The 55,895-nt window shown below is 59.5% G+C and carries 55 protein-coding genes and 5 pseudogenes (1 of these 60 only partly in view); 48 read left to right on the top strand and 12 right to left on the bottom strand.

Translation table 11 applies throughout. The annotated features are described in order from the left end of the window. The first annotated feature begins 48 nt into the window (after positions 1-48). The 11 genes from PAF17_RS02325 (at position 49) to PAF17_RS02275 (ending at position 9,552) form a co-directional block, all read left to right on the top strand. Positions 49-270 carry a hypothetical protein gene (locus tag PAF17_RS02325; protein WP_271887470.1) on the top strand — a complete coding sequence of 74 codons (222 nt, stop codon included), beginning with the start codon at positions 49-51 and terminating at the stop codon, positions 268-270. 300 nt (positions 271-570) lie between these two features. Next, complete coding sequence (locus tag PAF17_RS02320; RefSeq protein WP_271887469.1) at positions 571-1,560, top strand: thiamine pyrophosphate-dependent dehydrogenase E1 component subunit alpha; 990 nt, start codon at positions 571-573, stop codon at positions 1,558-1,560. Positions 1,561-1,582: 22 nt separating this feature from the next. Then, positions 1,583-2,602 carry an alpha-ketoacid dehydrogenase subunit beta gene (locus tag PAF17_RS02315; protein WP_271887468.1) on the top strand — a complete coding sequence of 340 codons (1,020 nt, stop codon included), beginning with the start codon at positions 1,583-1,585 and terminating at the stop codon, positions 2,600-2,602. 76 nt (positions 2,603-2,678) lie between these two features. Beyond that, the gene (locus tag PAF17_RS02310) at positions 2,679-2,912 is read left to right on the top strand and encodes a lipoyl domain-containing protein (protein WP_271887467.1); all 234 of its coding nucleotides are present in this window, start codon (positions 2,679-2,681) and stop codon (positions 2,910-2,912) included. Beyond that, positions 2,909-3,589: a 2-oxo acid dehydrogenase subunit E2 gene (locus PAF17_RS02305; protein WP_271887466.1), complete on the top strand. Its 681-nt coding sequence runs from the start codon at positions 2,909-2,911 to the stop codon at positions 3,587-3,589. The genes PAF17_RS02310 and PAF17_RS02305 overlap by 4 nt, the downstream gene beginning before the upstream one ends. Continuing rightward, positions 3,586-4,332, top strand: a complete 747-nt coding sequence (locus PAF17_RS02300) for a lipoate--protein ligase family protein (RefSeq protein WP_271887465.1) — start codon at positions 3,586-3,588, stop codon at positions 4,330-4,332. Before PAF17_RS02305 ends, PAF17_RS02300 begins: the two co-directional genes overlap by 4 nt. Positions 4,333-4,364: 32 nt before the next feature. Then, the gene (locus tag PAF17_RS02295; RefSeq protein ID WP_271887464.1) at positions 4,365-4,667 is read left to right on the top strand and encodes a DUF1330 domain-containing protein; all 303 of its coding nucleotides are present in this window, start codon (positions 4,365-4,367) and stop codon (positions 4,665-4,667) included. Positions 4,668-4,739: 72 nt separating this feature from the next. Then, entirely contained in the window at positions 4,740-5,333 is a 594-nt protein-coding gene (locus PAF17_RS02290) for a hypothetical protein (RefSeq protein WP_271887463.1), read from the top strand. Positions 5,334-5,350: 17 nt separating this feature from the next. Continuing rightward, the gene (locus PAF17_RS02285; protein WP_271887462.1) at positions 5,351-6,928 is read left to right on the top strand and encodes a GMC family oxidoreductase; all 1,578 of its coding nucleotides are present in this window, start codon (positions 5,351-5,353) and stop codon (positions 6,926-6,928) included. An 88-nt stretch (positions 6,929-7,016) separates the two neighbouring features. Then, positions 7,017-7,613: a VOC family protein gene (locus PAF17_RS02280; RefSeq protein WP_271887461.1), complete on the top strand. Its 597-nt coding sequence runs from the start codon at positions 7,017-7,019 to the stop codon at positions 7,611-7,613. Positions 7,614-7,680: 67 nt separating this feature from the next. After that, complete coding sequence (locus tag PAF17_RS02275) at positions 7,681-9,552, top strand: sigma-54-dependent Fis family transcriptional regulator (RefSeq protein WP_271887460.1); 1,872 nt, start codon at positions 7,681-7,683, stop codon at positions 9,550-9,552. Positions 9,553-9,579: 27 nt separating this feature from the next. On the opposite strand, the gene PAF17_RS02270 is transcribed toward PAF17_RS02275, so the two are convergent. Beyond that, positions 9,580-10,251 (bottom strand): TetR/AcrR family transcriptional regulator, encoded by a 672-nt coding sequence (locus PAF17_RS02270; protein WP_271887459.1) that lies wholly within the window; start codon positions 10,249-10,251, stop codon positions 9,580-9,582. A 198-nt stretch (positions 10,252-10,449) separates the two neighbouring features. Between PAF17_RS02270 and PAF17_RS02265 the strand changes: the two genes are divergently transcribed. The 4 genes and pseudogenes from PAF17_RS02265 to PAF17_RS02250 all read left to right on the top strand — a co-directional run. Then, the gene (locus tag PAF17_RS02265) at positions 10,450-11,535 is read left to right on the top strand and encodes an efflux RND transporter periplasmic adaptor subunit (protein ID WP_271887458.1); all 1,086 of its coding nucleotides are present in this window, start codon (positions 10,450-10,452) and stop codon (positions 11,533-11,535) included. After that, positions 11,532-14,585: an efflux RND transporter permease subunit gene (locus PAF17_RS02260; RefSeq protein ID WP_271887457.1), complete on the top strand. Its 3,054-nt coding sequence runs from the start codon at positions 11,532-11,534 to the stop codon at positions 14,583-14,585. Before PAF17_RS02265 ends, PAF17_RS02260 begins: the two co-directional genes overlap by 4 nt. A gap of 298 nt (positions 14,586-14,883) precedes the next feature. After that, a pseudogene (locus PAF17_RS02255) lies at positions 14,884-15,274 on the top strand (transposase); the annotation flags it as partial. A 133-nt stretch (positions 15,275-15,407) separates the two neighbouring features. Further along, positions 15,408-15,667, top strand: a pseudogene (locus PAF17_RS02250) (IS256 family transposase); the annotation flags it as partial. A 119-nt stretch (positions 15,668-15,786) separates the two neighbouring features. Here PAF17_RS02250 and PAF17_RS02245 read toward each other — a convergent pair. Continuing rightward, positions 15,787-15,993 carry a hypothetical protein gene (locus PAF17_RS02245; RefSeq protein WP_271887456.1) on the bottom strand — a complete coding sequence of 69 codons (207 nt, stop codon included), beginning with the start codon at positions 15,991-15,993 and terminating at the stop codon, positions 15,787-15,789. Positions 15,994-16,104: 111 nt separating this feature from the next. Here PAF17_RS02245 and PAF17_RS02240 point away from each other — a divergent pair, with 111 nt between their 5' ends. The 5 genes and pseudogenes from PAF17_RS02240 to tnpC all read left to right on the top strand — a co-directional run. Then, complete coding sequence (locus PAF17_RS02240; RefSeq protein ID WP_271887455.1) at positions 16,105-16,596, top strand: transposase; 492 nt, start codon at positions 16,105-16,107, stop codon at positions 16,594-16,596. Then, the gene (gene tnpB, locus PAF17_RS02235; protein ID WP_271887454.1) at positions 16,526-16,879 is read left to right on the top strand and encodes an IS66 family insertion sequence element accessory protein TnpB; all 354 of its coding nucleotides are present in this window, start codon (positions 16,526-16,528) and stop codon (positions 16,877-16,879) included. Before PAF17_RS02240 ends, tnpB begins: the two co-directional genes overlap by 71 nt. A gap of 123 nt (positions 16,880-17,002) precedes the next feature. Then, positions 17,003-17,521 (top strand): annotated as a pseudogene (locus PAF17_RS02230) (IS66 family transposase zinc-finger binding domain-containing protein); the annotation flags it as partial. A 538-nt stretch (positions 17,522-18,059) separates the two neighbouring features. Continuing rightward, complete coding sequence (gene ltrA / locus PAF17_RS02225; RefSeq protein WP_271887453.1) at positions 18,060-19,301, top strand: group II intron reverse transcriptase/maturase; 1,242 nt, start codon at positions 18,060-18,062, stop codon at positions 19,299-19,301. Positions 19,302-19,372: 71 nt separating this feature from the next. Next, a pseudogene (tnpC, locus tag PAF17_RS02220) lies at positions 19,373-20,353 on the top strand (IS66 family transposase); the annotation flags it as partial. A 43-nt stretch (positions 20,354-20,396) separates the two neighbouring features. On the opposite strand, the pseudogene PAF17_RS02215 reads toward tnpC, so the two are convergent. Then, a pseudogene (locus PAF17_RS02215) lies at positions 20,397-20,740 on the bottom strand (IS110 family transposase); the annotation flags it as partial. Between the two features lie 177 nt (positions 20,741-20,917). Between PAF17_RS02215 and PAF17_RS02210 the strand changes: the two are divergent. The 11 genes from PAF17_RS02210 to PAF17_RS02160 all read left to right on the top strand — a co-directional run bounded on the left by PAF17_RS02210 (position 20,918) and on the right by PAF17_RS02160 (position 31,116). Continuing rightward, a complete protein-coding gene (locus PAF17_RS02210) occupies positions 20,918-21,838 on the top strand; it encodes a LysR family transcriptional regulator (protein ID WP_271887452.1) in 921 nt (306 codons plus the stop codon). Positions 21,839-21,976: 138 nt separating this feature from the next. Further along, positions 21,977-22,642, top strand: coding sequence for an oxygen-insensitive NAD(P)H nitroreductase (nfsB, locus tag PAF17_RS02205; RefSeq protein ID WP_271887451.1), 666 nt, complete (start codon positions 21,977-21,979; stop codon positions 22,640-22,642). Positions 22,643-22,761: 119 nt separating this feature from the next. After that, on the top strand, positions 22,762-23,874 hold the full coding sequence (locus tag PAF17_RS02200; protein ID WP_271887450.1) for an NAD(P)-dependent alcohol dehydrogenase: 1,113 nt from the start codon (positions 22,762-22,764) through the stop codon (positions 23,872-23,874). 11 nt (positions 23,875-23,885) lie between these two features. Further along, complete coding sequence (locus PAF17_RS02195) at positions 23,886-24,680, top strand: acetolactate decarboxylase (protein ID WP_271887449.1); 795 nt, start codon at positions 23,886-23,888, stop codon at positions 24,678-24,680. A 62-nt stretch (positions 24,681-24,742) separates the two neighbouring features. Then, positions 24,743-25,129 (top strand): nuclear transport factor 2 family protein, encoded by a 387-nt coding sequence (locus PAF17_RS02190; protein ID WP_271887448.1) that lies wholly within the window; start codon positions 24,743-24,745, stop codon positions 25,127-25,129. 394 nt (positions 25,130-25,523) lie between these two features. Then, complete coding sequence (locus tag PAF17_RS02185) at positions 25,524-26,537, top strand: LacI family DNA-binding transcriptional regulator (protein ID WP_271887447.1); 1,014 nt, start codon at positions 25,524-25,526, stop codon at positions 26,535-26,537. Positions 26,538-26,566: 29 nt separating this feature from the next. Further along, positions 26,567-27,496 (top strand): substrate-binding domain-containing protein, encoded by a 930-nt coding sequence (locus tag PAF17_RS02180; protein WP_271887446.1) that lies wholly within the window; start codon positions 26,567-26,569, stop codon positions 27,494-27,496. Positions 27,497-27,498: 2 nt separating this feature from the next. Continuing rightward, the gene (locus PAF17_RS02175; protein ID WP_271887445.1) at positions 27,499-28,272 is read left to right on the top strand and encodes an ATP-binding cassette domain-containing protein; all 774 of its coding nucleotides are present in this window, start codon (positions 27,499-27,501) and stop codon (positions 28,270-28,272) included. Continuing rightward, a complete protein-coding gene (locus tag PAF17_RS02170; RefSeq protein ID WP_271887444.1) occupies positions 28,272-29,276 on the top strand; it encodes an ABC transporter permease in 1,005 nt (334 codons plus the stop codon). The genes PAF17_RS02175 and PAF17_RS02170 overlap by 1 nt, the downstream gene beginning before the upstream one ends. 38 nt (positions 29,277-29,314) lie before the next feature. Continuing rightward, positions 29,315-30,334 (top strand): phosphotriesterase family protein, encoded by a 1,020-nt coding sequence (locus PAF17_RS02165; RefSeq protein WP_271887443.1) that lies wholly within the window; start codon positions 29,315-29,317, stop codon positions 30,332-30,334. A 20-nt stretch (positions 30,335-30,354) separates the two neighbouring features. After that, positions 30,355-31,116 (top strand): glutamine amidotransferase, encoded by a 762-nt coding sequence (locus PAF17_RS02160; RefSeq protein ID WP_271887442.1) that lies wholly within the window; start codon positions 30,355-30,357, stop codon positions 31,114-31,116. A 99-nt stretch (positions 31,117-31,215) separates the two neighbouring features. Here the strand turns inward: PAF17_RS02160 and PAF17_RS02155 are convergent, their stop codons facing one another. Continuing rightward, positions 31,216-32,091: a ribokinase gene (locus tag PAF17_RS02155; protein ID WP_271887441.1), complete on the bottom strand. Its 876-nt coding sequence runs from the start codon at positions 32,089-32,091 to the stop codon at positions 31,216-31,218. 57 nt (positions 32,092-32,148) lie between these two features. On the opposite strand from PAF17_RS02155, the gene PAF17_RS02150 reads away from it, so the two are divergent. After that, positions 32,149-32,991 (top strand): BtpA/SgcQ family protein, encoded by an 843-nt coding sequence (locus PAF17_RS02150; RefSeq protein WP_271887440.1) that lies wholly within the window; start codon positions 32,149-32,151, stop codon positions 32,989-32,991. Then, positions 32,984-33,667, top strand: coding sequence for a TenA family protein (locus PAF17_RS02145; protein ID WP_271887439.1), 684 nt, complete (start codon positions 32,984-32,986; stop codon positions 33,665-33,667). Before PAF17_RS02150 ends, PAF17_RS02145 begins: the two co-directional genes overlap by 8 nt. Here PAF17_RS02145 and PAF17_RS02140 read toward each other — a convergent pair. After that, positions 33,631-34,737, bottom strand: a complete 1,107-nt coding sequence (locus tag PAF17_RS02140) for a M20 family metallopeptidase (protein ID WP_271887438.1) — start codon at positions 34,735-34,737, stop codon at positions 33,631-33,633. The two genes, PAF17_RS02145 and PAF17_RS02140, sit on opposite strands and share 37 nt — an antisense overlap. 180 nt (positions 34,738-34,917) lie before the next feature. On the opposite strand from PAF17_RS02140, the gene PAF17_RS02135 reads away from it, so the two are divergent. Beyond that, on the top strand, positions 34,918-35,379 hold the full coding sequence (locus PAF17_RS02135; protein ID WP_271887437.1) for a (2Fe-2S)-binding protein: 462 nt from the start codon (positions 34,918-34,920) through the stop codon (positions 35,377-35,379). 3 nt (positions 35,380-35,382) lie between these two features. Then, a complete protein-coding gene (locus PAF17_RS02130; RefSeq protein ID WP_271887436.1) occupies positions 35,383-37,626 on the top strand; it encodes a xanthine dehydrogenase family protein molybdopterin-binding subunit in 2,244 nt (747 codons plus the stop codon). 5 nt (positions 37,627-37,631) lie between these two features. Here PAF17_RS02130 and PAF17_RS02125 read toward each other — a convergent pair whose 3' ends face one another. Then, on the bottom strand, positions 37,632-37,775 hold the full coding sequence (locus tag PAF17_RS02125; protein WP_271887435.1) for a hypothetical protein: 144 nt from the start codon (positions 37,773-37,775) through the stop codon (positions 37,632-37,634). Between the two features lie 23 nt (positions 37,776-37,798). Between PAF17_RS02125 and PAF17_RS02120 the strand changes: the two genes are divergently transcribed. The 4 genes from PAF17_RS02120 (at position 37,799) to PAF17_RS02105 (ending at position 41,733) form a co-directional block, all read left to right on the top strand. Continuing rightward, positions 37,799-39,304: an NCS1 family transporter gene (locus PAF17_RS02120; RefSeq protein WP_271887434.1), complete on the top strand. Its 1,506-nt coding sequence runs from the start codon at positions 37,799-37,801 to the stop codon at positions 39,302-39,304. A 275-nt stretch (positions 39,305-39,579) separates the two neighbouring features. Then, positions 39,580-40,803 carry a GTP-binding protein gene (locus PAF17_RS02115; RefSeq protein WP_271887433.1) on the top strand — a complete coding sequence of 408 codons (1,224 nt, stop codon included), beginning with the start codon at positions 39,580-39,582 and terminating at the stop codon, positions 40,801-40,803. Between the two features lie 10 nt (positions 40,804-40,813). Further along, positions 40,814-41,458: a DUF1826 domain-containing protein gene (locus tag PAF17_RS02110; RefSeq protein ID WP_271887432.1), complete on the top strand. Its 645-nt coding sequence runs from the start codon at positions 40,814-40,816 to the stop codon at positions 41,456-41,458. Then, complete coding sequence (locus PAF17_RS02105; RefSeq protein ID WP_271887431.1) at positions 41,455-41,733, top strand: DUF6525 family protein; 279 nt, start codon at positions 41,455-41,457, stop codon at positions 41,731-41,733. The genes PAF17_RS02110 and PAF17_RS02105 overlap by 4 nt, the downstream gene beginning before the upstream one ends. Here PAF17_RS02105 and PAF17_RS02100 read toward each other — a convergent pair. Continuing rightward, positions 41,730-42,632, bottom strand: coding sequence for a GntR family transcriptional regulator (locus tag PAF17_RS02100; protein WP_271887430.1), 903 nt, complete (start codon positions 42,630-42,632; stop codon positions 41,730-41,732). The two genes, PAF17_RS02105 and PAF17_RS02100, sit on opposite strands and share 4 nt — an antisense overlap. Positions 42,633-42,741: 109 nt before the next feature. Here PAF17_RS02100 and PAF17_RS02095 point away from each other — a divergent pair, with 109 nt between their 5' ends. The 4 genes from PAF17_RS02095 to PAF17_RS02080 all read left to right on the top strand — a co-directional run bounded on the left by PAF17_RS02095 (position 42,742) and on the right by PAF17_RS02080 (position 46,635). Further along, a complete protein-coding gene (locus PAF17_RS02095) occupies positions 42,742-43,764 on the top strand; it encodes an ABC transporter permease (protein WP_271887429.1) in 1,023 nt (340 codons plus the stop codon). Positions 43,765-43,804: 40 nt separating this feature from the next. Next, entirely contained in the window at positions 43,805-44,743 is a 939-nt protein-coding gene (locus PAF17_RS02090) for an ABC transporter substrate-binding protein (RefSeq protein WP_271887428.1), read from the top strand. Positions 44,744-44,815: 72 nt separating this feature from the next. Next, positions 44,816-45,607, top strand: coding sequence for an ATP-binding cassette domain-containing protein (locus PAF17_RS02085; RefSeq protein ID WP_271887427.1), 792 nt, complete (start codon positions 44,816-44,818; stop codon positions 45,605-45,607). Between the two features lie 11 nt (positions 45,608-45,618). Continuing rightward, on the top strand, positions 45,619-46,635 hold the full coding sequence (locus PAF17_RS02080; RefSeq protein WP_271887426.1) for a zinc-binding alcohol dehydrogenase family protein: 1,017 nt from the start codon (positions 45,619-45,621) through the stop codon (positions 46,633-46,635). A gap of 312 nt (positions 46,636-46,947) precedes the next feature. Here the strand turns inward: PAF17_RS02080 and PAF17_RS02075 are convergent, their stop codons facing one another. The 5 genes from PAF17_RS02075 to PAF17_RS02055 all read right to left on the bottom strand — a co-directional run bounded on the left by PAF17_RS02075 (position 46,948) and on the right by PAF17_RS02055 (position 51,870). Continuing rightward, positions 46,948-48,150, bottom strand: a complete 1,203-nt coding sequence (locus PAF17_RS02075) for a bifunctional alpha/beta hydrolase/OsmC family protein (RefSeq protein WP_271887425.1) — start codon at positions 48,148-48,150, stop codon at positions 46,948-46,950. Positions 48,151-48,248: 98 nt separating this feature from the next. Continuing rightward, positions 48,249-48,926 (bottom strand): HAD family hydrolase, encoded by a 678-nt coding sequence (locus tag PAF17_RS02070; RefSeq protein ID WP_271887424.1) that lies wholly within the window; start codon positions 48,924-48,926, stop codon positions 48,249-48,251. After that, positions 48,923-50,560: an FGGY-family carbohydrate kinase gene (locus tag PAF17_RS02065; RefSeq protein WP_271887423.1), complete on the bottom strand. Its 1,638-nt coding sequence runs from the start codon at positions 50,558-50,560 to the stop codon at positions 48,923-48,925. Before PAF17_RS02065 ends, PAF17_RS02070 begins: the two co-directional genes overlap by 4 nt. A 30-nt stretch (positions 50,561-50,590) precedes the next feature. After that, the gene (locus tag PAF17_RS02060) at positions 50,591-51,319 is read right to left on the bottom strand and encodes an SDR family oxidoreductase (protein WP_271887422.1); all 729 of its coding nucleotides are present in this window, start codon (positions 51,317-51,319) and stop codon (positions 50,591-50,593) included. 131 nt (positions 51,320-51,450) lie between these two features. Continuing rightward, a complete protein-coding gene (locus PAF17_RS02055) occupies positions 51,451-51,870 on the bottom strand; it encodes a Fur family transcriptional regulator (protein ID WP_271887421.1) in 420 nt (139 codons plus the stop codon). Between the two features lie 145 nt (positions 51,871-52,015). Between PAF17_RS02055 and PAF17_RS02050 the strand changes: the two genes are divergently transcribed. The 5 genes from PAF17_RS02050 to osmF all read left to right on the top strand — a co-directional run. Beyond that, a complete protein-coding gene (locus tag PAF17_RS02050) occupies positions 52,016-52,915 on the top strand; it encodes a metal ABC transporter substrate-binding protein (protein WP_271887420.1) in 900 nt (299 codons plus the stop codon). 53 nt (positions 52,916-52,968) lie between these two features. Continuing rightward, positions 52,969-53,856 carry a manganese/iron ABC transporter ATP-binding protein gene (locus PAF17_RS02045; RefSeq protein WP_271887552.1) on the top strand — a complete coding sequence of 296 codons (888 nt, stop codon included), beginning with the start codon at positions 52,969-52,971 and terminating at the stop codon, positions 53,854-53,856. Beyond that, the gene (locus tag PAF17_RS02040) at positions 53,853-54,716 is read left to right on the top strand and encodes a metal ABC transporter permease (protein WP_271887419.1); all 864 of its coding nucleotides are present in this window, start codon (positions 53,853-53,855) and stop codon (positions 54,714-54,716) included. The genes PAF17_RS02045 and PAF17_RS02040 overlap by 4 nt, the downstream gene beginning before the upstream one ends. After that, positions 54,716-55,546 (top strand): metal ABC transporter permease, encoded by an 831-nt coding sequence (locus PAF17_RS02035; protein WP_271887418.1) that lies wholly within the window; start codon positions 54,716-54,718, stop codon positions 55,544-55,546. The genes PAF17_RS02040 and PAF17_RS02035 overlap by 1 nt, the downstream gene beginning before the upstream one ends. A gap of 111 nt (positions 55,547-55,657) precedes the next feature. Next, positions 55,658-55,895 carry the start of a glycine betaine ABC transporter substrate-binding protein OsmF gene (gene osmF / locus PAF17_RS02030; protein ID WP_271887417.1) on the top strand. It continues 674 nt past the right edge of the window, so the window shows 238 of its 912 coding nt (coding positions 1-238); the start codon lies at positions 55,658-55,660; its stop codon lies off the right edge, out of view.

Here is a 55,895-nt window from a genome sequence, read left to right as displayed (position 1 = left end):
GCGGGCAACAGCGCGACCAGACGGCCCGCCGCCAGATCATCAGAAATCATGAGATTCGAGAATCGGGCGATCCATGGCGCGGTTAAAACCAAATGCCGGACGCCACTACCATTTGCAGCCGTCGCGCCGGATTTCAACAGCCTGATCGGTAAACAGTTCCTGACAAGGCTGGCCCATGTTGGCATGTTGGCCATTGCGCCGACCATCGAAACGGACCTGATAGATCGCGCAGGGCAAACCTTGCGATCGCGTTTGTGTTCATGGGGCTGACAGTTGCTTTGGTGGCGGGTGTTCCGCCTGGAACCTGGGTCGGTCAGATATTTGGGCGGGAATCGACATCTCTGGGGGGTCTTCCTGGGTCTGCCGGGGTGGATCGCCTATGCCCTATGGGTCCTCTCAACGCTGCCAGACATGGCTCAACCTGTCTCATTCCGTCCCACAATGAGACAGATCATGCTCTTTCGACGGGCGGGATGACCAGCATCGTTGATGCGTTTCGTCTAGGGGCGGAAACTCAGCTCATGTTGCATGGTGGTGCATAGCGCCGCAGGTATCAGGGGGAGAAACTTCATGTCACCAACGCGGGACGAACTGCATTGGATGTATCGCAACATGGTCACGAGCCGCAGCTTCGAAGAGGCCATCGCGAAAATCTATTTCGAAGGCAAGACGCCGGTGTTCAACATGGCCAACGGGCCAATTCCGGGCGAGATGCACCTGTCGGACGGACAAGAACCCGTCGCGGTCGGCGTATGCGCACATCTGAACCGGACGGATGTCGTGACAGCCACACATCGCCCGCATCATCAAGCCATCGCAAAAGGCGTCGATCTTGATCGCATGGCTGCCGAGATCTTCGGCAAGAGCACCGGGCTTTCCGGCGGACGGGGGGGGCACATGCACATCTTCGATCCCGAGGTGAACTTTGCCTGCTCGGGGATCATCGGGCAGGGTTTGGGCCCGGCCGTCGGCGCCGCGCTTTCGCGCCAGATGCAGGACAAGCCCGGTGTGGCCGTGGCCTTTATCGGCGAAGGTGCCGTGAATCAGGGGGCTTTTCACGAGGCGATGAACCTGGCCGCGGTGTGGAAACTGCCCTTCATTTGCGTGATCGAGGATAATTCATGGGGAATTTCGGTTCCCAAGCAAAGTTCGACCGCGATTGCCAACAATGCCGAACGCGCGGCAGCCTATGGCATTCCCGGAATGCGCGTCGAGGGCAACGATCCCTATGCGATTTACGATGCCGCAGGCGAAGCCATTGCACGCGCTCGTGCGGGGGAAGGTCCATCCTTGCTGGAAATCGAAACCTATCGTCTCGCCGGGCATTTCATGGGCGATGCGGAAGGTTATCGCCCCAAGGGCGAAAAAGACGCGCTGCAAGAGGCCGACCCGATCCCGCGCATGCGAACCAGATTGCTGACCGATGGTGTCGCAAGTGAATCAGAACTTGCCGCCATCGAATCCGAAAGTCTGGCGCGGGTCGAAGCCGCGATCAGATTTGCCCGCGACAGCGAGGATCCGGCCCCCGAGGACGCCCTGACCTGCGTCTTTGCGGCGTAAGTGAAGCAGCGAGGAATTCCAGATGAGCAAGACCAATGAAAGAAGGCTGACCATCGCCCGCGCGATGGCCGAGGCGGTGCAGCAGGAAATGCAGCTTGATCCATCCGTTTTTGTCATGGGTGAGGATATCGGCGCCTTGGGCGGTGTATACGGGAACACACGGGGACTGCTGGACGAATTCGGGCCACAACGCATTCGCGATACGCCGATTTCGGAAACCGCCTTCATCGGCGCGGCGGTCGGGGCTGCCCAGGACGGTATGCGGCCTGTCGTCGAGCTGATGTTTGTTGACTTCTTCGGCGTCTGTTTCGATGCGATCTACAATCTGATGGCCAAGAACAACTATTTCTCGGGCGGGTCATTCAAGGTGCCGATGGTGCTGATGACCTCTACCGGCGGCGGCTATTCTGACGCGGGACAACATTCCCAATGCGTCTATGGCACCTTTGCCCATCTCCCAGGCATGAAGGTGGTGGCCCCGTCAAACGCGTATGACGCCAAGGGTCTGATGACTGCGGCAATGCGCGATGACAGTCCAGTGGTCTATATGTATCACAAGGGACTGCAGGGCATGGGCTGGCTGGGAACCGAAGCGGGTGCCACCGTCCATGTGCCCGAGGAAAGTTATACCCTGGAAATCGGCAAGGCCAAGGTCGTGCGTCCAGGCAAGGATGTTACTATCGTCAGCCTTGGAATGGGGGTGCACAACGCCTTGAAGGCTGCCATGCGCCTGGAAGAACAAGGCGTCAGTGCCGAGGTTGTCGACCTTGTCAGCCTTGTTCCACTGGATCGCGACACGATCCGGGCCAGCGTCGCAAAGACTGGGCGACTGATCGTCGTGGACGAAGATTACATGAGCTATGGCGTCTCGGGCGAGATTATCGCGTCGGTGACAGAGCATGACATTTCGGTGCTGAAGGCTGCACCGAAGAGGGTCGCTTTCCCTGATGTTCCGATCCCCTTCGCCCGCGTCATGGAACAGTACTGCCTGCCCAATCCCGACAAGATTGTCGAGGCCTGGTCCCGGATGCAGGCGGCCTGAGCCAACCCGGTTTTCACGAACAACCAAAATTGCGGGGCGCGCCTGTGGCGGCCCCGAACAACGAAGGACTGTCGAAATGGCAACAGATATCATCATTCCCGCGGATCTTTGGGAAGAAGACGAAGATGCCGTCATCACGTCATGGCTGGTCAATGACGGTGCGGTCGTCGAGGCCGGCGCCCTGATCGCCGAGATCATGACAGCCAAGGTTCAATATGAAATTCATGCCCCCGCCGCAGGTGTGGTCAAGATCAAGGAAGGGGCTGATGCCGTCGTGCCGAAAGGTGCGATCATCGGAATCGTGGAATGAGCGGCGCGATCCGCGCCATTCCCCTGAAAGGGGTGCGTGGCATGATCGCCGATCGCATGGTGGCCAGCCTGCAAACCGCCGCGCAACTGACCCATCACGGTAGCGCCGACGCCACCGCGCTGCTGTCGCAAAAGGCGCGAATGGCAGCGGCGGGCACGAAGGTTTCGATCGAAGATCTGCTGATGCGCGCGGTCATCCGTGCGCTTGGGCATCATCCTGACGCGAATGGCCGCGTCGAAAATGGCGAGATCCGGCTGGCGCAGGATGTCGATCTGTCTGTTGCCATTGCGCTGCCCGGCAATCTGCTGGTTGCGCCGGCTATTTTCGGTGCTGCCGAACTGTCGGTGTCTGAACTGCGCGAAGCACGTCAGGACCTTGCTGCACGGGCGCGCGCCAACAAGCTGAGCGTGACGGAAATGACGGGTGGCAGTTTCACCCTGTCCAACCTTGGCCTGACGCGGGTCGAGCATTTCACCCCGATCATCAACGTCCCACAGATTTGCATTCTGGGTATTGGGCGCATGACTGACCGGGCGGTTCGCTCCGCCGATGGCGGAATCGAGCTGCGCCCCCATGTCGGGTTGTCGCTGACCTTTGATCATCGGGCTCTTGATGGGGCGCCGGCGGGTGACCTGCTGACCACGATCTGTGCGGAAATCGAAGGTCCGGGCGAATGACATGCCTTGAGGTTGCATCCGCGGCAGAAGGGATCGCCCGCGAAGAGTCCCTGTTTTCGGCGTCTCGTCCGGCGGCATTCCTGTGGCGGGCGCAACAATGTTCAATCGTCGTGCCCCGAGCCCGTGCCACACGACCGGGCTTTGACAAGGTTGCCCGACGCGCCGCACAGGCAGGGTGGCCGATATTGATGCGCTCAACCGGGGGCGGTGCGGTGCCGCAAGGGCCAGGAACGCTGAACCTTGCGATTGTCGCGGCCATGCCCGCCGGGGCGCATATCCAGGACGGTTATGACCTGATTTGCGGCGCGATCTCAGAGGCGCTTCGTCGATTTGATGTCATGACGGATACAGGCGCCGTGGATGCCGCGTTTTGCGATGGAGACTGGAACCTTGTTGCGGGTGGCCTCAAGCTGGCGGGCACGGCGCAGCGTTGGCGCCCCATCGATCGGGGCGCGTCGATTGCCCTTGTGCATGCAGCGATTCTGTCGGACCCACCGCCGCGATCCGCATGGCCGGTGCTGCGCACGGTCGAGACCCTGGCCGGGGCCATCACGCCGCCGCGCCGGGACGTCCATGTCAGCCTGACAGATCTGCTTTCGGATGCCGTGAACCCCGCCAATCTGCATGGTGCGTTGCTGCGTGCGGCCAAGGATCGCCTGCAACGGATCACGCAGCTGTCCCCAGCAGCCGCACCAACCCACCGATCAGGCAACCGGCATAGCCGCGCTGTCGCGTCGGCATGAACCTGTCTCTCGAAGCAAAAAAGGAAGGAAACATGACCTATTACTCTGTGCTGGCCGTCACCCCGACCGATGAGGGTTGGATTCCCGATTACGTGCCAGTGGCCAATGAACTGGTGGCCAAACATGGCGGTCGCTATCTGGCGCGCACAACCAGCCATCAGCAGATCGAAGGCGCTGACAGCCCGGCTGCTCTTCGGATCATTCTTGAATGGCCGTCAAAAGAAGCCGCCGAGGCCTTTGTCGCGGATCCCGAATACGCTCCGCATCTTCGCGCCCGGACACGGGGATCTGACAGTGTTCATTTCCTGATCGAAGGAAAAGACGTGCTGGCCTGAACCACCGGCAACCTCCGGACTGAGGAGGCCGAGGTTGCCGCGAAGAACACACCCATAGGGAGGCAATAAGACATGAACATCCGATTTCACAGGATGAAACCGCCCCGCCAAGACCATCTTGGTATCAGTCGCCGCATGTTCCTGATGACCACGGCGATGGCCGGGGTAACCACGGGTGCCATGCTTGGCAGCGCGGGGCGTGGCGTGGCGGCAACGCTGGCCAACGGGCAGGACGCTACGTTGCTGCAAATGATTCAGGACATATACCCCCATCCTGATCTTTTGGACCCCAGTCACTATCAATCAATTGCGGATTCGATCATCTCGGATAGCGAAGGAGATTCGCAGGTCGGATCCGATCTGCGCAACGGCCTGTTGCGGATTGATGAACAGGCGCAGCGGTTGTTCGGCCGCCCGTATACGGCAGTGGAGGATCCCGATGCGCGCGAAGGCGTGTTGCGGGCCTTCCAGCACGATGCGTTCTTTCAATCGGTGCGCTGGACTGCCTATTTCGCGATCTACAACAATGTCGAGATCTGGCCGCTCTTTGGATATCAGGGCTCTTCGGTCGAAGAGGGCGGGTATCTCGACCGCGGCTTTTCCGACATCACTTTCGTTCCACAAGGGCCAACCCTTGAAGAACGAATTGCAGAAGTTCAGGGCTGAAGGGGGGGGGCGGAATCATGACAAGCTATGATCTGGATGATGACAGCGTGGTCGTTATCGTCGGTTCTGGCGCGGGGGGCGGCACCCTGGCCAACGAGCTGGCGCAAAAAGGCATCAAGTCAGTCGTTCTCGAAGCGGGAAACCGGCTTGAAACCTATGACATGGAAAATGACGAATGGACCATGTTCCGCAAGATATCCTGGCTGGACAAACGATATTCGGCCGGTGGCTGGCATGGCGCGGTCAACCATCCCAACCTGCCTGCATGGATCGTCAAGGGCTATGGCGGTTCAACCGTGCATTGGGCCGGGGTTGCACTGCGCTTCAAGGAGTTCGAGTTCAAGACGCGTTCGACCTATGGCGCGGTGAACGGCGCAAATGTCGAAGACTGGCCCATCAGCCTGGCCGAGATGACCCCTTGGTACGAAAAGGCCGAGCTGAAGATGGGGGTTACAGGTCCGGTGACGGGCATGCCGCACCTGCCCTGGAACAATGGCTTTCGGGTTCTGGCGGAAGGTTGTCGGCGCACCGGGCGCAGCGACTATAACTCGGGTCCGATGGCCATCAACTCGACCGAGCGCGACGGCCGGCCGGGTTGCATGCAGATCGGGTTCTGCATGCAGGGTTGTGCGATCGGCGCCAAGTGGTCGACCATGGTCAGCGAATTGCCCCGGGCCGAGGAAAGCGGTCTGTGCGAGGTGCGCACCAACGCCATGGCGCTGCAGGTCACTCATGACGCCGAGGGCAGGGTGAATGCTGTGATCTATGCAGATGCCGAGGGCAACCAGCATCGGCAAAAAGCCCGGATCGTCTGCGTTGCAGGGAATTCGATCGAAAGCCCGCGTCTGCTGCTGAATTCTGCATCAAGCCTGTTCCCCGACGGTCTTGCGAATTCTTCGGGACAGGTCGGCCGGAACTATATGTGCCACACCTCAACCGGAATCTATGCAGTCATGCCCGAAAAGGTGCATATGTTCCGTGGCACCTCGGTCGCGGGGATCGTCGGGGATGACGTCAAACATGATCCGGCACGCGGCTTCAATGGCGGATATTACCTCGAGTTCCTGTCATTGGGGCTACCCTTCATGGCAGCGTTCCTGGAACCCGGAAATACCGGATGGGGGCGCAGCTTTGCCCGCGCAATGGAGCAATATGACCATATGTCGGGCGTTTGGGCACTGGGCGAAGATCTGGCCCAGGAACAGAATGCCGTCACGCTGCATGACAGCGAAGTCGATCAGTATGGCCTGCCGGTGCCGATCGTCGCAAAGACGCCGCACAGCAACGATCATGCCATGACGGCCCATATGGTCGAGTCCACCTCGCAGATCTACGAATCCGTTGGCGCAACCGATATCTATGAATTGCCGCCATACCCGGCCAGCCACAACATGGGCACGAACCGGATGCATGCCGACCCCGCGAAAGGGGTCGTCAATGGGTTCGGGCAATCTCATGACATCGACAACCTGTTCGTCTCTGATGGAAGCCAGTTCACTTCGTCGGGGGCCTGCAATCCGACCTTGACGATTGTCGCGCTGGCCATTCGGCAGGCGGAATATATAGCCGGCGAAATGCGCGCCGGAACGATCTGACCTGACAGCGAACTTGCCGGGTGGGGTGCCGATGGTGGCGCCCGACCGCGCACCATTCACACATGAACCAATATTTCGGAGGATAACCATGAACAAGATGCTTCCTGCGCTGGCTTGTATCGCCGCGACCGCAACCGGCCTTGCGGCGCGTGTGCATGCCGAACTGCCCGGTATGCGCGGCACGCAGCATATCGGGATTACCGTTCCCGATGTGGACGACGCCGTTGACTTCCTTGTCGATGTGATGGGATGTCAGTCGTTCTTTTCATTCGGTCCCTTCGGGCCGTTCGAAGATGATTGGATGACCAGGAACCTCAATGTCAACCCGCGCGCCGTCATCGAGACGATCACCATGGTGCGCTGTGGAAACGGCCCGGCCCTGGAGGTGTTCAAATACAGCTCTCCCGACCAGAATACGGAGTTGCCGCGAAACAGCGACATCGGGGGGCATCATATCGCATTCTATGTCGACGACATCGACGAAGCGACGCAATATTTGCGAGACAACGGCGTACAGGTCCTGGAAAGTCCGCATGAATTGACCGGTACCGGCCTGGAGGGGATGGAATGGGTCTATTTCCTTGCGCCCTGGGGGATGCAGATGGAAATCGTCAGCGCCCCGGACGGGATCATCGACGAACGGCAGAACAATCGCAAATTGTGGGATCCCCGTTCGGATTCCTGAGCTGGCCGGATGCTGGAAACCATTGGCGGATGGCGAGTCCTGGTCTAAAATGAAAACAGGAGGAGACATGATCGGACGGCTTGGTGCCCCCGCCTATCAAGAGGCCATCGCGGCCTCTTGGCAGCGATGTGAACGGCAGCACAATCTGCTGCGGGATGCCTCATGGCCAATCATGCGTCTGCAAGCATCCGAAATCGCGCCCCGGCTGGAACAGATCGTCGAACAGACCGGCGGCAGGCAAGGCTTTTTTCGTCAACTGGCCGCAGTCGCGGGCCAGGTCGGGCATTGCCTCGTCGTGACCGATGCCGAAGGGGTTCTGATCCGGCTGGAAACCGGCACTGACAGCAATGGCCCAGAGGAATGGAATGGTATATCCTTGGGGTCTTGCTGGGATGAACGGATCGCGGGCACGAATGGGGTTTCCATGGCCTTGCGTTCGGGGCATGCCTTTACGGTGCGCGGCGCGGATCATTTTTACTCCCAGCTCAGGCAGTATGCCTGCACAGGCGTTCCCGTTCTGGATGCCAATGGTGCGGCAATCGGCTCTGTCAATCTTGTTTCGATCGATCGCGGAAACCGCTCGGATTACCTGTTCGGCCAGCAATTGCTGGCTACCGCAGCTCAGCGCATCCAGCGCAACCTGTTTGCGCGGCAGTTTTCAGATGCGATGATGGTGACGGTTTCCCTTGCAGGCCAAGGAGATGTCCTGACGGGTGACGCGCTGATCGCCGTGGACGAGGCCGGAATCATTCTGGGGGCCACATCGGCGGTTGAAAAGGTCGTTGGTCATGCCGCGGCCTCGACCCTCAAGGGACAGGCGTTTCAAGCGATATTCGATCTGGACAGCGAGGCGTTGGCAAAGGTGCCGGACCGGGTTCTGTCAATGCCTGCGCGTTCCGGTAAGGCGCTGAATTTTTCAATCAAACTGCCTGGCAAAGCCCGCCAGACAAGGCCGGCCGCAGCCATTGCGAACACCGCGCACCGATCTCGGCCACTGCCCCCCTCCTTGCGCCAGATGGCAACCGGCAGCCATGCCATGGCAGCCCTGTGTCGACATGCCGAGGCCGCGTTTCGACGCGGGTCTCCGCTTTTGCTTGAAGGCGAGACGGGAACCGGAAAGACCGCGATGATTGCCGCCCTGCAGGAATCGGAAATGCCCGCTGCTCAGATGATCCAGATCGATGGCGCGACATTGGGGCAATCAGACGCGGATCGCGAGCATTTGCAAATGATCCTTGGGCAGGCCCGTGCGATTGCGGCACAGCCCGATCCGCAGCAGGGAAACGTGACACTGGTTTTCGACAATGTAGATGAGTTGCCCGATCATGCACAGGCCGAGCTGCGTCGTCATCTGGACCAGATGGAGTCCCATCAACCCTGTTGCGCCGCAACTGGCAGACTGGTGATCCCCCGTCTTGTCTGCACCAGCAAGAAATCGCTTTTCGCCGCGGTCGAGCAGGGACGGTTCCGGGACGATCTGCTTTACTTGCTGACGGTGTCGCACATTACATTGCCACCGCTTCGACGACGCGAACATCCCGAAGTTTTGGCTCAGGTGCTGGCCAGCCAGATTGCCGGTCGCAAGATCGAGTTCAGCGATGAGGCGGTCGCCGCCATTCGGCACTGCAACTTCCCGGGCAACCTGCGCGAGCTGCGTAATGCGCTGGAACGCGCCTTGATGTTGATGCAGGGCGACCGGCTAAGCGCATTCGATCTGCGCGACACCTCGATCGCCACGCATACGCCGGCATCACGCCCGGCCAGCGCACCCTCAGAAGCAGCGCCGCGACTGACCTATGATGAACGAACGCTGATTCTGGATGCGTTGGAGAATTGCCGTTGGAATGTCAGTCAGGCGGCCCGCAAGCTGGGAATGGGGCGCGCGACCATTCATCGAAAGATGAAACATCACGGCATCATCCGAGCGAAACATCCGTGATCAAGCACAAGGCGCCAGGCGCCGTCTTCATCCCGCATCGGGCTGAAGATCTGGGCGACCTTCGCTTGTGACCGATGCCGCGCGCAGAAAAAAGTCAACCGCATTTCTCTGTTTGGCCAGCATTTCAGGGGTGATCTGCATCGCGTTTGGGTCAAACATCGCATCCCAGACGCGATGCACCAGAACCAGGTCGAAAAACATCTGGGCCAGATCCTCGGGTTTGCCGACCAGCTGACCTTCGGCTGTCAGGCGCTCCATCGCGAGGGTCATCATTTCAAAACCGGGCAATCGTGACTTCTGATGCATGATCTCGCTCAGCTCCGGTCCGCCATTGCTTTCGGAAACGATAAGACGAAGCATCATGATCGTTTCCCGCTGCAAGGCGGATTCCAGCAATGCAGCGGCCAGCTTTGTCAACGTTTCACGCGCTGGACCCGGAGTTGATGCAATCTGGCGCGGCACCTGCAGCCGACGTTCGGTAAAGGCGGTGACGACCGCCTCTGCCAACGCATGTTTATCGGGGAAACGCGCATAGATCGTTTGCTTTGATCCACCGAACTTGCGCGCCACATCCTGCATCGTGGTTGCGCCATACCCCTTGGCCAGAAACAGGCAGGTCGCGGCCTCGACGATCCTGCGGGTCGCATCCGCACAGGGCGGTCTGCCGCGAGAACGCACAAGTTTTTCCGATGGCTTCATTTTTGCTTTCCCCCCCTATCAAACCCTTGTAAGGGAATTTCGGAACTTTCCGGTTCCGTTAATATCTAGACTGACGCCGCACCATGTAAAAGGCCGTTTTCCATGCCTGTTCAGTGCCACGATCCAACCCCCGTCCGTCACAGGGTTGCGCCGCATCCTGACCAGTTGCTTCTCTCCGCATTCAACCGAAGGTTTATCATGAGACTTTCAGCCGCCTTTGTCCTGTGCGCTCTTGTCCTGAGCCCGTTATCTGCGGCCTATGGGCAGGACATCCGGGACGAAGCCCCAATACGCCCCGCCAAACTGATGGTGCTGGAACGTTCCGATGACGTTATGCATCGCCGCTTCTTTGGGCGCGTCACGGCACGAAACACCGTCAACCTGTCTTTCCGCGCCGGAGGGCAAATCGAGGAGCTACCCGTTCGTGAAGGGGAATTCGTCAGGGCAGGGGACGTGTTGGGAAAATTGGACCCGGCACCGTTCGAACGGGCCGTGCGGGAAACAAAAGCCCAACTGGATCAGACCGAACGGCAGCTGAAGCGATTGTCGGAACTGGGGGCCGGGATCGTGCCGCAGGCGGATATCGATGACGCACGGACCGCACGCGATGTCGCGCAGGTCGGCTATGACGATGCGATTGACAGCCTTGAGGACGCAACTCTTGTCGCGCCCTTCGATGCGCTGATTTCCCAGCGCGTCGCAGATCGTTTTGCCACGATTGCGGCAGGCGAGCCGATCGTGCGGGCCCATGACATGAGTGAAGTCCAGATCGAGATCAAGGCGCCGGAAATCCTGTTTCGCAAATTCGGCGAACAGCCCGTGTTTTCTGCCAATGCACAGCTCAGCCATGACGGGCCGTTATATCCGCTGGAGTTTCGCGAATTCACGGCCGAGGCGACCGAAGTCGGCCAAAGCTATCTGGTCACCTTCGCGGTGATGGCGGAAACGCCAGACTACCTGTTGCCGGGATCCTCGGCCACGGTCCTGACCGATATTAGCCGCGGTGATGGAAATGGCGTGTTGATCCTGCCCGCAAGCGCGCTGCGCTTCACGCCAGAAGGCGGGGCGCAAGTGCTGGTCTTTCAACCTGACGACGGATCAGAGGATATCGGAACCCTTCAAGCCCATGACGTCGAAATCGAACCTGCCGATGGCACGAGGTTTCGGATGCTGAAAGGCCCCGAGGTCGGTGCCACCATCGTGGCCGCCGGTGCGTCGATGTTGGCAGACAAGGCTCGGGTACGCCGCTTTGAGGGACTTTCGGGTGACGGAGGTCAACCATGACGCTTGCACGCAGGGCCATCGAGGCCTCGTTGCTGACCTGGTTGCTGATTGTCGGCTGCCTTGGCGGCGGGTTGTGGGGATATCTGAATGTCGGACGGTTGGAAGACCCGGCCTTCACGATCAAACAGGCTGTCGTCTTTACAAGCTATCCGGGGGCCTCGGCCGCCCAGGTCGCCCGTGAAGTGACCGAACCGCTGGAATCCGCCATTCAGCAAATGGCTGTTCTGGATACGGTCACCTCGTCCAACAAACCCGGCGAATCCCGGATCGATGTCGAGATTCTGTCAACCGTCAGGGGTAGCGAACTGCCGCAGGTCTGGGATGAGTTGCGCAACCGGGTTGCCGATGCGGCGGCACAGCTTCCGGACGGGGCAGGGCAGCCGATCGTCAATGACGATTTTGGCGATGTCTTCGGCATCTATTTCGCCGTGACCATGCCGGGCTTTTCGGATGCGGAGATCCATGAAATTTCCAGCTATGTCCGACGCGAGATCCTGACCGTGGAAGGCGTGTCCGATGTATCGCTTGCCGGATTGCCCGAAGAAGCTGTCTATGTGATGCCCGATATGGCAATCGCATCCAATCTGGGTGTGGCGCCTGACGCCCTGACCCAGCAGATCCGCACAGCTGTGCAGATTTCTTCGGCGGGGTCGCTGGCAACGGATGGCAAACGCTTTCAGGTCGACATACCTCGCGGCACCAACAGCGTGGATGCGCTGCGTGAACTGACCGTCAATCTGGGCAGCACCGTCGTTCAGATGACAGATATTGCCACGGTCGAGCGGGAACGCGTCGAAACGCCCAGCCAGTTGATCCGTTTCAACGGTCAAGAAGCTTTCACCTTGGGTGTTGCCGGCATCGAATCCGAAAATATCGTCGACATCGGCAAACGCGTCGATGCAAAATTGCAGGCATTGCAACACGACCTTCCTCATGGCGTGGAGTTTCATCCGATCTATCAACAGCACGTCGTTGTGGATGAATCTTCGAATGGCTTCCTGATCAACCTGGCAATGTCCGTTGGGCTTGTTGTGGCGGTGCTGGCTGTGTTCATGGGGTGGCGTTCTGCCGTCGTTGTCGGCGCGACCCTGTTTCTGAATGTGGTCGGCACGTTCTTTTTCATGGCACTGGGCGGAATCGAGATGGAAAGGATCTCGCTTGGCGCATTGATCATCGCGATGGGCATGCTGGTCGACAACTCTATCGTTGTCGCAGAGGCCATGCAGATCAAGATGCAATCGGGGCGATCCTCGCGCGAGGCTGCGGATGAAGGCTCCAGCCGCATCCAGATGCCATTGCTCGGCGCCACGGTGATCGGGATCATGGCCTTTGCCGGAATTGGCTTGTCGCCCGATGCCACCGGCGAATTCATGTTCTCTCTGTTTGCGGTGGTGGCAATTTCGCTGCTGCTGTCCTGGGTGCTGGCGCTGACGGTGACGCCGTTGCTGGCCCATTACGTGTTCAAGCGCGGGACCAACGAGGGCGATGAGTATTCCGGCCCGATATTCAACGCCTATCGCCGTGTCCTAGGAGGTGCGCTCAAGGTGCGCTGGCTGTTCCTTGCCGGGCTGGTCGTCTTGACCGTCTTGTGTTTTCGCGGCTTCGCTTCGGTGCCGCAGCAGTTTTTCCCCGACAGCAGCACGCCGATCTTTTATGCCCATTACAAGCTTCCCCAGGGCAGTGACATCCACGCGGTGTCCCGTGATCTTGAACTGGCCGAGGACTGGTTGCTGGCACGTGATGACGTCACATCTGTCGCGACTTTTGTCGGCAGCGGCGCGACACGCTTCATGCTGACCTATTCGCCCGAGGAATCGCTGTCGACATATGGGCATCTGATCATTCGCACTGAAACGCTCGAGGCGATTCCGGCCTTGCTGGACGATCTGAACGACTTTGGGCGCAATACATTGGTCGAGGGCGAATTCCGAACCGAGCGGCTGGCCTTTGGCCCCGGTGGGGGGGCGCCCATTCAGGCCCGTATTTCCGGCAGCGACCCCATAGTGCTGCGCGAGCTGGCGGAAACCATTGAAAACGTGCTGAAAGATCAGGATGCCCCATTGCTGGACATTCGCACTGACTGGCGCGAATACGAACCTGTGCTCATCCCTGATTACGCGACCGAACGCGCACAGACCGCCGGCATCACAAGAACGGACATTGCCGATGCCAGCCAGATGGCGACCGAGGGTCTGTCAGTCGCCACCTACCAGGAAGGAGATCGCAAGATCCCGATCCGGCTTCGGACGCGCGAAATCCATCAGACACCCGAATTGTCCCAGCAGCTTGTCTATTCAACAGCGGTCGGCGATTATGTGCGCATGGAGCAGCTTATCGAGGATATCGAATGGCAGCCTCGCGACACCCTGATCCAGCGCCGCAATCGCGTTCCGACCATCACGGTCGAGGCCGGTTTGCCAAGTGGCACGAACGCGGCTTCGGTCTTTGCGGCCATCCGCGGCGCCGTCGAGGCGGTTCCTATGCCCAATGGCTACCAACTGGAATGGGGCGGAGAATATGAGAGCAGCACCGAAGCTCAGGCCAGTCTCGGAGGTCAGCTGCCGGTCACGATCCTGATCATGGTGTTGATCTCGATCTTGCTGTTCGGGCGGTTGCGCCAGCCTTTGATCGTGTGGCTATTGGTCCCCATGGCGGTGAACGGGGTGGTGATCGGTCTGCTCGTGACCGGGTTGCCCTTTTCCTTCACCGCACTTCTGGGCTTGCTGTCGCTGTCAGGAATGCTGCTGAAGAACGGCATCGTTCTGGTCGAGGAAATCGACCTCGTTCGGGCCGAAGGTGTTCCGTTCCGCAAGGCAATCATCGAAGCATCGACGTCGCGTCTGCGCCCGGTCGTTCTGGCGGCGGCCACGACAATCCTGGGCATGGCGCCATTGCTGTGGGACCCGTTCTTCGCCTCGATGTCAGTCACGATCATGGGGGGGCTGGCATTCGCCACAGTGCTGACACTGATCGCTGCGCCCGCGCTCTATTATGTGCTGTTCAGCAAGAAGCAGCACCATTCCACCATCACAGAGCCGGCCACGACCTGACGCGAACCACATCGCCTGCCCCAAGCAGCAAGATGCCGGAGGCTAAGGTCCTTCGGCATCTTGTTTATCCGGGCGGGCCGATACGCAGGGCAGAAACGACTTTTCCAAGCTTTTTCTCAACCTCGACCAAACTTTTGGAGACGTCATGTCAGGTCATTGCCGCACCAACGACAGGACAAGGATCTGCAAGATTGCGCTGAATGTCAGCTACGCGGGCTGGTCGGCGACCCTTGACCTGCCCCCCGTAAAATCCCTCACCATGAAGTAGCGTCTGCCCAACCTATGTAGGAGCAGAGGAATGCGTAAAAGCCGTTTCACCGAGGCACAAATCATCGGGATGCTCAAAGAGCAGGAAGCCCGGATGCCGACAGCGGAGATGTGGCGCCGGCACGGCCTGAGCCCGGCGACCTTTTACAAGCTGAAGTCCAAGCATGGCGGCACGAAGGTAGGCATCGGAGGACGCGCGGCTGAAGGGCGCTGGAAGATGAGAACGCCAAGTTGAAGCAGCTGCTGGCAGACACGATGCTCGACAATGTGGTTTTGAAAGACTTGCCGGGAGGAAGCTGACGACACCGAAAGAGCGGCGAGAGGCCCCGCCCAGTGCAATGCGGGATCATGACCTCTCGCAGCGCAGGGCCTGCCGGCTTGTCGGAGTCGCCCCCAAGACGGTCCGGCGCGAACGCCCAACCGTCCCGAGATCGGCCAGGAAATGAGGGAGATCTCCATGAGTAACGGGCGACAGTTGGTGATGTCCTGAAGGGTGGCATATCAAGGCGGTGTTCAGGACGCCGTCAATTCTCGGCAGAGAAAAGGAGACGTCACATGTCATTGACTACCATCCAGCAGCTTCCCGAACGATCCGGATTCAGGGCCTGCACATTCACCGATATTATTCGCGAGGGCGCGCGCGAGCTGATCGAGCAGGCACTCCACGCGGAACTGGCGGCGTTGATGGCCGGATTTGGGGACGAGAAGCTTGGGAATGGGGCCCCCGGTTGGTGCGCCATGGGCACCTGCCCGAGCGCGAGGTGATGACCGGTATCGTCCCCGTGCCGGTGAAGGTTCCGCGGGTTCGGGACCGGGGCGCTGTCGAAGACAAGATCAGCTTCACGCCCAGCATCCTGTCGTGTCGCCTACTTCTCATCGATCGCTCACCCCGGCCTTGTGGCCATGTCGTGTCCTTCCCCTGCGCGGGATCGGATCACGCCATCCGGTAGTTCTTCTGTTTCGTTGTAATTGCCCGGATCATGCGGGCCATCTTGCTCGCTAGCGCTACGGCTGCGACCATCCTCGGGGTGCGCGCTACCAGCGCGGCCAACCAGCGGTTCGTGCTGCCGCCCTTGCGGATCACTTGGCGGATCACGCGCATGGCGCCGACGATCCGCAGGCGGATGTCGGTCTGGCCCATCTTGCTGATCGAACCGAGCTTGGTCTGTAAGCGTTTTCTAGGCCGCACCTTCCCAGTTTTCGGCTGAGCTGCGACTCCGCGTCTGACGGAAATTAGCAGGTGAGTTTCGCGATGGCGACTACGGTGGAGTTTCTCAGGGACTATGGGGTGGACATCCGTCCTAACGGGCAGCGCCGCTGGCCGGACGAGGTGAAAGCCCAGATCGTCGCGGAAAGCCTGAAGCCCGGGACGACTGTGAACGCGGTTGCGGCGCGCTATGGGCTTCGGGCGAACCATTTGTCGGAGTGGCGCGGCCGTGCGCGCGATGGTCGGTTGGTTCTGCCTGCGCCGGCAGAGGATGATCTTTGCTTTGCGCCCCTTGTGCTGCGCGCGGAAGAGGTGCCCGCGATGCTGATGGCCCGGGAGCGGTCAAGCCCTGACCCACAGGCCTTGGGTCCGGTGGAGATCGCCATAGGTCAAGTGATCCTCCGGCTGGATGGCGCCACGCCAGCCGGAGGATTGCCGAGATTGTGCGGGCGATCGGGCCCAAGCCATGATGTTTCCGTCCAACCGGGTGCGGGTCTTGGTCGCGACACGGCCCGTCGACTTTCGCAAGGGCCATGACGGCCTGGCGGCGCTGGTGTCGTCGGTTCTGCGCGAGGACCCGTTCACCGGCACGGTGTTTGTGTTCCGGTCGCGCCGCGCGGACCGGTTGAAGATTTTGTATTGGGACGGCACCGGTCTGGTGATGGCCTACAAGCGGCTGGAGGGTGGCAGCTTTACCTGGCCCGCCATCAAAGATGGGTTGATGGCGCTGAAGCATGCCCAATTCGAGGCGTTGTTTTCCGGGTTGGACTGGCGCCGCGTCAAGGCGCTGGAAGCACGTCCACCAGCTGCGCCAGAGTAGATCAACATATTGTTTTAGCGTATTTTTGCTGATGTTTTGTGCTAGTGACAGCCCATGACATCAGCGCCCTCCATCGACCTTTCCGCCATACCTGACGCGCAGCGTGCGGCGGTTCTGGCACTGATGGAAACGATGGCTGCGCTGACGGAAATCACCTGGCGGCAAGAGCACCTGATCGCCGAACTGAACCACGCGCTGCATGGCAAACGGTCGGAAAAGCTGTCTGAGGATGAGCGACAGCTGGCCTTTGAGGACCTGTCCATCGCGCTGGCCGAGGTCGAGGTGCGTAAGGACCATCTGGTCGCCCGCATCGGCGAAACGACCGCGGCCCGACCGGCCCCGAAACGCACCATCGGTAACCTACCAACTGCGCTGCCGCGCATCGAAGAGATCATCGAGCCCGACAGCCTGATCTGTCCCTGCGGCTGCGGTGTCATGCACAAGATTGGCGAAGACCGCACGGAACGGCTGGACAGTGTGCCGGCACAGCTGCGCGTGATCCTCACCGTGCGCCCCAAATATGCCTGCCGGACCTGCACAGACGGGGTGACGCAGGCACCGGCGCCGAGCCACCTGATTATGGGCGGTCTGCCGACCGAGGCGACGCTCGCCCATGTGCTGGTCAGCAAATATGCCGATCACCGTGTGTCCTGAATACCAACATGGAAAGGAGGTATGTAACTGCAAGAGAGATGAGGGCGGGCCCCTCGGGTTCGGCGATCAGGAGCCGGTCCCAAACCACCACAAGCTGCTGTCGTAAAGAGCGATGGTGGTGAGCGTTGTGGAAACGGCGGGGCATGACCCCGTCAGGTGCGATCCAGAGAGACGAGCGAAAGCGAACCGTCGATGAACTGCCGAAAGCGTATGGTTGATGTCAGAACCGGGGGTGGTGGTCGCCCCGGGATGAGTATGGGCGGTGCCCTGAAGTCCGGCCCATGCGGCATCCGGCTCGAAGGCGGCGTGAATCTGGATCAGGCTCTTTTGCGGAACAGGAGAACCTGTCGCCCCGATGCCAAGGGAGACGACCGACCGGGAAGCCCCCGGAAGGTCCAGAGTACCGATGCGGGACACAGGGGCAGAACAGCCCGTAGTAGGGACGAAGGTGCAGTAATGGCGCTGGACCGAAGGGGCTGTGGTGTTCAGCCGCTGCCGCTGGCCAACTGGTAACAGGATGAGCCGGATGACAGAGGCAAAGCCGTTTACGATTGAGAAGAGAGAGGTCTGGGAAGCGTTCCAACATGTGGACGCCAACCAGGGTGCAGCTGGTGTAGATGGGCAGACGCTCGAAAGCTTCGGGGAACGGCTTGGCCCGAACCTTTACAGGCTTTGGAACCGGATGTCCTCTGGCAGCTACATGCCATCGCCGGTACGCCGGGTGGTGATCGCCAAGGCAGATGGGGGCCAACGTCCGTTGGGCATTCCGACGGTCACGGACCGCATCGCGCAGGAGGTCGTCCGGCTTTATCTGGAACCGCTGATGGAACCGGTTTTCCACCCGGATTCCTATGGGTACCGGCCCGGACGCTCCGCCATTGACGCCATCCGGACGGCGCGCCAGCGATGCTGGCGCCATGACTGGGTGTTGGACATGGACATCAAAGGGTTCTTTGATACCATCGATCATGAGCTACTGCTCAGGGCGGTCCGCCATCATACGGATTGTCGCTGGGTGCTGCTCTATATCGAACGGTGGCTGAAGTCACCCGTGATGATGGAGGATGGCAGCCTTGTCCCGCAGGAATGCGGAACGCCACAGGGCGGGGTCATCTCGCCGCTGCTGGCCAATCTGTTCCTGCACTACGCTTTCGACAAATGGATGGATCGGGAGAACCCGCATGTGCCGTTCGAGCGCTATGCGGATGACATCATCTGTCATTGTCGGACGGAAGGCGAAGCACACAGGTTGTGGCGGCAGGTCGAAGACCGGCTCGCTGGCTGTGGCCTGACGCTTCATCCGCAGAAGACAAAGATCGTCTACTGCAAGGATACCAACCGGAAGGGGTCTTTCCCGACGGTTGCTTTCGACTTTCTCGGCTACAGGTTCCATCCCCGGCTGGCGATCTGGCGCGGAGGGTTGTTCGGCGTATCCTACCTTCCGGCGGCCAGCCCCAAGGCCCTCAAGGCGTTCCGGCGCCGGGTGCGCAACTGGGGGTTGCAGCGGCGCAGCGACAAGGGGCTGATCGATCCGGCCCGCATGTTCAATCGGCAGATTGAAGGGTGGATCGGTTACTTCAGGTGCTTCTACAAATCGGCGCTCTATCCGACACTTCGTCTGATCGACGCTCATTTGGCCCGATGGGTGATGCGGAAGTATAAACGCTTCAAGCAACGACCTCGGCAAGCGCGGCTCTGGCTTGCCAGACTCGTGAAATCCACGCCGGGATTGTTCGCCCACTGGTCTTTTCTCTACGCAAATGGCTGAACGCTGGGAGCCGTATGAGCCGAGAGGTTCACGTACGGTTCTGGGAGCGCGTGAGGGTGAAACTCCCTAGCGCGACTCGCTTGCCATTGTATCGCCAGAGCCAGATCCTGGCACGAGCGGGTCTTGATCTGCACCGCGCCGTGCTGGCCGATTGGGTCGGTAAAGCGGCATTCCATCTGAAGCCCGTCGTCGACCGGCTGGCCGAACATCTGAAACGATCCGGCAAGCTGTTCATGGACGAGACAACTGCACCGGTGCTGGATCCGGGGCGCGGGGCAACAAAGACCGGATATCTCTGGGCGTTGGCCCGTGATGACCGGCCATGGTGCGGCGAGGACCCGCCCGACGTGGTTTACTTCTATGCCCCCGGACGTGCCGGCGACAATGCCGAAACCTTCTTGACCGGCTTCGACGGCATCCTGCAGGTCGACGGCTATACCGGCTACAATCGGCTGACCAAACCCTCCCGCAAGAGCGGTGCCCCTCTTCAGATTGCCCATTGCTGGGCGCATGCACGGCGCAAGCTGAAAGAAGTCTTCGACCGCGACGGCTCCGAGATCGCCGCCGAGGGCTTGTGTCGTATCGCCGAAATCCATGCCATTGAGGCCGACATCCGGGGGATGCCGCCCGGCCAACGCCTTTCAGCCCGACAAGCGCGCACAGCACCATTGGTGGCCGCCTTCGGCGACTGGTTGCAGGCCCAACGCCGCAAGATATCCGCCAAATCCCGGCTGGGCGAAAAGCTCACCTATATCCATAATCACTGGAACGGGCTGCAAACTTTCCTGACCGACGGCCGGGTCGAGATCGACAGCAACAGGGTCGAAAATCTGATCCGTCCCATTACCCTCAATCGCAAGAATGCGCTCTTCGCGGGTCACGATGAAGGCGGCATAGCCTGGGGCCGCATCGCGTCTCTGATCGAGACCTGCAAGAGCAACGGCATCGAACCGTTTGCCTATCTCAAGGCAACCCTGACCGCGATTGCAAACGGGCACCCGCAAAGCCGCATCGACGACCTGCTGCCGTGGAACTTCAGGCCGTCAAGCTAAGCTAACCGTGATAGCCAGCGAACGCTTACCTTGGTCTTGCCGCCGCTCGGCCTTGGGTCTCAGCACTCTTGACGGCGACGAACCGCATGGCCGGACGTGAGGCTGCCTCGGCAATAACCTCGGCATCGGCCTTGTCGTTTTTCTGCTGTTTGACAAACGGCTTCACATACGCCGCCGGCATCAGACGCGCCTCATGGCCACGGGACTGCGCGACCCGACCCCAGTGATGCGATGTGGCACAGGCCCCATTGCCACAATGCAAAACGGCTGCTCGACCAAAGGCGTTGCCCGCCGCACTCGTGACAGCGGGTGATTCCATGGAACCGTCCCATCCGCCGCGACCGCGCAGACCTGAAAGCGTCCCTTTGCAAGGTCGATCGCCAACATGCTGATCTTTGGTGTCGAAACTGCAACCTCCTATTGGTTGCCATGCAACCATCATGTGCGACAGAGCGGTGATTTGCACATGGCTGGGTAAGGGGACGCATCTTTATCCGTCGGGCTGGCTACTGGGCGAAAAAACCGTGAATAGTTGTCTGAACCGGATCCATGGGGCTTTTGATCGTGCCGTTCGATTTTGTAACGCTGCAGCTTGTCGTCAATATCGCGCGAATGGGGGCGATCGGGCGCGGCGGGCGGCCATTGGGGCTGTCGGCGACGAATGCCAGTCTGCGCGTCAGGGAGCTGGAAGATGATCTGGGCGTGCAGCTGTTTAACCGGACCACGCGCAAGGTGTCGCTGACGGCCGATGGAGAGGAATTCCTGACCTATGCCAGCCGGATTGTCGATACCGCGATCGAGGCGCGTGCGGCCCTGTCGCAAAAGGCACAGGCGGTTGGCGGAAAGCTGCGGGTTACCGCCTCGGCGACCTTCGGTCAGCGCCATATCGTCCCGTATCTGCCCGAATTCTTCGCGACATTCCCGGATATCAAGCTGGACCTGTTTCTAAGCGACCGGGTGGTGGATATCGTGGATGACGGGTTCAGTGTTGCCTTTCGCATCGGCAGTCTTGCCCCCTCCAGCCTGCTGGCGCGCAAGATCGACGATAACCCCGTCTGGCTGGTCGCCGCGCCGTCTTATCTGGCCCGGCATGGCCAGCCTGAAACGCCACAGGATCTGGCGCGGCATCGCTGCCTGCCCTTGGGTGCGGAAAGGAACTGGACCTTTCGGGACCCCGAAGGGCAGTTTCACGAGGTTCAGCCCGATGGCCCCTTGCGCGTCAATCTGGGTGATTCCCTTGAAAGCATGGCTTTGGCGGGATTGGGGATCGCGCGTGCATCGCTTTGGGCGGCGGGCAAGGATATTCGTGAGGGACGGCTGGTGCCGATCATGCCTAGCTACAAGGTCTGGCCCGAGACCTGCATCTGGGCGGTTCGTCCGCCCGAACCGCGCCTGCACGCCCGCACCCGCGCCTTTGTCGAATTCATGCAGACCCACATCCGGGCGGCAAATCTGCGCGCCTATGGCGATCTGCTGAAGCGCTGATTGTCCCGATATCCGGGACAGTCATTGCCGCACCCGGCAGATGATATCTGCCAGTCCGCTTCCGATCTTTTGTTCAAGGATGACGCGCTGCGGTGCGGTCATCCCGATCACAGACAGCAAGACACAGGATAGGAAGACATGCCCAAGGATATCATCGACGCCGGTCAGACCCGTTATTCGACCAAGGTTTATGATCCGTCCCGCAAGATCAGCGACGACGATATGACCAAACTGCGCGAATTGCTGCGCCTGTCGCCCTCCAGCGTGAACCTGCAGCCGTGGTATTTCGTAATTGCCGAAACGGATGGGGGCAAGTCCCGCGTCGCCAAGGCCACCGACCAAGCCTTTCCTTTCAACTCGCCCAAGATCACGCAGGCTTCGCATGTCGTGGTCTTCGCGACCCGGATCGACGCTGATGATGCCTTTCTTGACGACCTATTGGACCAAGAGGCCCGTGACGGCCGCTTTGACGCCGACCCCGAACAGTTCCGCGCCGACATGGACCGGGGCCGCCGCATGTTCATCGACATCCACCGCAGCCAATTGAAGGATCTGCGCCACTGGATGGACAAGCAGACCTATCTGAACATGGGCCAGCTGCTGATAGGTGCCGCGACACTTGGCATCGACGCGACCCCGATGGAGGGTGTGGATACCGCCGTGCTGGACCGCGAATTCGGCCTGACCGACAAGGGGTATGCGGCGGTCGCGGTCGTATCGCTCGGCTATCACGCCGACAGCGACTTCAACGCGGATCTGCCGAAATCGCGTCTGGCGCAGGATCGAATCCTGGAGACCGTCTGAGGGCCCCGTGGAACGAAATTTCGATGAGGGCGCAGCAAATGGCCCCGATCATTGAAAAGGCCGTCCCGGGCACATTCACCGACTATCTTGCCATCACCACCGATCTGTAAAGGCACGCCATGTCCCAATCATTCCAGGCAGCGGTCATTCGCCAGCAAGGCGGCCCCTTCGCCATCGAAATCGCCCGGGTCAAGGAAATGCGCCCCGACGAGCTGCGCGTCCGCATTGTCGCTACCGGTATGTGTCACACCGACATGATCGCCCGCGATCAGGTCTTTCCCGTGCCCCATCCCATCGTCTTGGGTCACGAAGGGTCGGGTGTGGTCGAGGCAGTCGGTGACAAGGTAACCTCTGTCGTGCCCGGCGATCACGTGGTCCTGACCTTCCTGAACTGCGACCATTGCAGTGCCTGCCACGAAGGACACCCCGCCTTTTGCGAAAACTTCAACCTGCACAACTTCTCGGGTCAGCGGGTTGATGGCAGTCACGCCATCGAGGGCGATGCGGGCGAAGCGCTGCATGATCGCTTTTTCGGGCAATCCTCGTTTGCCCAGACCACCATCGCGCATGAACGCAATGTCATAAAGGTCCGCAAGGACGCGCCGCTGGACCTGCTGGGTCCGCTTGGTTGCGGCATCCAGACGGGCGCGGGAACGGTTTTCAACGCGCTGAAGGTCGCGCCGGGGTCCAGCTTCGTGGCCTTTGGCGGCGGCGCAGTCGGGCTGTCCGGCGTAATGGCCGCTGCGGCCATTGGCGCGACCACGATCATCGCGGTGGATATCGTCCCTTCGCGGCTAAAGCTGGCGAAGGACATCGGTGCAACGCATGTGATCAATTCCAAGGAAGAAGACGCACTGGCTCGCATCCACGAAATCACCGACGGTGGCGCGCATTTCGCGATGGACAGCACCGGTATCCCCGCCCTGATTGCACAGGCGGTTCTGGCCTTGCGCCCGCGCGGCACCGCTGCCGTGGTCGGGGCATCGAAACCTGGCAGCAAGGTCGAGATCGACCTGATTGACCTGATGCAGAACTGCAAACGCCTAATCGGCGTGGTCGAGGGCGACAGCGTGCCCCATGTCCTGATCCCTGCTCTGGTCGATCTGCACATGGCCGGGCGGTTTCCCTTTGACAAGCTGGTGCGCTTTTACCCGCTGGATCGCATCAACGACGCCGCCGAAGACAGCGAAAAAGGCGTCACCCTGAAACCCATCATTCGCATGCCGGAATGAAAGGACAGGCCATGATCCGACATTTCCCATTTTTCGCGGTCCTGGCGACACTTGTCGCGACCAACGGTGCCAGTGCGCATGAGGACGGCCATCACGACACCCCGATGATCAGCCAATACGGCCTGCCGCTGACCCTGATGAACACGATCTACGAAGGTACGATCACCGCCAGAGAAATGAAGAAGCAGGGCACCATCGGCGTCGGTGTGTCGAACCAGTTGAACGGCGAGCTGACTGTCGTCGATGGTGTCGTGTATCAAATTGCCGCCGATGGCACCTCGACCGTCGCGCCCGATGAATTGCAGGCCCCTTATATCTCGATGATCGATTTTCGGCCCGATCGCACCGTCACCATCGCGGATGTTACCTCGTTCAAGGATCTCAGCGACAAGCTTTCCCGGAACTACGGCGCGGTGAACAGCTTCTATGCCTTTCGCGCAACGGGTCTGTTCGATCATGTGAAAATGGCCTCGGCGCATGCTGTCGAGGATGGCGACACCGATTTCTTTGCCTATCTCGACAGTCGTCAGATGTATTCGGTCGACCGGACCGATGGAACGATGGTCGGAATCTTTACGCCGGAATATCTGGCGACCGTGTCGATTCCGGGCCTGCACTTCCATTTTCAGACGGCCGACAACAAGACCGGCGGCCATGTCGAGGATGTGCGCTTTGACAGTATGGTTTTCGAGGTGCAGCAATTGGATCGGATCGACGTGTCGCTGCCGATGGTGGACGAATTCCGGACCGAACCGATGCAGATGATCGCCCCACCTTCAGGTGCCGGTGCCGGCGGGGCCGAGTAGGCTGTGTTTCAGACTGCGGGGGTGGCCGTATCGCCCCGGCGCATCACCACGAGGAGCGAATGATGACGACCGATCTTGAACGCAACAGGGCCAATGCGATGGCCTTCTATGACCTGATGTTCAACCAGTGCCGCCCCCGCGACGCGATCGAACGTTATGCCGGGGACACCTATATTCAGCACAACCCCCATGTCGGCGACGGCAAGGAAGCTTTCATCGACTATTTCGAACGCATGGCCGCCGAATATCCCGGAAAATCCGTCAGTTTCAAGCGCAGCATCGCCGAAGGCGATCTGGTCGTGCTGCATTGCCACCAGCTATGGCCCGGCAGCGATGATTACGCAGGCATCGACATTTTCCGCTTTGACGCGAATGGCAAGGTCGTCGAACATTGGGACGTGTTGCAGGTCATCACCGATCAATCGAAAAATGACAACGGCCTGTTCTAGCCCGGTATCTGGCGGCGTCTTTCGCAAAGAGCGCGGCTGAACCGCGCATCACCCGGAGTGGCGCGGATCTGGAGGATTTCGGGTTCGCGCTGCCGGCCCTGATTCTATCGTGACGCGCCAAGCGCCACGGTGGTTTCCGTATCGTGATCATAATATTGCCTCAAAAACAATCACGTTCCAAGATTGCTTTGTATCTATCTGAAAAAATTAAACAATAACTTCTGATAGATCGTGCTTCTGGCCCATTTCTGTCGTTGATGATCTTGGTTTCTCAGCCCTGAAGAAAGTTTTTTCTTGCCGGAACGGAATTTTCGTGCAGCCTTGTGAACTAGTTTACTAAACCGGTTCACAAGATCGCGCGAAGCTGTTCTGACGCAGGCAAGGAGATGATCGGATGGCGAATCTTCAAGACGTTGCGAAAGCGGCCGGTGTCTCGAAAACAACGGTGTCGCGTTTCCTGAACGGTTCGCTCGAGTTGCCGGACAGGACCGTTCAGCAGATCGAAACTGCCATCCGCGCGTTGAACTATGTTCCCAATCCCCATGCCCGCCGCCTCAGTCTGGGCAGGTCGGATACGGTGGCGTTGGTGGTTCCCGACATCGCCACCCCGTTTTTTGCGACATTCGTGTCTGCCGTCGAAGAGGCGGCCGATGCGCGGGGCCTGACGCTGGCGTTGCATGCGACGCTGAACCGCTCCCGACGAGAGATGAAATATCTGGACTTCATTGCGCATGGACATGCGGATGGCTTGATTTTCGTGACCAACCACGCAAGCGATGCCGCTGTGGCAGCCAAGATCAACGCGGCAGGGCGTTGTGTTGTCGTGGATGAGGATGTGGTCGGCGCCGAAGTGCCGAAGCTGTTTTGCGACAATCTGCAGGGTGGCGCACTGGCGGGGCGGCACTTGGCCGAAGCCGGGCATCGTCACGTGTTGTTTGTCGGTGGGGTCGAGGAAATGATCAGCGGCGCGCGCAGGTATCAGGGTTTTCGGCGCGGGTTTGAACAATGTGCAGGCCCGCAGGCAAGAATAGATCGTATCTGCGGCCAGTATACCTATGAGGCCGGACATGCGGCGGCACGGCGTTTTTTGCAAAGCGATCCGCGACCGACCGCCATTTTCGCAAGTTCGGATGAGCTGGCCATCGGTACGTTGGAAGTTCTGCGCGAGGCCGGGGTGTCGGTGCCACGAGAAGTGTCGCTGATCGGGTTTGACGATGTGGGGCCACTGCATTTGTTCGCACCGGCCATAACGGCTGTGCGTCAGCCCGTTCGCGATCTGGGTCGCCGCGCGCTGGAACTGGTTTTCGATTCCGACTGGAAGGACCGTGAAAAGCTCCATTCAGAAGAGCTGTTGCCGGTCAGGCTGATTGCGCGGGAATCCGTTGCCCCGCCGATCAGGACAACGTGAAACGCAACGCCAACAGAGAGGAAACACCAATGAAAAAATCATATACCGGCGTCATGGGCGCACTTTTGGCTTCGGGCATTGTGGCGCATGCGCTGCCCGCATTTGCCCAGGAGGACAAGACATTCGCCCTGGTTCAGATCAATCAACAAGCGCTTTTCTTCAACGAGATGAACCGCGGGGCCACCGAAGCGGCCGAAAAGGCCGGCGTCAATCTGGTGATTTTCAACGCCAATAATGACAGCGCGCAGCAAAACAGCGCCATCGAGACCTATATTCAGGAAGGCGTCGACGGGATTGCGGTTGTCGCAATCGATGTGAATGGCATCATGCCTGCGGTCGAACAAGCGGACGCTGCCGGCATCCCGGTTGTTGCCATTGACGCGATACTGCCCGAGGACGGGCCGCAAAAAGCCCAGATCGGCGTCGATAATGCGCAGGCCGGTGCCGATCTGGCCGGCTGGGTCAACAGCCACACGGATGGCGATGTGAAGATGGGGGTTGTCGGTGCGCTGAATTCCTACATCCAGAATGTTCGCAAGGACGGTTTTGTCGATGCACTTGGCGACAACGTTACGGTCGTGAACACCGTCGATGGTCAGAATGTTCAGGATGTCGCGCTCGGCGCGGCGGAAAATCTGATCACGGCCAACCCCGATCTGGGGGCCATCTATGCCACCGGCGAGCCGGCCTTGATGGGGGCGATTGCCGCCGTTTCCAGTCAGGGCAAGCAAGATAGCCTTGCCGTATACGGTTGGGATCTGACGGCGCAGGCCATCGACGCCATTGACGACGGCTATGTCAAGGCGGTGATCCAGCAGGATCCGGCACAGATGGGTGCGTCGGCTGTCGATGCGCTGATGATGCTGGCCGGAGGCGATGAGGTCGAACGGGAAATCTCTGTTCCCGTCACCATCGTTACCCAGGACAATGTCGACGATTTCCGGTCGCTGTTCGAATGATGGTGTCCGATATTGTCCAAGAAGGAGGGGGGGCTGTCCCCCCTTCGCCACCGATCCTGCGGCTCAAGGGGATCGAGATCACCTTTGGATCGAACCAGGCATTGCGTGGCGTCGATCTGGATATCCGTGCGGGCGAATGTCTGGGGCTGATCGGCGACAACGCCGCTGGCAAGTCCACGCTGTCCAAGGTGATGTCGGGCACCTATGTGCCGGATGCGGGAATGATCGAACTGGATGGGCGGCCGGTGCGCTTCGCTACACCAGCTCAGGCCCGGGACCTGCAAATCGAAATGGTCTATCAGGATCTGTCGCTTTGTGACCACATCGATGTCGTGGGCAATTTGTTCCTTGGCCGTGAATTGAAACGGGGGCCATTTCTGGATCAGCCCCGCATGCTGCAAGAAGCAGAGGCGATGCTGGCTGCATTGGAAATTCGCATTCCCCGATTGACGGCCAAGGTGGAAAAGCTCTCGGGTGGCCAGCGACAGGCCATCGCCATCGCACGCGCGGCCAGTTTCCAGCCCAAGGTGCTGTTGATGGACGAACCGACATCGGCACTGGCCGTGGCCGAGGTCGAGGCCGTTCTGGAACTGATCAACCGGGTCAAGGCGCGGGGTGTCGCTGTCGTGCTGGTCACGCACCGGATGCAGGATCTGTTTCGGGTCTGCGACCGTATCGCCGTGATGTATGAGGGAACCAAGGTCGCCGAGCGCCGGACCGAAGACACGAATCTTCAGGAACTGGTGGACCTGATTGTTGGCAAAGGGGGGCACTGATGGTCACCTATACCGAACGCCAGGCGGGATCGAAGCTTGCCGATTTCGTGGCTGATCACGCGCAGGTTCTGTCGATTGCGCTGTTTTTCATCGCCTGCCTGATCTTTTTTGGCTCGACGACCTCGACCTTTCTGATGCCCGGCAATCTTCTGAACGTGCTTCGTCAGGCGGCACCAATCCTTGTGGTTGCGGTTGCAATGACGCTGGTGATTACGACTGCGGGGATCGACCTGTCTGTCGGTTCAATGGTTGCGCTGATCAATGCCTTGGCTGCGCTGACCATGGCGGCCGGGCTGGGATGGGTCTTGACGGTGCCGCTGATGCTGATCGCGGGGGCGCTGATCGGCGCGGTCCAAGGCTGGTTCATTTCGTATCAGAAGATTCCGGCATTCATCGTGACATTGGCCGGGCTGTCGATTTTGCGCGGCGCGGCGCTGTATCTGACCGAAGGCTATTCCATTCCGATACGCGATGCTGCGGGGTTTTTCTGGTTGGGTCGCGGAACATTTGCCGGTGTGCCGGTGCCTGCGTTGATTTCGATACTGGTCGCGATGCTTGGCTTTGTCGTCATGGCGCGCACGCAATATGGCAGGCAGGTGATCGCTGTCGGTTCGAACATGGAGGCCGCACGCCGCGTGGGGATGCCGGCCAAGCGGGTGCTGGCGTCGGTTTATGTCGTCTCGGGGGTGGCTTCTGCCCTGGCGGCGATATTGATCGCGGCGCGATTGGGGTCGGGGTCATCAAACGCCGCACAAGGGTTCGAGCTGCAGGTCATTGCCGCCGTGGTGCTGGGCGGGACGTCACTTATGGGCGGCAAGGCGTCCATGCTGGGGACCGTGTTAGGCACCATGACAATCGCCGTGATCGGGAACGGTCTGATCCTGATGCATATCTCGCCGTTCTTTACGCAAATCGTGACAGGAACGATCATCCTGATCGCGATCTGGATGAACACGCGGCTGTTTGACCGGCCGTGGAAGCTGCGCAGAAAGTCGGCATCATGACAGAGCTTTCCCTCTGCCATGTGCATTCAGGATCCGTGATGACGGTGGACGGCCCCGTAACGTCCGATCAGCTGGGGCATACCCTGATGCACGAACATCTGCAGAATGATTGTTCGTGTTGGTGGCATGAACCGGAACCGGATCGGGCCTGGCTGGCCGATGCGCCGATCACCCCATCCATCTTGTCGGAGTTGCGGCAGGATCCCTTCGTGAACCGGCACAATATTGCCCTGAACGAGATGGACACCGCGATAGACGAGGTGCGCGCCTTTGCCTCGTTGGGGGGGCGCAGCATTGTCGACCCTACATGCCGGGGTATCGGGCGCTCACCAACAAAGCTGCGCCGGATCGCCGCAGAAACCGGCGTGCAGATTGTCATGGGTTCCGGATATTATCTGGCATCGTCGATGCCGTCGGAAATATCCGGCATGTCGGTCGATGACATCGCCGATCAGATCGTCGACGAGGCGCTGAACGGCGTGGACGGCACCGATGCCAGGATCGGGCTGATCGGCGAGATCGGTGTTTCCGCCGAATTTACAACGGAAGAGGAAAGATCGCTGCGTGGCGCCGCGCAGGCCCAACGACGTACCGGCTTGCCTTTGATGGTGCATTTACCGGGCTGGTTCAGGCTGGGCCATCGTGTGTTGGACATCGTGGAATCAGAGGGGGCCGATCTGCGTCATACGGTTCTTTGCCACATGAACCCGTCGCATATGGATGCCGTCTATCAGGCGACATTGGCACAACGTGGCGCGTTCATTGAATTCGACATGATCGGCATGGATTTCTTTTATGCAGATCAAGGGGTTCAGTGCCCTTCAGACGATCAGGTTGCGGTGGCGATCCTTGGAATGATCAGCGCCGGATACGGCGACCGCATTCTGTTGAGCCACGACGTTTTCATCAAGATGATGCTGACCCGCTATGGCGGCAATGGCTATGGCTTCGTGACAAAACACTTTCTGCCCCGTCTGATCCGTCACGGCATGGATCCGGCATTTTGCGAAACATTGATGGTGACAAACCCGCGACGGGTCTTTGACGCCACGATCTGAATTATCTGAAAGGAAAAGACATGAACACCAAGGTCTTGTTGGTGGGGGAAAGCTGGACGACCTCTGAAACGCACTTCAAGGGGTTCGACCAGTTCGGATCGGTGCATTTTCACACGGGGGCAACGCCGCTGCTGAATGCGCTGAAGGGCAGCGCGTTCGATGTGGATTACATGACCGCGCATGAGGCCGCCGAAGGATTCCCTTTTGAGAAAGAAGGGTTGGCGAAATACGATATCATCATTCTGTCGGATATTGGTGCCAACACGTTCCTGTTGCCACCCGATGTCTGGCTGCGGTCGAGAACCGTGCCGAACCGGCTGAGAATGCTGAAAGAGTGGGTGTCCGAAGGCGGCAACCTGATCATGATGGGGGGGTATTTCTCGTTTCAGGGGATCGATGGCAAGGCGCGCTGGCGCAAGACGGCGGTTGAAGATGTCTTGCCCGTCACTTGCCTGCCCTGGGATGACAGGGTTGAAATCCCCGAAGGTGCCATCGCCGATCTGTTGATCGCCGATCATCCGACCCTGGAGGGGGTCGAAGGCGAGTGGCCGCCAATTCTGGGGGTCAATGAAGTCGAGGCACGTGAGGGCGCGACGGTGGTTGCGCGCCTTCCCCAGGATCAGGGGGGGCATCCCTTGCTTGTGGTGGGGCAGCACGGCAAAGGTCGAACGGCCGCATGGACCTCGGATATCGGGCCGCATTGGCTGTCGCCTGAATTCTGCGCGTGGCCCGGTTACAAGAGGCTGTGGGAAAATGTATTGGGCTGGCTTGTTGCGCGCTGAATGTCCCAGATGCGAGGCGCGCAATTCCGCGCGCCTCGCCTGCATTCGTGGGGATGGTATTGACGTGTTGCGCGCGCCGAACCGCGCTGGCCGGGCGGGTTACATCGCAAGGATCGCGGCCATTTCCGCGCGGTCGGGAAATGCCGTGACGGTGCCGGGGCGGCCGACGGTATGGGCCGCGGCGCGTGATGCGTGGTCCAGTGCGCGGGCATCAAGTGCCGTGCGTCGCAGGGCCGCAGATGCCAGCGCAACCGCCATGAAGCAATCCCCCGCGCCGGTTGTATCCACCACATCGCAAGGATGCGCCGGGGCATCGATCCTTCCCGTGGCATCGATCAGGGCCGCGCCCGCATCACCAAGGGTCAGGACGACCCGTTCGACCCCGGCTTCCCGCAATGCGGCGATGCCGCCCAGTGCTTCGGCCTCGCCTTCATTGACGAATGCCGTATGCACCAGGCCCCAGAGTGGTGCGAAACCATCTTGCAAGGGCGAGGGGTTCAGCGCGCTTTGCATTCCGCGCGTCTGCGCCATCTCTAGCGCCGCCTGGTTTGCCGCCAGGGTCAGGTTGCCCTGCAAGACCAGCAGATCACCGGGCTGCGCAGGCGCAAGGGCCCGGCGCACCTGGTCCGGTGTCAAGGACGTTGCCGCCTCGCGCGTCGTAATGATGGCGTTTTCATCGCCCGTCATGAGGATCGTCGAGAAATCGGTGCCGACATCCGCGATGCTGACCAGATCGGCGGCAACGGGTTCCGATGCCAGCCGCGCGGCAATTTCCCGGCCGCGGCCATCGGCACCAACCGCTGCTGTCAATGTACAATCAAGACCCGTGCGCGCCAGGGCAACGGCCTGGTTCAGGCCCTTTCCACCGAGGTCGCGCGACATCAAACGACCAAAGATCGATGCGCCGGGTTGGGGAAAATCCGTGATCGACAAGGTTTCGTCCAGTGCGGCATTGCCGATGACGAACACTCTCATGATGCGATCTCCTTCCAGCCGCGCAACCGAATTCCCTGTTTCGAAAGGACGTGACCAATGCAGCTAATATCGGACCGCACCTCTGGTGTGATAAAGGAAATTTTCCAACGAGACAAGGCACTTATCGGTATGATCCATTGCCCGGCCTTCCCCGGGTCGCCACGCTATCAGGGTGCAGATATGGATGATATCATTGACGCCTGTATGCGCGATGCCGAGCGATTGATCGAAGGGGGAATCCATGGGTTGATCGTGGAAAATCATGGCGATGTTCCCTTTTCGAAGCCAGATGATATTGGCTATGAAACCCCGGCCTGCATGGCGGTGGTCACGGATCGTATCCGAAAGGCCTTCGGCGTACCGTTGGGGATTTCGGTATTGGCCAATGCGGCCCTGCCTGCGCTGGCGACGGCTGTTGCGGGTGGCGCCCAGTTCATTCGCGTCAACCAATGGGCCAATGCCTATGTCGCCAATGAGGGCTTCATGGAGGGGCGCGCCGCAGAGGCCATGCGCTATCGGTCACTTTTGCGCGCAGAACGGGTCAGGATTTTCACCGACGCGCATGTCAAACATGGTGCGCATGCAATCACGGCTGACAGGTCGATCCCAGAATTGACGCGGGATCTGGCATTCTTTGACAGTGACTGCATCATCGCTACCGGTCAGCGCACGGGAAATGCCGCGACCGAATCCGAAATACGCGAGATCAAAGAGGCGACGCATCTGCCACTGTTGGTGGGTTCCGGGGTCAGTGAAGACAATATCGTTCAGATCCTGCGTCTGACCGATGGCGTGATCGTGGCGTCTTCGCTGAAAGAGGGCGGAGTCTGGTGGAATCCGGTTGATCCAGAGCGGGTGCGTCGTTTCGTGGACGCGGCGCAGGAGGGGCTAGGTGACTAAGTCGCAGCGGCCCCAGCTTACTGCGCGTATGTTGACGCAGGAAGCCGTCAGTTTCGAGGCCATGATCGAACATCGCTTTGTTCGCGACATCGAGGCCGATTCTCTGCCCGCGCCGGTTTTTGACCGCTACTTGTTGATCGAGGGCGCGTTTGTCGAAACAGCCATCGCGATATTCGGGTATGCGGTGGCCAGATCGGAGGATCTGGCCGACCGGCGCAAGCTGATTGCGTCGCTGGACGCGCTGGCCAATCAGCAGATGCCCTATTTCGAGATGGCATATGAGATGCGCGGGCTGTCGCCCGACCCTGACCTGCAGTCTGATCCCCGTGTCGCCGCCTTTCGCGACGGGATGTTGGACATCGCGCGGCATGGTAGCTTCGCCGAGATCCTGACGGCGATGTTTGCGGCGGAATGGATGTATTGGACATGGTGCCGGCGCGCGGCGCAGGCGAGCATTTCTGATCCGATGTTGGCCGATTGGGTGGGTTTGCATGCGGATGCGGGTTTTGCCGCCCAAGCGCAATGGTTGCGGGATCGGCTGGATAGGCTTGGGCATGACATGGACGACGCGGCACAAGATGCTGCCGTGACCGTCTTTGGTCATGTCCAGCGGTTGGAGATTGCCTTTCACGACGCGGCTTACGGACCGGACCAGTCAGAGATCAGCGCGCCATAAAGGCGGGTCGCCTGTTTCAGGCGGGAGACCAGCACATATTCATCGGTGCTGTGGGGCTGATCGACTGATCCGGGACCAAGGATCATCACGGGCGGGTTGCCCATTGCCGGTTTCAGGATGGACGCATCGGTGAAGTAATTGGCGCAAAGCGGGCCTGCCGCCGCGCCTGTCAATCTGCCCAACAGTTCCGATGCACGGGAAAACCAGCGCTGACCGGGCTCGGTCCAGACCGCGCCCAGATCCAGTAATGGTTCGATCGTGATGCCGGGGTCGCACAGATCCTGCACGCCCTTGGTCAGCACTTCATGCGACACGCCTGTCACTGATCGCAAATCAATGCACAGCTCGCACAGGTCGGGAACCGAATTGACGTTGATGCCGGCGTGCAGGGTTCCCAGATTGCTGGTTGCACGACCCATCAGCGGATGTTGGAAATTCGGGTCATGCTGGGCCAGTCTGGCCAATGTCGGCGCCATCAGCGCGATAGCGTTATGGCCCAGTTCCGGCGTGGCGCCATGCGCGGTCTGCCCTATGGCCGACAACTTTAGCCACAACACGCCCTTGTGGCCTGCCAAAGGCCGGTTGTCGGTCGATTCTCCGACGATCAGCGCCCCTGCTTGCGGCAGGTTTCCTGATTGCGCCAGCCATCGCGCACCGTCGCAGCCGGTTTCTTCGCCGGCTGTCAGAATGACGCCAATGCGATCCGCGTCCGGTCGCTGCGCGGCAGCGCAAAGAAATGCCGCGATTCCGCCCTTCATGTCGCTGCTGCCGCGTCCGTAAAGGCGATCGCCGTCCACCTGTCCGCCATGCGGGGATTTGCGCCAAGGCGCAAGCCCCAGCGGCACGGTGTCAAGATGGCCGCTGAACCACAGGCCCTGATCCGCACCCGTGCCTCGGGTGGCGATCAGGCTGGCACGGTTCTGGTCATGATCAACCAGCTTTACCTCGAACCCGATGTCACGAAGCAGTTCTGCACAGAATTGCATTGCATCCTTTTCGCGACCGGGCGGATTGATCGTGTCGAATGCCAACAATCGTCGTGTCAGCTGAATGACGTCGAGTTCGGGCATGATCAGCCTTTCCTAAGTTGCCGCAACGAGGTTTTGCAGTTTGTCCGGCGACGATCAATAACATCCGTCATCGCGGCCTTTCGTGGCGTCATTTGCCAGTAGATTGGCACGTTCGGCCATTTTCCTGATTGCATGATATCCGATAGGTTCAGCCGAAGGGCCAGCAGGAAAGGCAGCGAAATGCGACTGATCGTGAATGGCGGAACATATGAGGTCGATGTCGAGCCTGACATGCCTCTTCTGTGGATTTTGAGGGACGAGTTAAACATCACCGGCCCGAAATATGGCTGTGGCATTGCGCAATGCGGTGCCTGCACCGTCCATGTGGATGGCACGGCCGTGCGGTCCTGCCAGGTGGTGGCGGGCGATCTGGAGGGGGCAGAGGTAACGACCATCGAGGGGCTGGGCCAGCCCCGATCCCTGCACGCGGTGCAGCAGGCATGGATCGAACATCAGGTCGCGCAATGCGGATATTGCCAGGCGGGGCAGATCATGCAGGCGGCATCGCTGTTGAGTATGAACCCCGATCCCACGGATGGCGATATTGATGCAGCGATGTCCGGCAATCTGTGCCGTTGCGGCACCTATCCCCGTATTCGCGCCGCGATTCATGCCGCCGCCAAGAAACTGCAGGAGGTCTGATCCATGCCGAGTATCGGTAAAATCGCCCGACGTACCTTCCTGATCGGATCCGCTGCCGTGGTGGGGGGCGTTGCCTTTGGCGTCTATGCCGCGCGCCGACCCTTCGACAATCCCAATCTTGACGGCCTTCCTGACGGCTCGGCCAGTTTCAATCCGTGGGTGATCGTCGATAACCAGAAAATCACGTTGATCGCCAGCCATGCCGACAAGGGGCAGGGCATCTTTTCGGCACAGGCGGCATTGATCGCCGAAGAGCTGGACGTTGATCTCGATCAGGTCGACATTAGTTTCGGTGCCCCGGACAAGGCCTATTACAATCGCGCGGCCACGGACGCGATGGCAGGGTATCCGATGTATGACAACAGTCCGCTGGCGCAAGGCGTGCGCGGTTTTCTTGGCGGAGTCGGCAAGCTGGCACTGCCGATGATGATCACCGGCGGGTCGTCGGCCATTCCCGACAGTTATGACAAGCTGCGCCACGCCGGGGCCACCGCGCGCGAGACGCTGAAGCTGGCGGCTTCGCAACAAAGCGGTGTGCCGGTTGATCAGCTGCGGACGGCGCATGGTGCGGTGATCATGCCTGACGGGACCGAATTGGCCTATACCGCGCTGGCCGGCCTTGCTGCGAAGATCGAGCCGGTGACCGGGGTTTCGCTGCGCGATCCGAAAGACTGGACAATCATCGGCAAACCCCGGCAACGCGTCGACATGGTGGCCAAGTCGACCGGTACCCTGACATATGGCATCGATTTCCGCACCGAGGGCATGCTGCATGCCACCGTCAAGATGAACCCGCGACAGGGCGGCGCCATGCGCAGCTATGATGCCTCGGCCGCATCGGACATGCCCGGTGTCATTGAGATCCTTGAAATCACCGGCGGGGTCGCGGTGGTTGCAAACAACACTTGGCGCGCCATTCAGGCCGCGAACGCGATTGAATTCGACTGGGGCGATGCGCCTTATCCCGCAGAGCAGGACCAGCATTGGCAACATCTGGCGGGCATGTTCAACGACCAGCACCTGAATGCCGAGGCACGTGTCGAAGGCGATGTGGATGCAGCAGAGGGGCAAGAGGTGGCCGGCGAATATCGTTCACCTTACATCGCCCATGCGCCGCTTGAACCGCTGAATGCCACGATCCTTGTCACTGACGAGCGCGTGGATATCTGGACGGGCCATCAGGTCCAGATGATGGTTGAACAGAAGGTCGCGGACATTACTGGCCATGACGTTGACAACGTGCACCTGCACAACATGTTCATTGGCGGCAGTTTTGGTCATCGGCTGGAATTCGAATTCGTCAAGCAGGCCGCCGAGATCGCCAACCGGATGCGCGGCACGCCAATCCAGATGACCTATTCGCGCGAAGAGGATTTCGCCCATGATTTTCCCCGCCACATCACGATGGGGCGGGGTGTGGCCAAGCACAAGGACGGCAGGGTCACTTCTTTGGATGTGCAGATCGCCGGGCAATCGGTGATGCGCAGCCAGATGGGGCGGATGGGGTTAAGCCTTCCGGGGCCGGATGCTCAGTTGCATGAAGGCGCCTGGGATGCGCCGATGTTCAACCTGCCCAACCTGCGCGTGCGATCCTATCGCACCGAGGCGCTTGCACCGGTGTCGTCGTGGCGCGCCGTGGGTGCCGGGCCGAACGTCTTCATCTATGAAACCCTGCTGGACGAGGTCATCCACGCCGCCGGGGCGGATCCGTTGGAGGAACGTATCCGCCTGATGGGGCATGATGTTTCGGTCAAGGTGCTGGAAGCCGTGGGGGATATGTGCAGCTGGAATGGTGCGCAGCTGGGCGAAGGCAAGGGGCGCGGGGTGGCCTATGGCTTTGCTTTCGGGGTCGCCGTTGCGACGGTTGTCGAAGTCACCAATACCGATGCGGGCATCAGGCTGGATCACGTTTGGCTGGCTGCCGATGTGGGCAAGGTCATTGACCCGGTGAACCTGGAAAACCTTGCGCAGGGCGGTACGGTCTTTGGCCTTGGCCACGCGATCAATTGCGAAATCACCTATTCGGACGGCATGGCCGAACAAGACAACTACCATGCCCATGAAGGGATGCGCATGTGGCAATGCCCGCCGATCGAATTCCGCGCACTGGAAAATAATCCGCAGATTCGCGGTTTCGGCGAACCGCCCATTCCGCCATCCGCCCCGGCCCTCGGAAACGCGATCTTCGCCGCAACCGGGCAGCGCATTCGCGAAATGCCCTTCTATAACCATATCGATTTCGTCTGAAGGAATCATCTTGCGGTCAGGCGATCAAAGGCGACAAATGCCGATGTCGGGGCAATCCTGCCCGAAGATCCGGCTTTGTCGCCCTCAGGCATATGTGCGGCCGGATCAAAGCTTGCGCCCGATTTCCCGTCATGGTCATGCAGTGTCACGACAATCGACAGGGTGAAGTATCATGGATCCAACGCAACCTTCCACTCAGGACAGGGGTCGCTCGGAAATGCTGATCGAGGAATCGATCCTGCCAACCAGCCTCAATCAAAGACCGATCGGGATGCTGGGCTATGCCTGGATCTGGGTCGGTATCGCCGTCATCATCGCGACCTATTCGCTTGGTGCGGGTGGCGTCGAAGGGGGTATTCCCCTGATCAATGTCATTGCCATCATTGCGTTGGCGAACCTGGTGATCGGGGCGTTCATGTTATTGACCGCCGATATCGGCACCGAACATGGCCTGTCCTTTGCCGTGTATCTGCGCGCGCCCTTTGGTGTGCGGGGCACACATCTGCCGGCGTTGTCGCGCGGGGTGGTTGCCGCGATGTGGTTCGGTATCCAGACATATCTGGGCGCACTGGCATTGAACGGGATCGGACAGTATTTCCTGGGCTTTGACGGCTGGGCCCTTTGGTATGTCGTGTTCGCCGCGCTACAGGTCGCCAATACCGCCATGGGGATTAAATCCGTTGAACGTCTGGCCTCGCTGGCTGCGCCGGCGATTCTGGCCATATCGGTCTGGATGTATTTCACGCTTGAAGGTGTGGCGCAGACAGAAGGCATCAATATCTGGACCTGGCAGGGAACCGGCCAGATGAGTGTTGCGGTGCTGTTCGTTTCGAACATGGCTTTCTGGTCGACCCTTGCAATCGACATTCCGAACCTGACCCGCTTTTTGCAGGTCGAACCCGGCACCCGCCGGTTCACCCGCCGCAACCGCAAGGTGTTTCTGGCGCAATTGCTGGCTTTGCCCGTTACGCAGGGTCTGATCGCGGGGATCGGAGCGGTCAGCTTTATCGCGACCGGCAACTGGAACCCGGTCGAGGTTATTCAGGGCCAGGGTCAGGGTGTGTCGCTGGTCTTGCTGTTGGCGTTGGTTGTATTGGCGCAGTGGTCAACCAACAACTCGGCCAATCTGATCCCCTCTGCGCTGACATTCATCAATTTCGCGCCGCGTGTGATCAACTACAAGATGGCGGTGGTCATTGCCGGGATCGTCGGAACCTTGTGCATGCCATGGAAATTGCTGGATAACCTGTTTGTTTTTCTGGGGTATTACGGCGCGTTCCTGTCAGCGATCGGAGGAATCATGATTGCGGATTACTATGTGTTGCGCCGCCGCCGCCTGAATGTTCCCGCGTTATATCAGATGGACGGTCAGTTCAGCTATGCGGGTGGCTTCAATCCCGCCGGACTGATCGCGTGGTGTGTCGCGGGCGGCATCGCGGCGTGGTATTCGCAATACGCGATCCTGATCGGCTTTCCTCTGGGGCTGGTGCTTTATGTGCTGTTGATGAAGTTTTGGATATTGCCGGCCTATCCCCAGGCGGAGCTGCAGGCGGAACAGGATGACGCCTATCTGGCGACCTCGGTCGGGCTGAGTTGGTCCTATCGCAAGGGCACCGGGTTTGCGCGCGTCGACCTTGGGCATCTGAACCAGGTCGACAAGCAACGCGAAGACATCTGAACGATCACAGCCCATGCCAGATCACCGGCATGGGCTGTCTGTATTTTGTGCGGCCCATGCAAAATCTGGCCCGCTCAAAATCCGTCCCGTGTATATTTTGGGCGCGTATATCAGGCGAAGAATGTGTTTTTCTTCAAGATGGTAGCGACGAATTCAGATTCGCATCGAAACCTGATCGGAAAATTTGAAATGCAGTTTCTGGTCACTGGCGGCTTGCATGGCAGCCACGAATGATTTATCGAAAGTAATGTCATAACATAACATATCGAGCGATCATGTCAGTTTCTTCCCATTCCGATGATACACGCCTGCCGGTGACCGTCTTGTCTGGCTTTCTGGGTGCCGGAAAAACGACATTGCTGAACCATGTCCTGAACAACCGGTCCGGACGTCGGGTGGCGGTGATCGTGAATGACATGTCCGAGGTCAATATCGATGCCGATCTGGTCCGTGACGGCACCGAACTGTCGCGATCCCAGGAAACGCTGGTCGAAATGACGAATGGCTGTATTTGCTGCACGCTGCGGGACGATCTGTTGACCGAGGTCGGAAGATTGGCGGCCGAAAAGCGCTTTGACTATCTTCTGGTGGAATCCACAGGCATCGCCGAACCGTTGCCGGTCGCAGCTACATTTGATTTCCGCGATGCCGAAGGGCGCAGCCTTTCCGATGTGGCCCGTCTGGACACGATGGTCACGGTCGTTGATGCGGTCAATCTGACGCGCGACTTTTCCAGTCATGACTTTATCGCCGATCGTGGCGAGAGTTTGGGCGACGAGGATACCCGCACCCTTGTCGATCTGTTGACGGATCAAATGGAGTTTGCCGATGTCATCGTATTGAACAAGGTAAGCGAGGCGGGACCGGCGCGTCTTGATACCGCGAAAAAGATCGTGCGCGCGCTGAACCCCGAGGCCAGGATCATCGAAACCGATTTCAGCCAGGTGGATTCCGATCAGATCTTTGATACCGGGCTGTTCGATTTCGATCGGGCGCATATGCACCCGATGTGGGCCAAAGAGCTTTATGGTTTTGAAGAGCATATTCCTGAAACCGAAGAATATGGCATTTCGTCCTTCGTCTATCGCGCAAGGCGGCCCTTTGATCCCGAAAAGATCCATCAGGTTCTGAACGGAGATTTGCCCGGCGTGATCCGCGCCAAGGGGCATTTGTGGATCGCCACACGCCCGAACTGGGCGGTCGAGTTCAGCCTGGCCGGGGCAATGTCGACCGTGAAGCCCCTGGGCGGATGGTGGGCATCTGTGCCGCAAGAGCGTTGGCCTGATCATCCCGAGGCATTGGCCGAACTGCGCCGGAACTGGCAGGATCCTTGGGGGGACCGTCGCCAGGAACTGGTCTTCATTGGCGCCGGCATGAATGCCGCGGCCATTACATCGGCACTGGATGCGGCGCTGATCGGATCTGATGAGTTTACGCCACAAATGTGGCAGGGCCTTTCCGACCCGTTCCCCAAATGGGGACAGCGCAACGTTGCCTGAGGCTGGAACGATGACAGATCGGCACGCCATGACGGCAGAACCGGAAACCATAACGAGTGGGAACTGCCAAGAGGCATTGCAACATATCGGGGATGCCGATTGCGACGTGGCCATCTGGCGGCGTCGGCCGGGGCCTGGGTTCCTGCCTTGGCTTGCCGGCTTGCCTGCGGTCAATCTGCCGGATTTGCGCGCGGTTGTCGGGGTCGGAGACGTCCATGACTGTGTTCTGGCAGAACTGGAACGTGTCGGAATCGCCGATGCTTCCGGCGCCTGCACCTTTGCGCGGGACATCGCTGACCTCGCCGGCCTATGCGCAGACCTGACCCGCAGTCGCTTGTTGCGTCTGCGTTTGCAGCCCGTGACAACAGATTCCTGTCGCAGGTTTCACATAGATCGTGTCTATGCGCGGATGTTGTGCACCTATCGCGGTGACGGCACGCAATTCGGATATCACCCCGAGGGCGGGGCAGCGCATCAGATGGGTGTCGCAGATGTTGCCTTGCTGCGGGGCGCGTTATGGCCTGCACCCGAACAGCCGCGAACCTTGCACCGCTCGCCTCCGATCGGGGACAGCGGGCAGGTCAGGTTATTGCTGGTCCTTGACCCCGAATTTGCCGACGATCATCCAGACGAGCACAGGGGAACGCTGCGTTGAGCAAGGGAAATCTTGTCACGTCGCTGCGGTGCAGAAGTCGCGCCCGCCCGATGGATCGTTATGACCGGTTGCCCCCCGAACTGCGGCGCTGGGTCGCAAATGCCGCGCTTCCCTGGAGTGCGGCTTCGGTCTTGCGGATCTGGTCGCGGCTTCATCTTGAAACCGGCGGAAATGTCGAGCTTGTCTTGCATCGTCTCGATCAGGCCGAGCGGCGCATGTTGACCCGCGATTGTCGACAGGTCTGGGGCGAAACCTATGACGGTGTTGGCGGTTAGGTCAGGTTATGTGTGCGCATTGATGCGCGCAAAGTGTTCTTTGCGGTTGCCAGATGTGCACGCGCAGCGGCCAGCGCAGCCTGTTCATCACGCCTTTGCAGCGCGTCGATCAGTGCAAGATGTTCGTCGATTGCGGCTGCGTTTCGTTGCTGTTCGGTCTGTTTTTCCCATTGGTAATGATAATGGAAGATCAACGAGATCACGCGTTGAAATTCCTTGATGAACCGGTTGTTTACCGAGCTGCCGATGGCTTCGTGAAACTGTTCGTCCAGGCGCGAGAAATCATGATAGCGGGTCTCGATGGAGCGGGCGAGGTTCAGGTGTTCCCGGCGCAGGTCCTCGAGCCGCGTCCAGATGGGGTGATCCGGGGGGCAGACGATCAGATGTGAGATCGCGTTGAGTTCAAGAAGTGTTCGGAAATCCGACAACTCAACGGCAAACTCTTCGGTGAAGCCAAGCAATTCCCAACCGCCACGGTCGCGTCGCCGAACAAGCCCAAAGCGGCTGAGAGACGCCAGGAATTCCTGCAAGGAATGCGATGGCACCTGAAATTCCCGCGCAAGTTGGGCGACGTTCAGCGGTGTTCCGGCGGGGACGTCGAAATGAAGCACCCAGTTGAAAAATTGCTCTTCCAGAATTTCCTGGCTTGGCGGTGTCGCGCCGATTTCCAGCCGTTCCCGTGGGGCCGGCAGGCGCGTCACAGTCTTGCTGCGTCCCTGCCAGGAAATGACCCCGTCTTCGTCCATGCGCGCCAGCGCTGCGCGAATGACCGTTCGGCTGACGTCCAGTTCTTTGGCCAGCGACGATTCCGATTCCAGTCTGGCGCCGACGCCCAGCCTGTGGCAGCGTTCCAGAAGGCTGTTATACGCGTGTTTGAAGCGTTCGTCCGTGCGTGCCATCGGACATTCCTTTCCTTGTATTGTAGAAAATTATAAAAAACCGTTGACCGGTAGCAACCCATGCCATTAAAAGTTTTTAATAATTTAGAACTGCCGTGAGGGAGGTTTCATGGCTGAACTGGTTCAGCGTCTCAGACGGGCAGGGTCTTCGGCCCGGTTGTCCAAAGAGGCGTTCCACAAGTTGTCGGCCGTGTTAACGATGCTGATCCTGATCGTGGTGTTCTCGATCGGGAATGGCGCGTTCCTTTCGGTGAACAACGGTCTGACCATATTGTTGCAGACTGCCGTGATCGGCCTGCTGGGCATCGGCATGACGATGGTTATCATCACGGGCGGGATCGATCTGTCCGTGGGGTCGGTTCTGGCCTTGTCCGGTACCGTGACCGGGATGCTGGTGAAGGCGGGTGTGCCCGTGGTGCCCGCCATGCTGGGCGGGGTGGCGACCGGCGCGATATGCGGCGCGATCAATGGTCTGATCGTGACCAAAATGCGGATCACACCTTTTGTCGCGACGCTTGGCATGATGTTGATCGCGCGCGGAACAGCGCTGCAACTGACCGGGGCCGCACCGATATCGCAATTGGGCGAGGCATTTGGCGTGCTGGGCAATGGGTCATTGTTCCGGGTGGTCGAAATGCAGGCCAACGGCTTTCCTCGCGTTGTTTTCCCCGGCATTCCCTATCCCGTGATCTTGTTGGCGATCGTGGCGGTGCTGGCGTCATTCCTGCTTCGGCGGCGACCCTTGGGGCGGCATATCTATGCCACAGGGTCCAGCGAAGAGGCGGCCCGGCTGTCGGGCGTGAATACCGATCGCACCAAGATTCTGGCTTATGTGATGTCAGGCGGTCTGGCCGGGTTGGCGGGGGTCGTGCTGATGTCGCGGCTGATCACTGCTCAGCCCAACGAAGGTGTCATGTATGAACTGGATGCCATCGCGGCCGCTGTCATCGGTGGGGCATCGCTGATGGGCGGGGTCGGCAACATCTCGGGGACGATGATCGGTGCGTTCATTATCGGGATCTTGCGAAACGGGCTGAACATGTCGGGCGTGTCGTCCTTTGTTCAGCAGATCATCATCGGCGTCGTCGTCATCCTTGCGGTCTATGTCGACCAGTTGCGCAGCCGTCGCTGACAGCATGTTTCAGTAATTCAAAGGGAGGAGAAAGAAGAAGATGAGCAAATCCAGATTGATGGCAACAGCCGCCCTGTGCGCCTTGCTGCCTGCAGCCTCGATGGCCGGCGAAATCGCCGTCATCGTCAAGACGACGAACTCGAATTTCTGGCAGAACGTAAACAAGGGGGCCTCTGCCGCAGTCGAAGGGCAATCGGAACACACGATGACCTTCAATGGACCGGCATCGGAAAGTGCCGTTGCCGATCAGGTCAATCTGGTCGAGAACGCTATCAATCGGGGCGTTGCAGGCATCGTGCTGGCCCCGTCAGATCCCGAGGCCCTGACCCCGGTTGTCAAGCGCGCCTTTGAAAGCGGGATTCCGGTCGCGATCATCGATTCCGGTCTGGGTGACGCGGCGAAGGGCACCTATCAGACCTTCCTGTCCACCGATAATTGTGCTGCGGGCGAAGCCGTGGCCAAGTCGATGATCGATGCCGTCGGCACCGAGGGCAAGGTTGCCGTCATGTCATATGTGGCGGGCGTGGGTTCGGAAATCGGGCGCGTTGGCTGTTTTGTCGACTATCTTGGCGGCAATAGTCAGATCGAGATTGTTGGTCCGCTATATTCTCAATCGCAAATGGCCACCGCGTTGAACCAGACGACGGATGTTCTGGCTGCGAATTCAGATCTGGTCGGTATTTTTGGTGCCAACGAGCCAACCGCGGTCGGAATGGGCCGGGCGATCGTGCAGGCCGGCAAGGTCGGCAAGCTTGCGGCATTCGGGTTTGACGGAAATGGTGACCTGCAAGATTTCGTCAAGGACGGCACATTGAACGCGACTGCGGTGCAAGGGTCGTTCCAGATGGGCGAAATGGGGGTCAAGGCCGTGATGGATGTCATCGCCGGCAACGCGGTCGAGGATTTCATCGACACCGGTGTGGTCCTGGTGACCAAGGACAATATTGACACGCCCGAAGCACAGCACGTGCTTTACTGATCGTATTGGGCTGTCCCGGCGCGCCCCTGCATGGCGCGCCGGGTTCACACGACCGAATGAAAGCTGCATTCCATGAACCAGACCGCGAAAGATCAGGCGCCTTTGGTGGAACTGATCGGCATCGAAAAACGCTTCGGGGGCCTGCATGCCGTGAATGGTGTCTCGGTTGACTTGATGCCGGGCGAAGTTGTCGGTGTGCTTGGACATAACGGGGCGGGGAAGTCTTGCCTGATGCGGATGTTGTCAGGGGCGATGCTTCCCAATGCCGGGACAATTCGTGTCAATGGCCGGCCGGTGCAGATCGCTTCGCCTCAGGACGCACGAGACCATGGCATCGAGACGATCTATCAAACACTTGCCCTGGCCGATCATCTGGACGCACCTGCCAACCTGTTCCTAGGGCGTGAATTGAAAGACCGGTTCGGAAATCTGGACGACAAGCGCATGATGTCGGAAGCCCGCGAGGTGCTGCGCCGTCTGAATCCGAATTTCACCAATCTGGCAGATCCGGTTGCCAGCCTGTCGGGCGGGCAACGGCAGGTCATCGCGATTGCCCGGGCGATATATTTCGATGTGCGCATCCTGATCATGGACGAACCGACCGCGGCATTGGGGCCGTCTGAAACCGCGATGGTCGCTGACCTGATCAAGACATTGCGGGCCGAGGGCATCGGCATCTTTCTGGTCAGCCATGACATGCATGACGTGTTCGATCTGTGTGACCGCGTGATGGTGATGAACAAGGGCCGCAATGTCGGAACCCATCCGATTCATGATGTCAACAAGGATGATGTGCTCGGCTTGATTATCAAAGGTGCGCTGCCCGATGACTGGACCCCGCGGCACCTTGAGGTCGCAGGATGAAGGATGCCGGCATGAATGATGAACTGATGCGCTGCGGCACCTGCGTTGAACCCGGACGCTTTGAGCTGACGCAACGACCGCGCCCTGAAACCGCGGCGCCGGGGCAAGTGCTTGTTGATATTCAGGCTGTTGGTCTGTGCGGCACCGACTATCATATTTTGCAAGGCAAGCATCCGTATCTGGAATATCCCCGTGTCATCGGTCATGAACTGAGCGGGCGTGTGGCCGAGGGGTCGGATCGTTTCGCAAAGGGCGAGCTCGTCGTGGTCAATCCTTACTTGTCCTGTGGGGAATGCCGTGCCTGCCAGCGCGGGAAATCGAATTGTTGCGAACATATCTCGGTTCTGGGCGTTCATGGCGATGGCGGCATGTGCGCGCGCACCGCGGTTCCTGAAGGCAATCTTTATTCTGCGGACGGCTTGACGCCTATTCAGGCGGCGATGGTCGAATTCCTGGCCATAGGTGCGCATGCCGTATCGCGCAGCGGCGCGCAAACCGGCGACAGGGTTCTGATCACCGGGGCAGGGCCAATCGGGATCGGCACGGCGCTGTTCGCGCGTCTGGCCGGGGCCGAGGTGCATATGATGGATGTCAGTGCGCAGCGGCTGGACATGGTACGGCAACGCTTTGGGTTTGAGCGGGTTCATCGCAGCGGCAGCCCGCTTATGGAGGGCAATCTGGGCAGCGGTTTTGACGCTGTTTTCGATGCAACGGGAAATGTCGCCGCAATCGAGGCAGGATTTCAGTATCTTGCGCATGGCAGCAGCTACGTTCTGGTCAGTGTCGTCAAGAACGACATTCGGTTCTCCGATCCCGAATTTCACAAACGTGAAGCGCGTATCATTGGCAGCCGCAATGCGCTGGATGCGGATTTCCGGCAAGTGATGGCGGCGATCAGGACGGGCCAAATCGACTGTGATGCGCTTTGTTCCGAGGTGATCGCTCTGGCCGATCTTCCGGCCCGGTTTGCCAGCCTGGCCCAGAACCGTGACGCCTTGATCAAGGTGATCGTCACCGATCTGATATGATCGATCATGCGCCCGCATTGTGACCGAACCCCGATGCTTGATGGGGTGGCTGCCCTGTCGGCCAACGCTTTTGAGAGCGATGTTTCGTTTGGTCACAAGGTTACCGCCCGCGTGATCCCGCCGGGGAAATTGGTGCGATAATACGGGCAGGTCATTTGCGTTTCGCGGGTATCGGACGCGCAACCGCGTCGGCATGCTGACTTCGGTCAATGTTCGGGCGTAGTCACGCGAAAGTCTGCGCAAACCGGTCACAACACCAGATCTATCAGGCGCTGCCTGGTGGACGCAGGGGAAACCCAGCAAGCGCGCGGCTCAGGGCTTGGACGGGGTGTCGTTCGTTCCCTGGTCATTGTCTGGATCCATCCGATCGCGGATATGGGTGACAATCACCGAGCTGGATTCCAGCGTCTTGTGCACGGGGCAAAGATCGGCGATGCGCAGAATATCGGCCTCCAGATCGGCAGTCACACGGCCTTCGACCGTGATATGACGTTCGAAACGGTCGATCTTCGCGGTCTTGCCAAGGGTCAGGCCCTTGCGTTCGGCCCACATCCGCAGCGTCATGGAGGTGCATGCACCAAGGCCGATCGCGACGAAATCATACGGGCTGGGTCCGGTTTCATCGCCGCCATAGCTTTTGGGTTCATCCGCCAGCAGGTGATGGCCCCCTGCGGATATGCTTTGCTGAAATTTGCCGGAACGCGTTTCCGTCACCAGGACTGCACCTTCCTCACCCGTTGCCTGCATGTGCGGTCTTGGCCGAAGATAGCGCGAGGCCCAGCCGGCAATGACATTGGCGACGAATTCGGCATCCTCGGGGCGGGTCAGCAGGTGATCGGCACCATCCAGTGAAACGAAGCTTTTGGGGTGTTTAGCCGCTTCAAATATCTGCGCCGCGTTTTCGATGCCAACGGTGGCATCGCGGGGGGCGTGCATGATCAGAAGGGGTGTGTGCAGCTTTCCGATATGATCCGACATGCGGGCGTTGCAGGCATCGTCGATGAACTGGCGCTCGATGGTGAATTTGCGTCCCTGCAAGCTGACTTCGGCTTGACCATCAGCACGGATCCGTTCGAGGTCACTTCTGAAATTGTGCAGTACATGCGCGACATCGGCAGGTGCGCCGATGGTTGCTACGGCCTCGACGCCGGGAATGTCAGCGGCTGCGGCCAGCACCGCCGCGCCCCCGAGGGAATGTCCGATCAGCAGGCAAGGGGGCGCGAAGTGATCTGCCAGGTATTTAGCCGCCCGCTTCAGATCTTCGATATTGGATGAGAAATTGGTCGAGCTGAACTCGCCCTCTGATGCGCCCAGCCCGGTAAAATCAAAGCGCATCAATGCAATGCCATGTCGGGCCAGCCCCGCAGCAATGCGACGCACAGCCATCAGGTCCTTGGAGCAGGTGAAGCAATGCGCCAGCAATGCATAGCCCGATATGGTCCCTTCGGGCAGGTCAAGGCGCGTGGCCAGTTGACCGCCATCATGACCGGGGAATTCCAGTTTCAGCGACTTCATCCCGTGCTCCTTTCGCTGTGGCGCGTCCGGCAATGTGCCGAGGCGGTCAGCAATCGACGCTATTCTGGCATCAGCGTGGCGGGCAATTCAACAAACTGTCAGGCGGCATTTGTCGCAAGGCTGGCAATGGCCTGTTGCAGATCGTTCATGTCGTCGATCAGGCTATCAGGGTCATGCCCGGCCAGAACCGCAGCAAGGTCTGCGGGCTTTGCATGGCTGGCGCCGGCGAAACCGATCGTGCGCATGCCGGCCGCCTTGGCGGCAATCAGGCCGGCAGGACTGTCTTCCACCACGATGGCGTGATGTGGCTGGAAACCCATTTTTTCGGCGGCGTAAAGGAACACGTCCGGATGTGGTTTGCCACGAGCCACCTGATCGGTGCTGAAGATATTTTCTCCGAAGAAGGCATCAAGGCCTGTCAGGCGCAACGAGCGGTGGATGCGATCGGGGTTGCTTGACGATGCCACGGCCTTTGGTGCGTCGAGCCGCTTCAGCGCCTTGGTCACGTTATGCACGGGGTGCAGGTCGCGCTCAAAGCGGGACAGGATGTCGCGCTGAAAATCCTCCAGATCTATTGGTGGAATGGTGACGCCGAAATCGCGCTTGATATGCATTGCGGCGTCGCGAACCGGTTTGCCCAGAAAGCTGCGATAGGCGTCTTCGACCGAGATCGCGAACCGCGCCGCTGCGCAATATTCGACCATAAGCCCGATCGAGATCGGTTCACTGTCGACCAGCACGCCGTCACAGTCGAAGATTATCAGGGGGGCGGTCATGGCTGATCCTCGCTTCGTGTGAGCCGGGCGGCGGTTTGCAGCGCTTCGAACGCCTTGTAACGCTGGGTGTGCCGCGCGGCAGAAGGACCGCTTGCCGGGGTGTAGACCTTGCCCAACCGTGACATCGCCTGCATCGCATCGGGCACATTTTCATATGCGCCTGCAGCCACGGCCCCGAGCATTGCCGAGCCGAGCAGGACCGGTTCGTCACAAGATGTATCGGCAAGTGGCAGCCCGCATGAATCGGCCAGCAGTTGTTTGATAACCGGATGAGAGCCGGCCCCGCCGCTAATCACGACCAGTTCGGGCGCTACTCCGTTTTCGCGTTGAACCTCCAGGATTTGCCGCAGGCCGTATCCCAGACCCGAGATCCCGGCAATATAGAGCGCGATCAGCCCGTTCATGCTGTCATCCAGATCCAGCCCCGCGATCACGGCGCGCGCATCGGGATCGGCAAAGGGGGCGCGGTTTCCAAGGAATTCGGGCACGACGACCATCTGCCGTGCCAGTGAAATGATCTGGTCGGCAGGCAGGTCAAGCGCGTCGATTTCATTCAACAGGAATGACAAAACATGCAGGCCCGCAGCCTTGGCGCGTTCGCAGGCATCGGGATAAGCGGGGTGGCATCTGACAAGATGCGCAATGGCCTCGCCTGCTGCGGATTGCCCGCCCTCGTTCAGCCACAGGCCGGGGATCATCGCGGCATAATAGGGTCCCCAGACGCCCGGCACGAACTGACCTTCGCGCGACGATGACATCGTGCAGGCCGAGGTGCCGAAGACATAGCCGATCCGTGCGGTTGCATCGCCGTAATCGCCCTGCGCGCCGACGGTGCCGATCCCTGCCGCATGGGCATCGATGATGCTGACGGCTACCGGGGTCTGCGATTGCAGGCCCAGATCACGTGCGGCCTCGGCGGAAAGGCCCTGACCCAGCGCTGTTCCGACATCAAGGATGCGATTGCCGATGCGAGAGAACCCTTCCCGGGCAAGTTCGTCCAGGCCGACATTCTTGAAGAAATCCGCATCCCAACGATCTTCATGCCCGAGATAGGTCCATTTGCAAGTCACGCTGCACCGTGATCGCGCCAGATCGCCAGTGGCGCGCCATGTCAGGTAATCGGGCAGGTCGAAAAACGCACCGGCGGCATGATAGGTGTCGGGCATGTGGGTCTTTAACCAAAGCAATTTCGGCGTCTGCATCTCGGGTGAGATCGTGCCGCCGACATAGTTCAGCACCGTGTGGCCGCCGGCATTGATCTGCTGGGCCTGTTCGGTTGCTCGGTGATCCATCCAGACAATGATATTGCGGTTGTTGTCGCCCGTCTTGCTTATCGACAGGGGCTGCATGTCGCGATCCAGAACCACGAGGGAACAGGTCGCGTCAAAACCGATGCCGCCGATATCTGCAGGCGCGACGCCGCTTTGCGCGACGGCCTCGCGAACGCTTTCACAAACCGCTTGCCAGATATTCTCGCTGGATTGCTCGGCGATGTTTCCATCCTCGCGATACAATGCGATGTCACGCTTGGCATGTGCGATCAGTTCTCCGTCGGGGCGAAAAACGCCGGCCCGGGCGCTGCCTGTCCCGACATCTACCCCCAGGAAATGCGCGGCCTGTCCCTGTTGCGTCATGTTGATGCCTTTCCTCTGACCTGCCCGAGGTTACAGATCGACGCTGTTGGGCAACAGCACCAGATCGCGGATCGTTACATTGCGTGGACGTGTCAACATGAACAGCACGCATTCCGCAACCTCTGACGGTTGCATCAGGCTGCCATTCGCCAGGGCTTCTTCCATCTTGGCCTTGGGCCAGTCATCCAGCAATGCGGTGACGACCGGGCCGGGCAGGATTGCCCCGACGCGAATGCCATGTTCGGCCATCTGCCGACGAACGGTATGGGTAAATGCCTGGACGGCGTGCTTCGATGCTGTGTAAATCGGTTCCCACAATACCGGAATGACACCCGCGACCGAACTGGTCATGATGATGTCGCCGCTTTTTCGAGCCACCATATGCGGCAGGACCGCCCGCACGGATCGAAACGCCGAGTTGATATTCAGGTTCAGCATGCGGTCCCATTCGTCAGGGTCGCCTTCAAGCACGTTCCCGCCGACATAGGCGCCTGCATTTGCATGAAAAATATCCAGTCCACCAGCCTGTTGCAGGATCTGGGGAACCATCGTGTCGACGCTGGCCGGGTCCGTCAGGTCGGTGACGACCGGAAAGGCGCTCGGTCCCAGTTCTTCGCAGATCTGATGCAACCGGTCGGCTGCGTGATCCACCAGTGCGACCTTGGCGCCGGCATTCAGAAATGTCTTGGCGCATTCCAGACCAATCCCGGATGCGGCCCCCGTGACGGCGGCGACCTTGCCCTGCAGTTCGTTGCTCATCCTGTCCTCCGTTCAGATGTGCCGCATATCCGCAAGCGGCCTCCAATGTTCCTCGATTTGCGGTTGCAATCGGAGATACATTAGATGGAACGGCTATACAAATGTAAAAGAGGCCGAACGGCAAGTGAACGTCATTTTTGGGATTTGCGTGCGCGGATCATCGTGTGATGGCTGACAATTTCGTAACCCATGCGGCGCGCCAGTTCTTCGCGCAGGTGGTTGATTTCCTCGTTGGCCAGTTCGATCACTTCACCTGTATCGATATCGACCAGGTGGTCGTGATCGGCGGTCGGCGTGATTTCATAACGGGCGGATTCGTTTTCAAAGCTGAGGCGGCGGATCAACCCAGCCTCTTCCAAAGCTGAAAGCGTGCGATAAACCGTTGCCAGCGACACCGAGTCGTCGATGGCGCGGGTGCGGACAAACAATTCGTCCGCGTTCGGATGATCGGCGGAATTCATCAGCACCGACAAGAGGGTCATGCGCTGCTGGGTGGCGCGCAGCCCCGCATCGCGCAGCGCCTGTGTCAGGTCGTTGATCTCAGCGCTCATTGGGTATCCTTGTGTCGTCTTTCTTTCAGATAGCGCGAATGAACGGGCGCGACAACAAAATGCGAATGCGTATCATTTAGCTTGACTATTGCGAATGAGTTGCATTTACATGCGCCAGAGTTGTCTTGCTGGGAAGGAATACTGGATGCGTTCGGTGAATACGGCGGCGATTGCGCTGATACTGGCCACGAGCGGCACGGCCGCCTGGTCCGAAGACAAGATGAAGGTCGTGACCACTTTCACGGTATTGGCGGATATGGCGCAGAACGTGGCAGGGGATGCGGCAGATGTCGTGTCGATCACCAAGCCCGGTGCCGAGATCCATGGATACGAGCCCACTCCGCGCGACATTGTTCGCGCCCAAGGCGCGGATCTGATCCTGTGGAACGGGCTCAATCTTGAACTGTGGTTCGAACAGTTCCTGGGCAATATGCGCGACGTCCCGTCGGTGACGCTGACCGAGGGAATCAAGCCGATCTCGATTGCAACCGGTGCCTATGAGGGTAAGCCCAATCCCCATGCATGGATGGGATTGGAAAATGCGCAGGTCTATATCGACAATATTGTTAAGGCTCTGTCCGCGCAGGATCCCGAAAACGCGCAAATCTATCAGCGGAATGCCGAAAGCTACAAAGACGAACTGCGCGCCACTTTGCAGCCTTTGCGCGAACAGATTGCCAAAGTCCCGCAAAATCAGCGCTGGCTGGTGACCTGTGAAGGGGCATTCAGCTATCTCGCCCGGGATTTCGACATGCAAGAATTGTATCTGTGGCCAATGAACGCCGATCAGATGGGCACGCCACAACAGGTGCGCGCGGTGATCGATGGCGTGCGCATGCATGACATTCCTGTTGTGTTCTGCGAAAGCACTGTGAACAGTGCCCCCGCGCAGCAAATCGCCCGTGAAACCGGCGCTGCGTTTGGCGGTGATCTTTATGTGGACAGCCTGTCTGAACCGAATGGACCCGTGCCGACTTATCTGGATCTGTTGAAAGTCACGTCGACAACGATAGCGGATGGGCTTTCTCAGGGGCTGAAACAATAGGCCTCGAACTGATCGGCATAGGCAAAGGCTGACCGGGGCAAGGACACGAGATGATGGACGGAAATTCGAAACGGCCCATGGATGCGGCGCATGATGGGATCTGTGCAAAGGATGTGACCGTGACCTATCGGAATGGTCACACCGCGTTGCGTCATGCCAGTTTCTCGATCCCACGAGGCACCGTCACAGCGCTGGTCGGGGTGAACGGCGCCGGGAAATCTACGCTTTTCAAGGCGATGATGGGGTTTGTCAGGGTGGCCGGCGGTGAAATCAGCCTGCTTGGCCAAAGCATCTCGCAGGCGTTGCGGCAAAATCTTGTCGCATATGTGCCTCAGGCCGAAGAGGTGGATTGGTCCTTTCCCGTTCTGGTCGAAGATGTCGTCATGATGGGCCGTTATGGCCATATGGGGTTTCTGCGCCGTCCTGCCGCCAGGGATCATCAGGCGGTTGACGAGGCCCTGAGTCGGGTGAACATGCAGGACTTTCGTCATCGTCAGATCGGCGAGCTGTCGGGGGGACAGAAAAAACGGGTCTTTCTTGCGCGCGCGCTTGCGCAGGAAGGTCAGGTGATCCTGCTGGACGAGCCGTTCACGGGTGTCGATGTCAAAACGGAAGAGCAGATCATCGCCCTCTTGGGCGAGCTGCGCGCCGAAGGCCGGGTGATGCTGGTTTCGACGCATAACCTGGGCTCGGTGCCAGAGTTTTGCGATCGTGTGGTTCTGGTGAAGGGGACCGTGTTGGCATATGGCCCGACGGAAACGGTCTTTACCCGCCCCAATCTCGAATCTGCATTCGGGGGTGTCTTGCGCCATTTCACGCTTGGTGGCGAAACCCTGCATGACGATGAAGACCCCCGTCATGTCACGATCCTGTCAGATGATGAACGGCCTCTGGTCCAGTATGGAAACAAAACCCATACGCGCGAGGATGGCGAGGCATGAATATCCTGCTGGAACCGTTCTCATATGGCTACATGACGAACGCGATGTGGGTATCCGCACTGGTGGGTGCGGTTTGCGCGTTTCTGTCGGCCTATCTGATGCTGAAAGGCTGGTCGCTGATCGGTGACGCGCTGTCACATTCGGTCGTGCCGGGGGTGGCGGGGGCATATATGTTGGGCCTGCCATTCGCGCTGGGGGCGTTTCTGTCGGGTGGATTGGCCGCGGCGGCGATGCTGTTCCTGTCGGATCGATCCGGGTTGAAGGTGGATGTCGTCATCGGCCTGATCTTCACGTCTTTCTTCGGACTTGGCCTGTTCATGGTGTCGATCAACCCCATGGCGATTTCGGTTCAGACGATCACCATGGGCAATATTCTGGCCATCACTCCGGAAGATACGCTGCAGCTGGCCATTATCGGGTTCGTGTCGCTGGCGGTCCTGCTGCTGAAATGGAAAGACCTGATGGTAGTGTTCTTTGACGAAAGTCACGCGCGCTCGATCGGGCTGCGTCCGGGCGTTTTGAAGGCGGTGTTCTTTGTCCTGCTGTCTGCGTGTGTCGTGGCCGCGATGCAAACGGTCGGGGCCTTTCTCGTGATTGCGATGGTGGTAACGCCTGGCGCAACGGCCTATCTGCTTTGCGACCGGTTTGCGCGCCTGATCGCGCTGTCGGTGATGATCGGGGCCACGACCAGCTTTCTGGGTGCGTATCTGAGCTATTTCCTGAACGGGGCGACTGGCGGTATCATCGTATGCCTGCAAACGCTGATATTCCTGACCGTCTTTGTGTTTGCCCCGAAACACGGACTGTTGGCCGCGCGGGCAAAAGCTGCTGCGGCGTTGCGTCTTGACGGGGGTGCGTGATGTGGGAGCAACTGGTTCTGCCCTTGCAATTCGCCTTCATGCAAAAGGCCCTGCTGATTTCCCTGCTGGTCGCGGTGCCCACTGCCCTGTTGTCGTGTTTCCTGGTTCTCAAGGGCTGGGCACTGATGGGGGATGCCATCAGCCATGCCGTTCTGCCCGGCATTGTTCTGGCCTATATTCTTGGATTTCCATTGATTGTCGGCGCATTCGGTGCCGGCATGCTGACGGCTTTGGCAACCGGCTATCTGTCCGACAACAGCCGCGTAAAACAGGACACGGTGATGGGGGTCGTGTTCTCTGGCATGTTCGGTTTGGGCATCGTTCTGTATACTTCGATCACCTCCGATATGCATCTGGATCACATCCTGTTTGGAAATATGTTGGGCGTGGGTGCGTCCGATCTGTGGACTGCCGGGTTGATCGGCGCCGTCGTCGCCGGGGCTTTGCTGCTAAAATGGAAGGATCTGATGCTGCACGCATTTGACCCGGCCCAGGCACGGGCTTCAGGGCTGCGCGTCAATCTGTTGCATTACGGGTTGCTGACACTTTTGTCTCTGACCATCGTGGCGACCTTGTCTGCGACCGGGCTGATCCTTGCGGTGGGGTTGCTGATCGCCCCGGGGGCCATCGCATTTCTGTTGGTGCGAAGCTTTGGCGCAATGCTGGTCCTGTCGGTCCTGGTTTGCCTGTTTTCGATGCTGGCAGGGGTCTATCTGAGCTTTTTCCTCGATAGCGCGCCGGCCCCGACAATCATCCTGATCCTGACGGCGATTTTCGTCGCGGCATTCTTGCGCAAGATCATTCTGCATCGCCGCCCGCATGCGATTTGAGGGGCCGCCCCGGCATTTCTGCTGTAACTCGGATTTTTCGCGGAACATAATGGGGGGCGCCCGTGTTGTATGTGGCGGTCTGACCCGGAATAGCGAAACAGGAACGTGGCTATGAACTTTCGGAAACTCTTGTCGCTATGTGCGGCCGGCTTGGCGCTTGGAACCGGCATGGCATCTGCGCAGGTCGTCGTTTCATCCAAGATCGATACCGAAGGCGGCATTTTGGGGACCATGATCGTCGAGGCGCTGAACGCCGGCGGCATCGAAACCGAAAATCGCTTGCAGCTGGGCGGCACGCCAATCCTGCGCGAAGCGATCACCGCCGGCGAAATCGACATCTATCCCGAAT

The sequence above is a fragment of the Paracoccus onchidii genome, assembly GCF_028294535.1.
GTDB lineage: Bacteria > Pseudomonadota > Alphaproteobacteria > Rhodobacterales > Rhodobacteraceae > Paracoccus > Paracoccus onchidii.
The sequence above is the reverse complement of the archived record's forward strand: the minus strand, read 5'-3'. Positions and strand labels throughout refer to the sequence as shown.

Excerpts from the sequence above, each read along its gene's own strand:
- PAF17_RS02185 (WP_271887447.1), top strand. The coding sequence starts at position 25,524 with ATGGCGAATCTTCAAGACGTTGCGAAAGCGGCCGGTGTCTCGAAAACA.
- PAF17_RS02115 (WP_271887433.1), top strand. The coding sequence starts at position 39,580 with ATGTCAGTTTCTTCCCATTCCGATGATACACGCCTGCCGGTGACCGTC.
- PAF17_RS02120 (WP_271887434.1), top strand. The coding sequence starts at position 37,799 with ATGGATCCAACGCAACCTTCCACTCAGGACAGGGGTCGCTCGGAAATG.
- PAF17_RS02310 (WP_271887467.1), top strand. The coding sequence starts at position 2,679 with ATGGCAACAGATATCATCATTCCCGCGGATCTTTGGGAAGAAGACGAA.
- PAF17_RS02135 (WP_271887437.1), top strand. The coding sequence starts at position 34,918 with ATGCGACTGATCGTGAATGGCGGAACATATGAGGTCGATGTCGAGCCT.
- PAF17_RS02110 (WP_271887432.1), top strand. The coding sequence starts at position 40,814 with ATGACAGATCGGCACGCCATGACGGCAGAACCGGAAACCATAACGAGT.
- PAF17_RS02055 (WP_271887421.1), bottom strand. The coding sequence starts at position 51,870 with ATGAGCGCTGAGATCAACGACCTGACACAGGCGCTGCGCGATGCGGGG.
- ltrA (WP_271887453.1), top strand. The coding sequence starts at position 18,060 with ATGACAGAGGCAAAGCCGTTTACGATTGAGAAGAGAGAGGTCTGGGAA.
- PAF17_RS02300 (WP_271887465.1), top strand. The coding sequence starts at position 3,586 with ATGACATGCCTTGAGGTTGCATCCGCGGCAGAAGGGATCGCCCGCGAA.
- PAF17_RS02160 (WP_271887442.1), top strand. The coding sequence starts at position 30,355 with ATGAACACCAAGGTCTTGTTGGTGGGGGAAAGCTGGACGACCTCTGAA.
- PAF17_RS02315 (WP_271887468.1), top strand. The coding sequence starts at position 1,583 with ATGAGCAAGACCAATGAAAGAAGGCTGACCATCGCCCGCGCGATGGCC.
- PAF17_RS02295 (WP_271887464.1), top strand. The coding sequence starts at position 4,365 with ATGACCTATTACTCTGTGCTGGCCGTCACCCCGACCGATGAGGGTTGG.
- PAF17_RS02320 (WP_271887469.1), top strand. The coding sequence starts at position 571 with ATGTCACCAACGCGGGACGAACTGCATTGGATGTATCGCAACATGGTC.
- PAF17_RS02050 (WP_271887420.1), top strand. The coding sequence starts at position 52,016 with ATGCGTTCGGTGAATACGGCGGCGATTGCGCTGATACTGGCCACGAGC.
- PAF17_RS02155 (WP_271887441.1), bottom strand. The coding sequence starts at position 32,091 with ATGAGAGTGTTCGTCATCGGCAATGCCGCACTGGACGAAACCTTGTCG.
- PAF17_RS02325 (WP_271887470.1), top strand. The coding sequence starts at position 49 with ATGAGATTCGAGAATCGGGCGATCCATGGCGCGGTTAAAACCAAATGC.
- PAF17_RS02060 (WP_271887422.1), bottom strand. The coding sequence starts at position 51,319 with ATGAGCAACGAACTGCAGGGCAAGGTCGCCGCCGTCACGGGGGCCGCA.
- PAF17_RS02080 (WP_271887426.1), top strand. The coding sequence starts at position 45,619 with ATGAATGATGAACTGATGCGCTGCGGCACCTGCGTTGAACCCGGACGC.
- PAF17_RS02065 (WP_271887423.1), bottom strand. The coding sequence starts at position 50,560 with ATGACGCAACAGGGACAGGCCGCGCATTTCCTGGGGGTAGATGTCGGG.
- PAF17_RS02070 (WP_271887424.1), bottom strand. The coding sequence starts at position 48,926 with ATGACCGCCCCCCTGATAATCTTCGACTGTGACGGCGTGCTGGTCGAC.
- PAF17_RS02100 (WP_271887430.1), bottom strand. The coding sequence starts at position 42,632 with ATGGCACGCACGGACGAACGCTTCAAACACGCGTATAACAGCCTTCTG.
- PAF17_RS02260 (WP_271887457.1), top strand. The coding sequence starts at position 11,532 with ATGACGCTTGCACGCAGGGCCATCGAGGCCTCGTTGCTGACCTGGTTG.
- PAF17_RS02165 (WP_271887443.1), top strand. The coding sequence starts at position 29,315 with ATGACGGTGGACGGCCCCGTAACGTCCGATCAGCTGGGGCATACCCTG.
- PAF17_RS02280 (WP_271887461.1), top strand. The coding sequence starts at position 7,017 with ATGAACAAGATGCTTCCTGCGCTGGCTTGTATCGCCGCGACCGCAACC.
- PAF17_RS02075 (WP_271887425.1), bottom strand. The coding sequence starts at position 48,150 with ATGAAGTCGCTGAAACTGGAATTCCCCGGTCATGATGGCGGTCAACTG.
- PAF17_RS02040 (WP_271887419.1), top strand. The coding sequence starts at position 53,853 with ATGAATATCCTGCTGGAACCGTTCTCATATGGCTACATGACGAACGCG.
- PAF17_RS02090 (WP_271887428.1), top strand. The coding sequence starts at position 43,805 with ATGAGCAAATCCAGATTGATGGCAACAGCCGCCCTGTGCGCCTTGCTG.
- PAF17_RS02200 (WP_271887450.1), top strand. The coding sequence starts at position 22,762 with ATGTCCCAATCATTCCAGGCAGCGGTCATTCGCCAGCAAGGCGGCCCC.
- PAF17_RS02140 (WP_271887438.1), bottom strand. The coding sequence starts at position 34,737 with ATGCCCGAACTCGACGTCATTCAGCTGACACGACGATTGTTGGCATTC.
- PAF17_RS02240 (WP_271887455.1), top strand. The coding sequence starts at position 16,105 with ATGGCGACTACGGTGGAGTTTCTCAGGGACTATGGGGTGGACATCCGT.
- PAF17_RS02170 (WP_271887444.1), top strand. The coding sequence starts at position 28,272 with ATGGTCACCTATACCGAACGCCAGGCGGGATCGAAGCTTGCCGATTTC.
- PAF17_RS02180 (WP_271887446.1), top strand. The coding sequence starts at position 26,567 with ATGAAAAAATCATATACCGGCGTCATGGGCGCACTTTTGGCTTCGGGC.
- PAF17_RS02130 (WP_271887436.1), top strand. The coding sequence starts at position 35,383 with ATGCCGAGTATCGGTAAAATCGCCCGACGTACCTTCCTGATCGGATCC.
- PAF17_RS02265 (WP_271887458.1), top strand. The coding sequence starts at position 10,450 with ATGAGACTTTCAGCCGCCTTTGTCCTGTGCGCTCTTGTCCTGAGCCCG.
- PAF17_RS02190 (WP_271887448.1), top strand. The coding sequence starts at position 24,743 with ATGACGACCGATCTTGAACGCAACAGGGCCAATGCGATGGCCTTCTAT.
- tnpB (WP_271887454.1), top strand. The coding sequence starts at position 16,526 with ATGATGTTTCCGTCCAACCGGGTGCGGGTCTTGGTCGCGACACGGCCC.
- PAF17_RS02195 (WP_271887449.1), top strand. The coding sequence starts at position 23,886 with ATGATCCGACATTTCCCATTTTTCGCGGTCCTGGCGACACTTGTCGCG.
- PAF17_RS02150 (WP_271887440.1), top strand. The coding sequence starts at position 32,149 with ATGCAGCTAATATCGGACCGCACCTCTGGTGTGATAAAGGAAATTTTC.
- PAF17_RS02045 (WP_271887552.1), top strand. The coding sequence starts at position 52,969 with ATGGACGGAAATTCGAAACGGCCCATGGATGCGGCGCATGATGGGATC.
- PAF17_RS02085 (WP_271887427.1), top strand. The coding sequence starts at position 44,816 with ATGAACCAGACCGCGAAAGATCAGGCGCCTTTGGTGGAACTGATCGGC.
- PAF17_RS02290 (WP_271887463.1), top strand. The coding sequence starts at position 4,740 with ATGAACATCCGATTTCACAGGATGAAACCGCCCCGCCAAGACCATCTT.
- PAF17_RS02305 (WP_271887466.1), top strand. The coding sequence starts at position 2,909 with ATGAGCGGCGCGATCCGCGCCATTCCCCTGAAAGGGGTGCGTGGCATG.
- PAF17_RS02275 (WP_271887460.1), top strand. The coding sequence starts at position 7,681 with ATGATCGGACGGCTTGGTGCCCCCGCCTATCAAGAGGCCATCGCGGCC.
- PAF17_RS02035 (WP_271887418.1), top strand. The coding sequence starts at position 54,716 with ATGTGGGAGCAACTGGTTCTGCCCTTGCAATTCGCCTTCATGCAAAAG.
- PAF17_RS02095 (WP_271887429.1), top strand. The coding sequence starts at position 42,742 with ATGGCTGAACTGGTTCAGCGTCTCAGACGGGCAGGGTCTTCGGCCCGG.
- PAF17_RS02245 (WP_271887456.1), bottom strand. The coding sequence starts at position 15,993 with ATGGGCCAGACCGACATCCGCCTGCGGATCGTCGGCGCCATGCGCGTG.
- PAF17_RS02285 (WP_271887462.1), top strand. The coding sequence starts at position 5,351 with ATGACAAGCTATGATCTGGATGATGACAGCGTGGTCGTTATCGTCGGT.
- nfsB (WP_271887451.1), top strand. The coding sequence starts at position 21,977 with ATGCCCAAGGATATCATCGACGCCGGTCAGACCCGTTATTCGACCAAG.
- PAF17_RS02270 (WP_271887459.1), bottom strand. The coding sequence starts at position 10,251 with ATGAAGCCATCGGAAAAACTTGTGCGTTCTCGCGGCAGACCGCCCTGT.